General features: G+C 39.6%; 37 protein-coding genes and 10 pseudogenes (1 of these 47 running past the window's edge). 7 read left to right on the top strand and 40 right to left on the bottom strand.

Annotated elements, in window-relative coordinates:
* From mobC to JCM10512_RS23195, 4 genes and pseudogenes are all read right to left on the bottom strand, one after another.
* Positions 1–1,596 (bottom strand): annotated as a pseudogene (gene mobC, locus JCM10512_RS21760) (conjugal transfer protein MobC) (it extends 416 nt beyond the left edge of the window).
* A 14-nt stretch (positions 1,597–1,610) separates the two neighbouring features.
* Positions 1,611–2,402: a hypothetical protein gene (locus tag JCM10512_RS00180; protein ID WP_244436761.1), complete on the bottom strand. Its 792-nt coding sequence runs from the start codon at positions 2,400–2,402 to the stop codon at positions 1,611–1,613.
* Complete coding sequence (locus tag JCM10512_RS23200; protein ID WP_244436760.1) at positions 2,318–2,710, bottom strand: relaxase/mobilization nuclease domain-containing protein; 393 nt, start codon at positions 2,708–2,710, stop codon at positions 2,318–2,320. Before JCM10512_RS23200 ends, JCM10512_RS00180 begins: the two co-directional genes overlap by 85 nt.
* A gap of 48 nt (positions 2,711–2,758) precedes the next feature.
* The gene (locus tag JCM10512_RS23195; protein WP_244436795.1) at positions 2,759–3,181 is read right to left on the bottom strand and encodes a plasmid mobilization protein; all 423 of its coding nucleotides are present in this window, start codon (positions 3,179–3,181) and stop codon (positions 2,759–2,761) included.
* 478 nt (positions 3,182–3,659) lie between these two features.
* Here JCM10512_RS23195 and JCM10512_RS00170 point away from each other — a divergent pair, with 478 nt between their 5' ends.
* Positions 3,660–3,977: a hypothetical protein gene (locus JCM10512_RS00170; protein ID WP_044159225.1), complete on the top strand. Its 318-nt coding sequence runs from the start codon at positions 3,660–3,662 to the stop codon at positions 3,975–3,977.
* Between the two features lie 86 nt (positions 3,978–4,063).
* Here JCM10512_RS00170 and JCM10512_RS25005 read toward each other — a convergent pair whose 3' ends face one another.
* The 36 genes and pseudogenes from JCM10512_RS25005 to yfcE form a co-directional block, all read right to left on the bottom strand.
* The gene (locus JCM10512_RS25005) at positions 4,064–4,432 is read right to left on the bottom strand and encodes an RteC domain-containing protein (protein WP_244436759.1); all 369 of its coding nucleotides are present in this window, start codon (positions 4,430–4,432) and stop codon (positions 4,064–4,066) included.
* A 68-nt stretch (positions 4,433–4,500) separates the two neighbouring features.
* The gene (locus JCM10512_RS25000; RefSeq protein WP_244436758.1) at positions 4,501–4,683 is read right to left on the bottom strand and encodes a hypothetical protein; all 183 of its coding nucleotides are present in this window, start codon (positions 4,681–4,683) and stop codon (positions 4,501–4,503) included.
* 216 nt (positions 4,684–4,899) lie between these two features.
* Entirely contained in the window at positions 4,900–6,183 is a 1,284-nt protein-coding gene (locus JCM10512_RS00160; protein ID WP_044159223.1) for a sigma-54-dependent transcriptional regulator, read from the bottom strand.
* Complete coding sequence (locus JCM10512_RS00155; RefSeq protein WP_244436757.1) at positions 6,180–8,591, bottom strand: ATP-binding response regulator; 2,412 nt, start codon at positions 8,589–8,591, stop codon at positions 6,180–6,182. The genes JCM10512_RS00160 and JCM10512_RS00155 overlap by 4 nt, the downstream gene beginning before the upstream one ends.
* A 145-nt stretch (positions 8,592–8,736) precedes the next feature.
* A pseudogene (locus JCM10512_RS22310) lies at positions 8,737–8,913 on the bottom strand (xylose isomerase); the annotation flags it as partial.
* A gap of 11 nt (positions 8,914–8,924) precedes the next feature.
* A pseudogene (locus JCM10512_RS23180) lies at positions 8,925–9,095 on the bottom strand (fibronectin type III-like domain-contianing protein); the annotation flags it as partial.
* A gap of 228 nt (positions 9,096–9,323) precedes the next feature.
* Positions 9,324–9,524, bottom strand: a pseudogene (locus JCM10512_RS24995) (hypothetical protein); the annotation flags it as partial.
* Positions 9,505–9,675 (bottom strand): hypothetical protein, encoded by a 171-nt coding sequence (locus tag JCM10512_RS22660; RefSeq protein ID WP_158332158.1) that lies wholly within the window; start codon positions 9,673–9,675, stop codon positions 9,505–9,507. The pseudogene JCM10512_RS24995 and the gene JCM10512_RS22660, both read right to left, overlap by 20 nt.
* A 182-nt stretch (positions 9,676–9,857) precedes the next feature.
* On the bottom strand, positions 9,858–11,399 hold the full coding sequence (locus JCM10512_RS00145) for a GH39 family glycosyl hydrolase (protein WP_244436754.1): 1,542 nt from the start codon (positions 11,397–11,399) through the stop codon (positions 9,858–9,860).
* Between the two features lie 4 nt (positions 11,400–11,403).
* The gene (locus tag JCM10512_RS00140; protein WP_044159218.1) at positions 11,404–12,780 is read right to left on the bottom strand and encodes a glycosyl hydrolase family 28 protein; all 1,377 of its coding nucleotides are present in this window, start codon (positions 12,778–12,780) and stop codon (positions 11,404–11,406) included.
* Between the two features lie 67 nt (positions 12,781–12,847).
* Positions 12,848–15,433, bottom strand: coding sequence for a xylan 1,4-beta-xylosidase (gene xyl3A / locus JCM10512_RS00135; RefSeq protein ID WP_044159527.1), 2,586 nt, complete (start codon positions 15,431–15,433; stop codon positions 12,848–12,850).
* A 10-nt stretch (positions 15,434–15,443) separates the two neighbouring features.
* Positions 15,444–15,965, bottom strand: coding sequence for a CBM35 domain-containing protein (locus tag JCM10512_RS24495; protein WP_262482577.1), 522 nt, complete (start codon positions 15,963–15,965; stop codon positions 15,444–15,446).
* Positions 15,942–16,607, bottom strand: a pseudogene (locus JCM10512_RS24490) (family 43 glycosylhydrolase); the annotation flags it as partial. The pseudogene JCM10512_RS24490 and the gene JCM10512_RS24495, both read right to left, overlap by 24 nt.
* 218 nt (positions 16,608–16,825) lie before the next feature.
* Positions 16,826–18,802 (bottom strand): family 43 glycosylhydrolase, encoded by a 1,977-nt coding sequence (locus tag JCM10512_RS00125; protein WP_081741165.1) that lies wholly within the window; start codon positions 18,800–18,802, stop codon positions 16,826–16,828.
* 60 nt (positions 18,803–18,862) lie between these two features.
* Positions 18,863–19,054 carry a hypothetical protein gene (locus JCM10512_RS21100; protein ID WP_052517045.1) on the bottom strand — a complete coding sequence of 64 codons (192 nt, stop codon included), beginning with the start codon at positions 19,052–19,054 and terminating at the stop codon, positions 18,863–18,865.
* Between the two features lie 11 nt (positions 19,055–19,065).
* The gene (locus tag JCM10512_RS00120) at positions 19,066–20,001 is read right to left on the bottom strand and encodes a sialate O-acetylesterase (protein ID WP_148298204.1); all 936 of its coding nucleotides are present in this window, start codon (positions 19,999–20,001) and stop codon (positions 19,066–19,068) included.
* A 26-nt stretch (positions 20,002–20,027) separates the two neighbouring features.
* Positions 20,028–20,291 carry a hypothetical protein gene (locus tag JCM10512_RS22300; protein ID WP_148298203.1) on the bottom strand — a complete coding sequence of 88 codons (264 nt, stop codon included), beginning with the start codon at positions 20,289–20,291 and terminating at the stop codon, positions 20,028–20,030.
* A gap of 38 nt (positions 20,292–20,329) precedes the next feature.
* Entirely contained in the window at positions 20,330–22,666 is a 2,337-nt protein-coding gene (locus JCM10512_RS00115) for a glycoside hydrolase family 31 protein (protein ID WP_044159213.1), read from the bottom strand.
* Positions 22,667–22,682: 16 nt separating this feature from the next.
* Positions 22,683–23,741 (bottom strand): annotated as a pseudogene (locus JCM10512_RS23170) (alpha-L-arabinofuranosidase C-terminal domain-containing protein); the annotation flags it as partial.
* A gap of 41 nt (positions 23,742–23,782) precedes the next feature.
* Positions 23,783–27,163, bottom strand: a complete 3,381-nt coding sequence (locus JCM10512_RS23165) for an alpha-L-arabinofuranosidase family protein (protein ID WP_052517042.1) — start codon at positions 27,161–27,163, stop codon at positions 23,783–23,785.
* A gap of 201 nt (positions 27,164–27,364) precedes the next feature.
* Positions 27,365–29,923 (bottom strand): DUF1349 domain-containing protein, encoded by a 2,559-nt coding sequence (locus JCM10512_RS00105; protein WP_148298202.1) that lies wholly within the window; start codon positions 29,921–29,923, stop codon positions 27,365–27,367.
* A 639-nt stretch (positions 29,924–30,562) separates the two neighbouring features.
* Positions 30,563–31,741, bottom strand: a complete 1,179-nt coding sequence (locus JCM10512_RS00100; RefSeq protein ID WP_394354186.1) for a glycoside hydrolase family 43 protein — start codon at positions 31,739–31,741, stop codon at positions 30,563–30,565.
* 123 nt (positions 31,742–31,864) lie between these two features.
* The gene (locus JCM10512_RS00095; RefSeq protein ID WP_148298201.1) at positions 31,865–33,541 is read right to left on the bottom strand and encodes an alginate lyase family protein; all 1,677 of its coding nucleotides are present in this window, start codon (positions 33,539–33,541) and stop codon (positions 31,865–31,867) included.
* A gap of 244 nt (positions 33,542–33,785) precedes the next feature.
* Positions 33,786–35,447, bottom strand: coding sequence for a carbohydrate-binding protein (locus JCM10512_RS00090; RefSeq protein WP_044159201.1), 1,662 nt, complete (start codon positions 35,445–35,447; stop codon positions 33,786–33,788).
* Positions 35,448–35,449: 2 nt separating this feature from the next.
* A complete protein-coding gene (locus tag JCM10512_RS22290; RefSeq protein WP_148298200.1) occupies positions 35,450–35,665 on the bottom strand; it encodes a hypothetical protein in 216 nt (71 codons plus the stop codon).
* Positions 35,666–35,686: 21 nt separating this feature from the next.
* Positions 35,687–36,346, bottom strand: a complete 660-nt coding sequence (locus JCM10512_RS00080) for a RagB/SusD family nutrient uptake outer membrane protein (protein WP_244436791.1) — start codon at positions 36,344–36,346, stop codon at positions 35,687–35,689.
* Positions 36,277–37,512, bottom strand: coding sequence for a RagB/SusD family nutrient uptake outer membrane protein (locus JCM10512_RS00075; RefSeq protein WP_081741163.1), 1,236 nt, complete (start codon positions 37,510–37,512; stop codon positions 36,277–36,279). The genes JCM10512_RS00080 and JCM10512_RS00075 overlap by 70 nt, the downstream gene beginning before the upstream one ends.
* Before the next feature lie 12 nt (positions 37,513–37,524).
* The gene (locus JCM10512_RS24485; RefSeq protein ID WP_158332157.1) at positions 37,525–39,174 is read right to left on the bottom strand and encodes a SusC/RagA family TonB-linked outer membrane protein; all 1,650 of its coding nucleotides are present in this window, start codon (positions 39,172–39,174) and stop codon (positions 37,525–37,527) included.
* Between the two features lie 17 nt (positions 39,175–39,191).
* Positions 39,192–40,643 (bottom strand): annotated as a pseudogene (locus JCM10512_RS24480) (SusC/RagA family TonB-linked outer membrane protein); the annotation flags it as partial.
* Positions 40,644–40,661: 18 nt separating this feature from the next.
* Complete coding sequence (locus tag JCM10512_RS00065; RefSeq protein WP_044159191.1) at positions 40,662–41,672, bottom strand: RagB/SusD family nutrient uptake outer membrane protein; 1,011 nt, start codon at positions 41,670–41,672, stop codon at positions 40,662–40,664.
* Positions 41,630–42,406, bottom strand: a complete 777-nt coding sequence (locus tag JCM10512_RS00060) for a RagB/SusD family nutrient uptake outer membrane protein (protein ID WP_081741159.1) — start codon at positions 42,404–42,406, stop codon at positions 41,630–41,632. The genes JCM10512_RS00065 and JCM10512_RS00060 overlap by 43 nt, the downstream gene beginning before the upstream one ends.
* Before the next feature lie 13 nt (positions 42,407–42,419).
* Positions 42,420–45,503, bottom strand: coding sequence for a SusC/RagA family TonB-linked outer membrane protein (locus JCM10512_RS00055; protein WP_044159185.1), 3,084 nt, complete (start codon positions 45,501–45,503; stop codon positions 42,420–42,422).
* Between the two features lie 358 nt (positions 45,504–45,861).
* Positions 45,862–46,386 carry a sigma-70 family RNA polymerase sigma factor gene (locus JCM10512_RS00050; protein ID WP_044159183.1) on the bottom strand — a complete coding sequence of 175 codons (525 nt, stop codon included), beginning with the start codon at positions 46,384–46,386 and terminating at the stop codon, positions 45,862–45,864.
* Between the two features lie 163 nt (positions 46,387–46,549).
* Positions 46,550–50,578 (bottom strand): hybrid sensor histidine kinase/response regulator transcription factor, encoded by a 4,029-nt coding sequence (locus tag JCM10512_RS00045; RefSeq protein ID WP_044159179.1) that lies wholly within the window; start codon positions 50,576–50,578, stop codon positions 46,550–46,552.
* A 113-nt stretch (positions 50,579–50,691) separates the two neighbouring features.
* Positions 50,692–51,915, bottom strand: coding sequence for a glycoside hydrolase family 88 protein (locus JCM10512_RS00040; RefSeq protein ID WP_044159176.1), 1,224 nt, complete (start codon positions 51,913–51,915; stop codon positions 50,692–50,694).
* A gap of 947 nt (positions 51,916–52,862) precedes the next feature.
* Positions 52,863–53,400: pseudogene (yfcE, locus tag JCM10512_RS00035) on the bottom strand (phosphodiesterase).
* 285 nt (positions 53,401–53,685) lie between these two features.
* On the opposite strand from yfcE, the pseudogene JCM10512_RS00030 reads away from it, so the two are divergent.
* From JCM10512_RS00030 to JCM10512_RS00005, 6 genes and pseudogenes are all read left to right on the top strand, one after another.
* Positions 53,686–54,620, top strand: a pseudogene (locus tag JCM10512_RS00030) (amidoligase family protein).
* Entirely contained in the window at positions 54,617–54,844 is a 228-nt protein-coding gene (locus JCM10512_RS00025; RefSeq protein WP_004309901.1) for a hypothetical protein, read from the top strand. Before JCM10512_RS00030 ends, JCM10512_RS00025 begins: the two are co-directional and overlap by 4 nt.
* Before the next feature lie 250 nt (positions 54,845–55,094).
* Positions 55,095–55,873: pseudogene (locus JCM10512_RS00020) on the top strand (ParA family protein).
* Between the two features lie 11 nt (positions 55,874–55,884).
* Positions 55,885–56,298 (top strand): DUF3408 domain-containing protein, encoded by a 414-nt coding sequence (locus JCM10512_RS00015; RefSeq protein ID WP_004309899.1) that lies wholly within the window; start codon positions 55,885–55,887, stop codon positions 56,296–56,298.
* Positions 56,299–56,302: 4 nt separating this feature from the next.
* On the top strand, positions 56,303–57,055 hold the full coding sequence (locus tag JCM10512_RS00010; RefSeq protein WP_004309898.1) for a hypothetical protein: 753 nt from the start codon (positions 56,303–56,305) through the stop codon (positions 57,053–57,055).
* Positions 57,056–57,506: 451 nt separating this feature from the next.
* A partial coding sequence (locus JCM10512_RS00005) for a DUF4134 family protein (protein ID WP_148298218.1) occupies positions 57,507–57,671 on the top strand: 165 nt, incomplete at its 3' end.

Raw genomic sequence — 57,671 nt, 5'->3', positions numbered from 1 at the left:
CCTTTCCGAGAGATTTTTTGCGGTTTCACCCACTACTTGCCCGGCAAAAATATTGCCGATTGTATTTTGGATCACACGCGCCTCCTTGTCGCCGTAATCCCTGACGAGTTGGCTGTAGTCTTGGGCACCGAGCATGACAGCCACCTTGTTGCTCCGGGCGGTGGCTATCAACGTGTCAAGCCCTTTAAAATAAATAGTTGGAACCTCGTCCACCAGGATGGAACATTTGAGCTTACCTTTCCGGTTCACCATCTTGACGATACGGGCATTGTACAACCCCAATGCCGCCGAATAAATGTTCTGGCGGTCAGGGTTATTGCCTACGCATAAGACCTTCGGGGCATCAGGGTTATTGATGTCCAGTGTAAAGTCATCGCCGGTCATAATCCAGTACAAGGCAGGCGATATCAGCCTGGAGAGCGGAATCTTGGCGGAAGCTATCTGGCCTTGGAGCTGCTCCATCGCGCCTCCTTTCCAGGCATCCATAAACGGGGAAAGATAATTTTCCAGCTCCCGGTAAGAGGTAAGGATAGTGAACAGGTCGGAATATGGCTTATTCAACAGCTCGATGGCATGCGGGAAGGTGCAGTAGTGTCCGTTTTCAAAAATTTTCAAATACCAGATTACGGCAGCGAAGAGCACAATCGGGCTTTCCACAAAGAAGTCCCCCTGCTTCTGAATCCAACTCTTATTCAAGTTGAGCATGATCACATAAGCGGATTCATAGGCATCCGCAATATCGGACAGGAATGCCGGGTTGAGCGGATTACACCGGTGGCTGTGGCGTGGATCATCAAAATTAATGACATAGAAACCGACCGGCTTGGCATATTTATCTTTATTCTTAAGCAGCTGGTTATAAGCGATCAGGCTTAAATCCGGAAACTTGAAGTCATAGCAGTAGAGCGCATAGCCTTTCTCTATTTGCTGCTTGATGAACTGGTTGATGACACAGTATGATTTCCCGCTACCGGGACATCCGACCACGATGCACCCCCTCTGCGGGGATACGACATTGATCCAGCCGTTGTGCCACTTCTTCTTGTAATAGAAACGTGTGGGTAGATTCACCGAATATTCATTGGCGATCAAGCGGGTTTCCTGCATGAAGCTCTCGTTCTCATCGTTAAAGACGTCATCCATGAGCTGGTTCTTCAGCAAGCGGGTAAGCCAGACTCCGGCGGTAAGCAGGCAGATATATCCGGCGGCTACGGTAGATACATATGATAAGGTAAGAAGCGTAACGGAGAAACGGGTTGTCAATAAGAACTCACTACCGAAAAAGAGCAATACTCCGGCTGTAAGATAACAGCCGATATGCTTTCATGACATCTCCACATCCTTCCGTCCTTTGGCTCCCATACAGGAGAAGAAGAGGAAGAGCAGGCTGAAGGATTTGCTGACCAACGAATGGGAAAACAGTCCCGTATCCCGTTGGAAGTTGAGCAGTATCTTATCCACCACGCCGATGGTCAGATTCATGGAAAGAAAGTAGGGATAACAGAAATAATAAACATTCATCACTAAAAAAATGATGCTGACAGCCCTCATAAAATCGAGGTTCTTATTGAGTCCTCCGGTTTCGTCCTGTGACATATTATCTTAATGAATTAATAGTGATACATTGTATTAGCCGAGATACGGACCTTTGCGCTTTCTCTTCTTCTTTTTCCCATAAGGCTTTGAGTCAGGTCTTCTCCCAGATATGGATAGGATTCCGGAGAGAAGATATCCAGCAATCCTTCCACCAGTCCCGGTTCTTTTGTTTCCGGTTCGGTCGGATGCAAGACAGGCACTTCTTCCTCTTTTCCCGGTAAAACCACGCCATACTGCCGGTTGATAACCGATGCCGAGTATTCCTTTCCCAATGCCGAACCTTTGAATACGGTTCGGGAGGTATGGTCAATATAAGTAACTCCATAAATCACTCCCGCAGCGTTCTCATAAAGCATGGCGGTGATGCCTTTCCCAGTGAGTTCCTGCAGGAATCCCTGACGGGTATCCTGTTTCAGAGCCATGGCAATCGCCTCTTTCGTCCCCTCGGGTATCGGTTGTTTTACCAACCATTGCTTGCTTTTGAAAAATTTCTTTTGAAGTGCCGCATAACCTACACTCTTGCCGATCTTGCTGGATTTGATGGCTACGCCCACCCGGTCACCCTTCTCATCGGTAGCCGCATAGACCAGTCCGTGGCAGGTTTTCCCGTCTATCGTTTTACGGGTTTCTTCCACCGTCACATGGAAAAGACCGAGCAGGGCTTTAAACTCCTTGATGGATTGGAATTTATACCCTTGCATGACGGGCTTGACCACACCAGCTATCTGGTGCCTGATATCCCCTTTGTGGTAATCAACGACAGCCAGCGGCAAAGATTCACGACGTTCCTGTTTCTCGGCAGGCAACAGGTGATATTTCCTTTCCAACTCCCGGCAAACGGAGGTAGAGCGTTGCCACTCCTTATAATCATTGATTTTTTTTCCTTGCCCGTCGATGCGCAGGGAGAGATATGGATATGGGGCCTGCCGATATCCTCGTGCCGGTAGATGATATAGGGCTGGTTACCGTACCCCATCTTTTCCATGTATTCCTGTCCGATGGCTGCCAACTGTTCATCGGTCAGCACATCGTCCGGATGCGGATTGAGTGAGACATGGATAACCGGTTTCTCGGTGCGACGGTTAGCAGCCAGGTACGGTTCGAAGGAACGCATGCAATGCTGGATAGTCGGATGGCCGTCTGCCGGTTCCATGATCCGGTTTCATGCCAGTGGCCGTGCCCGCTGCTTGTCCACTTTTTCGTGATTATAGTATAATGCCCCGTAGACAGAGGCTCCTGATGTTATTTTTGCAACCATTGTTCGAATTCTTGGGTGAGACGGATAATCTCCCGGTTCAGATATTAGTTCAATAGTCAGTTGCTCCAATTTATAGAGCATGGCGAGGGCTTTCTTCTCGGAGAGTCCGGTATGCAAGGTCTTGACCGCCTGGTTATAGTTCACGCCTATGCGGCGGTATTCGCTTTGCAGGTTGGTCAGCTTGATGTAGTAGTCCGTTGCCGCCTTGTCTATTTTCACGACTTTCATCGGCTTGTCGAAAAGGGCGGCAAGAATGAATTGAGATTTGGTTTTGGCTCCCGAGTTCTCGAAAAGCCTTTCGAACTCGATGTTCTGGAATTCGTCCAGGCGGAAACCATAATAGTAGGAATGAAGCTGGGATTCCTCCTTGGGAGTCCGTCCGCCTCTTCATTTGCCTGATTTATCAGCCTGCACAGGCTTGCGCGTATTACTGATCTTTGCCATACTTTTAAGTGTTTCATTTATTCGGCAGCAAAATAAGTGATAATATTCATACGAACCTAAAATCGGGAAGTGACTACAACTGACAGGAGATGACTATTTGTGACAGGGGTACAAATAACTGTTGGAATGCATGTTTTTCAGAGAGATTTGGATATTGATGCATTGGCTTTTTGTATATATCTTCCCCATGTGCAATCTACACTTTTTACACAATTCCACATACCTTTTAGAATGCTAATATCGTATAGGATTGTTTTTCAGCAATATATCCATTCGATACGTTTTGGCATCCGTTTTGCCTTTACTTTAACATAAGAGATAATAAACAACGAAACAAGTATTAATTAAAAAAATTACGATCATGAAAAAGGTATTAGTAGCAGTAGCATTGGTAATGGGATTAGGTAGTTCTGTAGTATTCGCACTGGAAGTTAATAGCCTTACAGCAGTAGAAACTACTGCACAGGCTCCACAGGATGAGTTCACAAAAATTGATGCCAAAGAGCTGCCTGCGGAAGTAATGAACGCCCTTGAAAAAAGTTATGAAGGTGCTTCTATCAAGGAGGCTTATGTAGCAGCCAAAGAAACAGGAAAAGTGTACAAGGTGATCATTACTACCAAGGATGCGCAGGAAGTGACAGTCCTCATGAATGAAAAAGGCGAAGAAGTGAAGGCATAAGGAATGCTTCAATTAGCTGTGTGTAAAATAAAATCCCGTTTCTTGGCAAATCGAAATTTTATTTTACACACAGATGAATGCGGTTACTATTTACTCTCTATCCCACAGTTCACAATATTCTTTTCATAGTTTTCTTTTAGCTTGGGAAGCAGGACAGAAAGATTCTTCTTGCGTCGTGCAAGGTCGGCACGCAGGTCATATGGTTTGGAGATGGAAACATTGAAGAGTTTCTCGAAAGCGGAAACAATACCGGCGAAAGAGAGGCGTTTGCCACTTTCGTCCGTAACCAGCTCGCTGTAATCCAGCGAGGAGATCAGTTCCATCAGGTTGGCTAGCGTGCCTTTCCAATAAAGCGGTGAAAGAAAGGAGGAAGGTGTCGCGACGGTTCCGGGGTACTGTACACGAAAATTGACCAATTCTATTTCCGCTTCCACCAGCAGAAGGCATTTGTCCAAATAGAATTCAGTTGTCGGTGTATGATGTTGTCCCGTTTGCTCAGACCACTTCTTTAGGGAAATCAGTTCTACCTTGCTGTGAAGCAGATGGCGCAGCTTTCCGATACGGGAACCGGTTCGATAGCGAGGTCATACAGGTATTGTTCATATTCGGTATAGGAAGAAGAAAATTCTTCATCGGAAACTGTCTGTTCCTGATTTGAAGCTGGAGACAAATAGTTGAATATACGGCATTCTGTAAATGGTTTCATACGGCATGCGTTTAATTTGTTTATACCGGAATAAGCCAAACGGAATGCCTCTGCCGTTATTCAAAGTTCTATACTATCTTTAAAGCATTGACAATCAATAACAAATAAATTTTGCACAAAAAATGAGTGTAAATAAAAAGTGTAAGCCGTCCTTGACAAGAATGTTAGGACGGCTTACACTTTTGTAAACCTCATTTGCTCCGGTTTATTCTCCAGTCAGTCGACGATATGGTATTTCTTCAGCTTCTCGTACAGGGTAGTCCGGCTGATATTAAGTAACCGAGCCGCTTTGGAACGGTTGTCACCTGTTTTTTCAAGAGTTTGGAGAAGCAATGCCCTTTCTTTTTCTTCTTCCGTCCACTGTGTTTCTTTTTTGGGAAGGGAGATCTCAAGGTTCAGGTCCGAGACGGAAATCCATTGCTCCTGGCAGATGAGTACGGTACGGCCTATCACATTTTTCAGTTCACGGATATTCCCCGGCCAGAGATATTCCAGCAGTGCCGCCTTTGCCAGCCTGTCAAAGCCGTGAAACGATTTATGGACCTTGGCACAAGCGAGCTTTAAGAAGAAATCAGCCAGAGGGAGGATATCTTCCCGGCATTCTGCCAGTGTAGGAATACGGAGGGTAAACTCATTGAGCCGATGGAACAGGTCTTCCCGGAAGCGTCCTTCCTCGATGGCTTTCTCCAGATTTTCATTGGTGGCGGCAACCAGCCGGATATCGAAAGAATATTCTTTCGTGGAACCTACCGGTTTGCAGCGTTTCTCTTGCAAAGCCCTGAGCAAGAGCATCTGTGTCTTATAAGAGAGATTGCCTACCTCGTCCAGAAAGAGTGTCCCTCCGTCGGCGGCACGGAGGAGACCAATTTTGTCACTTTCCGCACCGGTAAAGGCTCCCTTCTGATGACCGAAAAACTCGGAGGCGGCAAGCTCGTCAGAGATGGCTCCACAGTCAATTGCCAGATACGGCTTGTTTTTCCGGTGGCTTCGGGCATGTATCTCGGCTGCGACATGTTCTTTTCCGGTACCGGAATCTCCACGGAGCAGGACGGAGATATCCGCACCGGCAATCATTTCTATCAGGCGGTACATCTCATGGGCCTTGAAGCTTTCACCTCGGTAGAAAACCGGTTTGTCGCTTTCCTTGTCGAATATTTCCGTAATTAGAGCCAGGAGTTTGTCTGGTTGCACGGGCTTGCACAGGTAGTTGACCGCTCCGAGTTGCATGGCCGTCACCGCATTCTCCACCTGTCCGTAATTAGTCATGATCAGGAAAGGAATGGGGTACTGCTTCTCATTCATCCATTTCAGGAGCGAGGTGCTGTTGCCGTCCGGCAAACGCAGGTCTGCCAGTATCAGGTCGAACTCCTTTTGTCCGATGGCTTTGCGTGCATTCGCAAGGGTTGTCACACAATCAGTTTTCATTCCCTTTTTCACCAGCCAGTTGCTGATGCTACGACTGAATACGATATCATCTTCAATAATCAGAATTGTTTTCATAGGCTTTCCTCCCGTATTTTTTTAGCGTATGCTATAAGTTTTTCTACCGCCTGGATAATGTCCCGTATTTCCATGTATTGTTCATCGGTCCACTCTATTTTATAGTCTGTCACCAACTTTCGTAAATGGAACAAGGGAAAATCCAAACGGACAGTTTCCCACAAAGGTAGTTTTTTATGCAACATTGAAATTATGGTTTCCTTGTCCTGTCGGCCTAAAGCATCGGTCAATATTAAAAGATCTTTCCGGCTTTCCTCAATAAATAGACCGAGCATTTCCTCTTGGTTGTCTTCTCCCGAAAGGATAAGCGAGAAATCGGGTTCATACTCCTTTTTATCTTTTTTCCCTATTACCTGTGCCACTGCGTTTATCAGTTCTCCCATAGAGAATGGCTTGTGGATGCAGCCTGAAAAGCCGCCCGACAGATACTCATTGCCGTCGTCCACCCGTGCCGTTACCGCTATGACGGGTATGGTCTTTGCATTCTCCATATTAGAGGTACGGAGTAATTCCAGGATTCTGTAACCGTCCGTTTCAGGCATTTGAATATCTGTCAGCAGCAGGTCGTATCTTTGTGACCGGAGTCGGGTGACCAGTTCACGGCTAGTCTGACAGCAATCACACTGGACTCCGTTACGGTGAAACATCTCTTTGGTAATGTTTAGTTGTATCCGGTCATCATCAATAACCAGTACGTTGATTCCCTCTAGGTGATAATCGGTAGCGACGTGTGCCTCATCAACCTGGGTGGATTCATCGGCCTTTGGGAATGGCAGGAATACGGCAAACGTACTTCCTTCACCCGGTTTACTTTTTACGGTAATAGTTCCCTGCATACCGGAAACCAACCTGCTTGTAATGGCCAACCCTAATCCGAAACCAGGAAGGTTTCGGGCATTGTCCAGCCGTTCAAAGGCAGCGAATATTCGACCTTTTTCTTCCTCTGTCATTCCGGTACCGGTGTCCTGTACCAAGAAATATAGCTCATTATTCCGGTATTCCGCCTGTAGACGTACTTCACCTTGCCGGGTGAATTTAACCGCATTGGAAAGCAGGTTGTTCAGAATTTGCTGGAGCTGTGAACGGTCACCACTCACTACCACATCCAAACCGAAGAAGTCGGTGGCCAGCCGGAGCTTTCTCGTTTGAGCCAGCGAGCCATAGTTCTGGGTGATTTCATTAAAGAGGGTTTCCAGCCGAAAAATCAAGAGGTTCGGTTTGCTCCTACCGGTATCCAGTAGATAGAACTCAATCAGCGTATTCACTAGCCCGAGCATGTAATCGGATGAGTGGAGGATATTCTCCGCATACTCATCCTTACGGTTTTTCTCTTTTTCACCGGAGATCAGTTCAGCACACCCTTTGATGGTGGCCAACGGTGCACGCAGGTCATGGGCAATGGAAAGCATCATGTTTTTACGGGTGGTAAGTAATTCCAGATTCTTTCCATTTGTTTTTTCCAATTCTTTCCGGTAACGGTACTGACGATTCACGTCCCTGTGTATCACCATATACAGCAGAATAGCCAGCAAGAATCCTCCGATGCTGGTACCCGTAATCAACCGGAAAGCGTAGGTACGTGTTTCTTGTTGCCAGCGTATTTCCCGGTAAAAAGATTCACTTTCCTTCCTTTCGAAGTTCTGTACCAGCAGGTTGATATGTTCGTTTAGTATCCGGTTGCCAAATCTGAGACTATCCATCTTGGCTGATAAGGTTTTCTCGTAATAGCGAGTGGCATTGTCAATCTCTTTTTTTATGGAATACAGCAGTGCGGAAGGCTGTACCCCAACTGTTCTTGTATTGGAAGTTATGGCAGAAATTGGTACTTTCTGTGTTTCTTCCCGTTGTAAGGCATAAGCCGATCTCTTTTTCTGCTTGCGGAGGATGCTCCAGAAACCTTTTTTTTCCTTTTCATCTGTCTGAATGGCAGGCGTTTCTTTCTGTTGAAGAATGTTCTTTTTGCTTTGCGACACAGCGACAGGTATTTTCCGGTGGATAATTTCCCCTGCATTCGGCACATTCTCAAACAGTTGCAGCAAAGCCGCCATCTGTTTCTCCTTTTCCGCCAGCAAGTTGCACACTGAATCAATGCATGCCCGTTGCAGGCTGTCCTCCTGTTCAGCTTTCAGGTTTTGCAGCAACGTAACCGTTGCCCCCTGCTTTTTCCGGTAGGCGGCATAGTCATCTTCCGTCCATCCGACAATAAGTTCGCTGGTGGAGGCAAGGTCTAGCAGACAGAGGAAAGCCCGGTTTGTCTTCTGCCTTTCTCTCTGCCAATGCGCTTCCTGCTTTTCCATTAGGCTTTTCTTCTGCCAGCTATCATGGACAATATAGACTATCAAAACTAAAAGGAACACCCATATCAGGCACCCGATGATAATTTCCAGTTTGAGTTTTGCTTGTATCATCGATATTGTATTTATTTTAATTCTTACTAAAACTGATTATTATACAACATTACTCAAATGCTCCATCAACACATCCTAATAGGTAAGTATAGCAAGACAGGCAACAATTACCCAGCTGCCGCCTGCCACTATTTCATTGTAATCATTAGCAATACATATTCACTATTGCTTCATACAGTTTTTGCTTACCACTTGTTTGTTTCGGTTCATCGTTAGCTTTTACATAAACTACAACTTCTTCCAGCGTCAGCCTGCCATCTTCGAATTCCTTTTCCTTGCCTATGTCGAATAATAATGCATAACGGTCAGTTAATATCTTCTTGAGTAATTTTACTATTCCAATTGTATGGCTAATTGCTTTTCATCAGGGCTACTTCCATAAAGTAACTTGTATTTGCCGGAAAGAATACGCATCGTATTTGTTTGAGTGTCAAAAAATTCAAAGGCATTGGCTGGCAAAGTTACATTTACACATTTTGTTTCACCAGCATTCAAAGAGATGCGTCGAAAGGCACGCTATGTTTTGATTGGAGTATCTTTGTCACCTAGCTTTTGGATATATATTTGTAAGATTTCATTTCCCTTGTAATTACCTATATTTTTTATTGGCAATTTGATGTGTTGCTCATTTCCTGCTTGCAGCTTTGTTACCGACAGTAGAATTTTGCCATAACTGAATTGTGTATAACTCAATCCATGTCCGAAAGGAAACATTCTGAAAGACATTGGGAACCCTTTAACGACTGCACCTCCCATTCGGGCGGATAGATAAAGTTCTTCTCCATAAGTTTCTTGTCCGCGTCCCCAGCATGGATCACGGAAAATATTCACATTCGGAGTCTAGAACGTAAGTCCTTGATAACGTCCATGCATTCCACGTCGACAGGCATCATGAAACTTAGCTCATGCCTCATCACGTACAGCCTCGAATACTTTTTTCACGCAGCGAAAGTCTGGACAACAAACCATCCGCACGTTCTGACGAAGTAAGTGACGTGTCCTTATAGAGATAAGAAACATCTTGTGCAATGGCAATTGGTAGTATTGAAACAGCCAGCCAGATAATATAGAGTATTCTTCTCATTATTTAGTAATATATTATAAGATAATTATTTGGATAAAACAAAGAGGATGGTCAAATATATATGGATACATCTGACCATCCGTTATTACTTTATCAAATTTCTTTTATGAGTAAACATGCCCACGGTGCCAGTTCACGGTTAATGGTCAATTCTCCATGTTCGTCTGCCCGCATCATGAATTTTAAGGTAGCCCGTCCTTGCTGGCGCAACCATTCCGTTTGTTCATGATTTGGACTGTGAGGCGTCCCATTGCATTATAGGCGGCCATTATATTCCCATGGTCTGTATCCAACAAGTCCAGTTGAAATACGGTATGAGGTTTTAATCCCTTCAGCGTAATTTTTAGCTGTTTGGCGCTTGCTTTATAATAGTCCGATATATCGGAGGCTCCCGGCACATGACTTTCATATTCTTTGGGATAGTTAAAAGCAAGTGCCGAAATCTTCCCTGTCTTAGTTGAACGACTGACAAATAAAGGATCCTTATAATAAATTTTCTCATCCCCTAATTGATGCAACATTCGATAAGCATGAAAAGAAGGTTTTACTATCCCTTGAAAATTGATCATGCCAAATCCTCCATGAAAAAGTTCCTCACCGCCTCCTTTCTCTTCAAATACATCTGTAAAAGTCCAATACATTAATGAATTAGCTAACCCCAAGCAATCCAAATTCGCTTTAATAATAAACGCTGCTGGTGGTAAATGGTCATGCATGCAATCACGACTATTAGGACTAGTACTCCACTCTGTTAAATGAATCTCCGCATTGGGATATTTGCTCATCGCCAACTGATTACGCAACCAATGTATGTCGTCGTACAGTGAATGTACATAACGAATAGCATCTTTACTACGCCCAGTTTCAGGATCCAAAGCGTAATCTGTTGGATATGGATGGGTAGAAATAAAATCTACCGGTAAATTTTCTTTTTCACAGAAACGAAGGAAATCTTCAATCCATACTCCTTTCCACTGTTTGGTGTTAATTACATCTTGAGAATAAAACACAGACTTTTTATGATCCAGAATTTCTCCCTTGTGGCGGTCATCCGGCACAAAATTACTAGTAGCAGGTCCGCCAACCTTCAAACGTTTATCTACGGATTTTATAGCATTTACCGATTCTTTATACATAAGAAAATAATCACTTTTAGTTCCATGAAAGAAACCTCCCAAACCTGTCAAATTAGGTTCATTCCAAACTTCGAAATACCAAGTCGACACTTCATCAATGCCATAACGATCCACCACATGCTGCGTAAAGGCTTTTACTAAATCATGCCATTTATCTATTTTTTTCCGGTCAAATGAAACATTATTCCGATACCACATTTGTGTCTTAGAATTTTCAGCAGCTATATCCTTAGGAAAAAAGGATAGTTCAACAAAAGGTCTAACTCCCAATTCCAACATTCGGTCATACACTTCATCAACATATTGCCAATTATATATAACTTGTCCGTCTGGTTTCTCAAAATAAACAAACATATCATCACAAAATAACCCATGCATACGGACATACTGAAAGCCACATTCCTCTTTCACTAATTTCAGATGTTCCAACCATCCTGCACGCAAACCTTCATTAGCACGTCCAGCTCCAACCCCGACACTCCAATAATGGGTGAAAGATTCTGTTTTTCCTGTTACATCTATTATTTGGGCAATGATACCCTGACACATCAACAGCACAGCTGTTAACATAAAAAATTGTTTCTTCATCACATTATTTTATTTTAATTCCTGTTACAAATTCATTTATATCAAAATCTTGCGTATCCTTCATCTTCTGGCCATTTATCCAGATATTATCAAAAATTATATTTTTAATATCATGATCCATATCATATCCTCTGATAACAGAAGGATTGGCTCCGTATCCCTCATAATAGATATTTCGAAATATTATATTCGAAATACTTCCACCAGGAGCACTATTATACTTAGCATTAAAATTGATACTAAGATGGAACAACCTTCCTTCCTGGAAATTTTCCACATGAATATTTTCAAATAAAACATCTCTTACGTGATTCCTATCACCACAGCCAATAGCTAAACATCCTTGATAATCACGATCATCTTCATCATGTTCCAATATATCAATGTTACGAAATGTATAATTTTCAAGAACATCTCCCGTACCTTTCGTATTGCCATGTCCACCGATATTAATAGGATGAGCAATATCTGCCCACAATACTGAATTTTGCACTGTTACATTTTTCGACCCACCATAAAAATGCCAGCGATGTCCATACACTGCAATACAATCATCCGAATTACGCAAAAAGACATTATCTATCAAAACATCATTGCAGGACATCAAATCAATGCCATCACTCCATCCTTTACAAGAAAAACTCTTGAGATTTCGAATAATTAATCCATCCGTCTCTCCACCAAATACAGTATAGTGATCCGGATTGACAACTGTTATGCCATCAATAATAATATTTTTCGAATGAGTTACTTCAATACCTCGTTGTGGATGATCTATAATTCCCCGTCCTACAATACGTACATTTTCAGCTCTGTCAACTACCAATTTGGCTTGTAAAACTGCACCTGGAGCCAAATAAACCGTTGTATTAGAAGGAATTGGAATTTCAATACCCGGTAAATCTTTAGGCTTATGAATCCCCGGACCAAAATACATGACCCCCTTATCACCTTCCTTGAGTATTTCTGTTTCCATAGGATTAGCAAACAGATGAAGGTTATGTAAACGATCCCCATTAAACTCTACCGATAAATATTGTGGCTTATCGAGAGTAAAAACGATTGTATTCATCTTCTTTTCATACTTAATCTTTCTACTCAACGGACGAATATCAACTGTCTGAATCAGCCCATCATTCTTTTTCACCATAATCTCAACCGGACTCCCCATGTCAAATTGCACCATTGAAGCGTTTTGAACATTATCCATATCTACCTGAACATTGTATTCAAATAAATCATGCCACTCTCCTCCTACCGTCCTCACACGTACTGTATAATCATCATTATGCTGCCCAATACCACTATAGGTCACTAACTGTGCAGAGAGAGCCAAAGTACAAAACAATGACATCATCATAAATAAAAAGCGTCTATTCATACTATATATTTTTACATTTTATATATAGTACGAATAGACGCATACTATCCCCTAGAAATTAAATCGGCTATTTTATCATAAGTTGAATTTTTTGTAAGTCTTCATCTGAAGAAGTACCTCCATATAGTAACTCATAAGTTCCAGGCCTCACGCGCATTGTATTTGTATCCGAATCAAAGAACTCAAAGCTCGCAGGAGAGAGAAAGAAACGAATATCTTGTCTTTCACCTGCCTCTAAAGAAACTCTCCGAAAAGCACGAAGAGTTTTCAAAGGAGCTTCTTTATCTTCCAAAAAACGAATATACACCTGTATCACTTCCTCACCCTTTCTGTTTCCTGCATTAAATAAAGGTATATCCAGTATGGATGTTTCATTTGACTCTATTACGTTCTTGTTCACCTTTGCCACGCCATAAAGAAACGTTGTATAGCTCAATCCGTGCCCAAATGAAAACAACGGTTTTTCAGTCATATAGCGATATGTACGCCCTCTCATGCTATAATCTTCAAAATCCGGTAACTGTCCCACTCCTGTGTAAAAAGTAACAGGAAGACGTCCTGCAGGATTATAGTCTCCAAATAAAACATCTGCAACCGCAAGTCCTCCGGCTTGTCCCGGATACCATGCTTGAAGAATAGCATCACATACTTTTGTTTCAGGACCTAAAGCAATTGCAGAACCAGAACAATTGACAAAGATGACTTTTTTCCCCGCATCTTTCAAAGCCTTCAACAATTTACGTTGCACAGTCGGTAACTCAATATCTGTCCGATCTCCGCCTCGAAAGCCGGGTAAATCAACCTTCATTTCCTCTCCTTCTAATTTGGGAGATATTCCACCTACAAAAATTACGACATCAGCATCTTTCACTTTCTCAATAGCAACATCAGGAGTGATTTCATGGTAATTTCCTATATCAAACTGGAGATATGCACCTCCTCTATCTTGCATATAGTCTATTTCAATATCATATTCTTTTCCAACTTCTGCTCTCAGTGCATATTCTTTTTTTGCACCGGCATGAGTCCCCCAATAATTTATTACTTCTTCCCCGTTCACACGAATCCGATACCCATCATCACCATTAATACTTAAAATTACTGTACCACTTCTATCTGGTCGGAAAATGCCCTTATATTGAGCAGAAAAATCAGTTAAATTGACGCCTGAAGCAAAAACTGTAGCACCACCAATATCAAACTTAAATGGAGTGCTCACAATTTGCGTAGTTACGACTTCCCCTTTCATCTCTTTGTTATTCCAATATCGGGCACTAAAACCCGGCTGCCCATCAACAGTTGTTATCAAATTAAATAAAGATTCAAAAGAGTTATTAGTAACCAAATCACAACCTTTTTCATAAGGTACGTATCCTATTTTAGAATAAATTCCTTCCAAAATCGTGATTGTGTGTCCCGGAACACCATTGTAATTTCCCCACTGCATAACAGAGTCATTTGCATTTGGTCCCATTACAGCAATATTCAAACCAGATTTACTAAGTGGAAGTATTCCATTATTCTGCAAAAGAGTCATTGTTTTTCTTGCCATATCCAAAGCCAGTTCTTGGTGCTTTTTACAATTCACCACACTCAATGGAATTTTTGCCCAAGATACAATCGAATCCGGATCCATCTCTCCCAACTCAAAACGTGCTTTTAACAGACGACGGACACTTATATCTATTTGTTCCTCTGTTATCAAACCTTCTTTTACCGCTTCTTCCAGACTTGTGTAATTATTGCCACACTCAACATCTGTACCACTAATGACAGCATCAGCACTTGCGTCAGCTGGTCCCTTATGTGTTCCATGCCTGTCAACATGAAAGAAATCACTTATCGCACCACAATCGCTAACTATCACATCTTCATAGCCCCAATCATTTCGTAATATCTGCACTTGTAACCTCTTACTACTACAGCAAGGTTCACCTTCAAAACGATTATAAGCACACATAACTTCCTTTACTTTTGCTTCTTGAACCAAATCTTTAAATGCAGGTAAATAGGTTTCCCATAAATCACGATTTGATATCTTTTCTACATTAAAAGTATGGCGATTCCACTCCGGTCCAGAATGTACTGCAAAATGTTTTGCACAAGCATGTAACTTATTATATTTAGCCTCCCGAGGACCTTGCAATCCACAAACAACAGCTACTCCCATACGTCCTGTCAAATAAGGATCCTCTCCATAAGTTTCTTGTCCACGCCCCCAACGAGGGTCACGGAATATATTCACATTAGGAGTCCAAAAAGTCAATCCTTGATAGCGTCCGAACTGACGTCGCCGACGAAAATCATGAAATTTAGCCCGGGCTTCATCGCTAACCGCACTAAAAACATCCAATACAGCTGAATCATCAAAACTTGCTGCCATACCAATAGCCTGGGGAAATACTGTAGCCAACCCTGCGCGTCCGACTCCATGCAATGCTTCATTCCACCAATTATAAGGAGCAATTCCCAAACGTCCCACAGGATAAGAAGTATCCTTCATTAGTCCGATCTTCTCTTTTAAAGTCAATCTGGACAACAGATCATCCGCACGTTCTATCGGAGTCTTCATTGGATTCCTATAATCTTCTTTCTGGGCAAAAAGTGTCAATGCACACAAGTTCAAACATAAAACAAATAGAAAATACTTCATTATATTCATCCTATTTAGCTTCTTCAACGGTACGTCCGCGCTCGTCTATTTGAGCCAATTCAATATAATCGATACAAAGTCCCGTATTCGGCCACCACCCACGTATCACACGGATATCATTATTTCCGGCACGCAAAGATACATTCCCACAGTCCAGCACCTTCCACTCTCCTTCTGTATCCACAAATTTCACGTTCTTCAATAACCACGTATTAACAAATACCATCGCATCATTTTTTCCACCATCAGCACGATACCTAATCCGCAAACGATATTTCTCGTCTTTTGCACTCTGTCCCAGAAAACTGCAATAATCATTATACATATCAAACCCCGTGACATAACCTCGTCCTGTATATCCTTTATAGGAATTATCAACATAAACTCCATGTAGTTCGCCCCCTAAAAGATTTCCCTCTTCTGCTTCCAAATGAACTGTAGTCCAAGTTCGTTCAGCCAATCCAAGTCCTTTTTTTGTAGGACGAATTAATTTTATACTTCCATCTTTATCATAATCAACCCAATCCGCCATGATGCTTCGACTTTCACTTAAGCCACCACTTAAGATAGAACCGTGATAAAACATTATATCTCTTCCTTTGAAACGAACAATCCCCCCATGTGTAGTAGAAGACTGGCCCGCCCAATCATCTATAAAAATACCCTTATATTCATAGGGGCCTAAAGGTTTTTCCGCTTCTGCATAATAATATTTCTGTGGCCATCCCCTGTCCGGCAATCCCGGATACATTAATAAATAACGTCCATTACGTTTTATAACCCACGGAGCCTCAAATACATGTGGAAGTTGAGGACGTAAATTTACTAATGTTTCCTTTTTTATACTCAACAAATCATCATTCAGTTCGGCACCAAAACATGTACGGTCATGCCCCCAAAATAAATAGGCTTTACCATTTTCTACATAAACAGCCGGATCCTGACCAAAATCCGCATCACGGATATATCCGCAATCTGTAAATGGCCCTTGCGGACGTTCACTGACAGCTACACCTGTACGAAATTTCTGATCTTCACCACGCATACAGGTAATTAGATAGTATTTCCCTTTCCAATAAACTGCATCAATAGCCCAAGCTTGATCAACAGCCCAAGGCACACGGTTCCAGTGAAGAATCTGTCCATGATCCGTCCAATGCACTAAATCATTCGTTGAAAAACATGATAATCATTCATCCCACGAATATGCGAATTACTTAATGGCTCATCATGCTGCTATATACATATAAAGTTGTAGTATCCGTAGGCCAAACATGTGGTGCTGGATCTGCTGTATAAATATTGGTAATCAACGGATTCTGTGCAAAAGAAAACGTCCCGGTCATTACCAATAATCCTATCAATGTTATTCTCTTTATCATATCTGTTTTTTTATTTGAATTTAAATTCTGTCACTTTAGGAGATTGTGCATAATCACTATGAAATACTAACACAATTTTCCGTTTTCCCATTACCGATTTCATGGGGGCTGAATATTCCCGATATTCCCTACCAACCTGCCCGGCAGGAATTATACAAGTTGCTAATAACTCTCCGTCAGGGGCATCAAGTCGTACTTCAACACGACTATCTTTCAAAGAAGATAAGGCATTTATACAGAAGTCCGTAACTCCCGTTCCAAAATCTATATTATTATATTGAGCCCAAGCTCCACTTTCCGTTACTTCCAGATACTGATCCGGAGATAATTTATTTTGTTCAACTCTATTTAATCGAGTATTATGTTCATCATCATAAAACTCAATAGGAATCAAATTGAAAGCATTAAAATGATTAGCGGCACCATATGGACTACTAAAACGCATATAATCAAAATCAGCATATCCCTTCTCCCCATCTCCGGTATGAAAACAATATAGTCCAAACCGATTTCCCAAATATGTTTTCCCGCTAAACTCCATTCTAAAATCCTCTCCATATCGAAACCAGTTTTTCTCATCTCGACTATACTCAAAGCGAGCAATGCTTGAATTATCCCCCGTTACTCTAAAATAAATATTCTTATCTATATTAATCTCACTCTTCTTTATGTTCTGTCCATTGTCTGTCCAGACTAAATATTGCTTCCCTTCCTGTTTGCTAATACCAATATAACTATAGGGTTTGTTCCACACACACAACCCGGCTACATCTCCATCCTTCAATGCAGAAATATCCAAACTTGTAACAGCCGTCATTTCAGGACCAATAAAGCGTCTCACTAATGTGTTACGGGCATTCTCCCAGCTATCAGCTTGCATAGCGTGCAAACGCAGATAACCACGACGTTCAGCCAAGCTCCATTTTGAATTATCAGGATTATGACTCCACTGCCAATGTAAATCCAACCTATCAGAAGAAAACTCATCACCTCTTTCAAAAGGGCGTCCTAGCACATTAGCTTTTGGAAAGGGTTTTCGTTGTGTAGGAGCTATACGGCCATAGTTTTCGAATGAAGGAAGTACAGGCCAACCCTCTTCCCATTTTATAGGGAAAAGCCATGGGACACGTCCAGCCGGCACACGGTCTTGAAACATGAAAAACCAAGAGTCACCATTATGTAAATCAATAAATCCTCCCTGATGTAATCCGCAACCACTCAAATTGGCATCAGTATTAACCAATTCACGTACTTCATAAGGCCCATAGATATTTTTAGAGCGAAGAATATATTCACGCCCAGGAGTTCCCCCAGCAGTATTACAAATATAATAATAATCATCTCTTTTATAAATATGGCTTCCCTCCCATGCTCCTGTAAAAGAGCTGAACACTGTTTTAGCAGGACTAATCACTTTTGTGAAATCTTCAGATACTTCTGTCACATAAATTACATTTTGTCCATGAACGACATACACTTTCCCGTCATCGTCAAAAAGAACACTCGGATCATAAAGATGACAATAAAGCAAAGTCTGTTTATAAGGCCCCTCCGGACGATTAGAGACATTTGTTACAAAATAGCCTAGATTATCATAATAAAAAATATAAAACTTTCCTTTATGATAACGAATACAAGGTGCCCAACTGCCACCATTATATCTCGTTTTACCACCAGCCATATCATAGACATTATTACCTATTAACCGATCATATGCATAACCTATAATCTCCCAGTTTACCAAATCCTTCGAATGACTGATAGGAATTCCCGGAGTCAGACAAAATGTGGAACAAATCATATAATAATCCTCTCCTACACGAATCATATCCACATCAGGATAGTCTCCCCAAATTACAGGATTTGTAAAAGTTCCATCACCATTATCAGCATATCGGCTCTCAGACACTGAACCTTCCTGTAAAGATTGTGCCGAAATAAATAATGCAATTGTCATCATACTCGTGACCAAAAAGAATCGTTTCATAAACACACCATTTCTTAAGTTTATACACTCGTGTTACGAACAAAATCAGTATTTCCCCTATTACCAATTATCACTTCTAAAAGAAGAAGCCGGTAAACCATTTGCACCAAACAATTCACCTACGATATAATTACGAAAAGCATACCGTACAGCAATAGGGCTTTGTACATGTTCGCTGGTCACCAGTACCGTTTGCCCATCCGGACCGATAATTGCCTCAGCCTGATGAAACACTTTGTCTTTTCCTGCCAATTCAAATCCTGCTATTTTTTATTATTTGATTTTAACCCATCCTCTGCATAATCAAAATCAACTACGGCCATTTTACCGATAAAAGAAACAGAACGATAAATTGGACCACTAAAAGCAATCCCTTCCTTATTATATGTTTTTGCCAGTGCCCAAGCTGCCAAACGTTCACCTACCTCACATTTCTTAGCCGGATGAATACAAGCAGGATGCCCCGGAATGTCCATCAAAACAGCCATACCACTATTAGGGATTTCTTTCATTGATTTCATCTGTGCCTCACGTAGTTCCGCACTTAACTGTAACTCTGCACCATCATAATTGTGTGGAGCTATTTGTACATACAAAAAAGGAAATTCACCACAATCAAATGACTGGCGCATATCTTTTACAAAAGCCGGAAGCATGCGTGCATACATACGACCATCTTTGTGATTAGTTTCTCCCTGATACCAAAGCATTCCACGAAATTTACAGTTGAGAAGCGGGTTCACCATACCATAACGCATACAACATGCAGCTTCTCGCTCCCCTCTTATCTGCTGATTTTTCAGATCATCCAAGTACTTCAGATTAACAATATCCCGAAAGGGAAGCAAGGCCTCCCGGCTCATCCATGGTTGAATACCACTTCCACTCCAAGCGCATATTATGATTCCCACAGGAATATTCAACTCTGCCTGTATCTTTCGTGCAAAAAAATAGGCTGTTGCACTGGTATTCATGACAGCATCGGAAGTATTAAGCATCCATTCACCATTTAACGTATCTACCGGCAACTTAGATATATGATGTGCCACAGTAAACATACGAATAGGAATCTCTTCACGGGCTTCTTCAATTATTTTTTTAGAATTTTCTACCGGCTGTCCGCCAAACCCCTTCATTGGCATTTCCATATTGCTTTGTCCGGAACAATACCAGACTTCTCCTATTAATATATCTTTCAAAACCAATAAATCACCATCACTGATTTTTATCTCATAAGGCCTCCTGCCTTAGGAGTTGAGACAATTATCTTCCATTTTCCAAGACTATCAGTTTGAGTTACGTATTTTTTCTTTTTATCCCAACCTACATTTATAACAACCTTTTTATTAGGAGTGGCTTCTCCCCACAATTTAACTTCGGTTTGTTGTTGCAACACCATATGATTATCTAAAATAGGTGGTAATTTAATTTTTGCACCTGCAAAAAGATAATTTAAACAAAGAAGTGAAATCAATAATATTATTCTCATACTTATTAGTAATGTTTACAGTCTGACAAATTGTTAATTCACAGTTTTATTTTCAAGCGTCTGCCACTATATGACACTATCTTACTAACTTTTCCATCCGGTAACTGAATTATAAATCTACGTTTCTTCAACATCCCATCAAAACCTTGTCCCATACGCTCTCCAATAGTCAGCGTCTGCTCTTTTTCATCCCATGTTATCATAATCTCAGTATATGCACCCCGTTCATAATTGTAATTATCATTTTCATCTTCATATAAAACAAAAGTAGCATCCTTACCCGGATAAATACGTAACACTAAATGCTCCCATTTCTTTTCAGTCGCATATTGTACTTCAGGTCCCAAAGGAAGTATGCTACCCGCTTTAACATAAACAGGTATCAGATCTATTGGTGTTTCACGTTCTATTTGCCGCCCCCCGGCAATTCTATCCCCAGACCAAAAATCATACCAATCAGAAGAAGGAAGATAGACGCTTTGTTTCTTTGTCTGCCCAATTGTTATTTCACGATCTCGATTTACATACATAGGATCTGTAACTGGAACTACAAGAAAAGATTTTCCGAACATAAATTCATTATCAAGATCATACACGTTCTTATCTTGTGGAAAGTCCATAAATAAAGCTCTCATAAAACTCCCGTTATTTTTCGTTACATCCCATGCAGTAGAATACAAATAAGGTAAAAGTGCATAGCGAAGATTTATAAACTTTTCTTGTATATCAAAAGCCCATTCTCCTCGAGAACCGAATTGATAAATTTCACGAGGTGTATCTGTACCATGACTACGCATCATCGGAGTAAATGTTCCAAATTGCAACCAGCGAACATACAATTCTTTATATGCATCATCTTTTATTCCTTTCGGATAAAGTTTATGGGAGAAAAAGCCTCCAATATCTGTATTCCAATAAGGTATTCCACATACTGTAAAATTCAATCCGGCAGCTATCTGTTTACGAAAAACATCCCAACGAGAGTCCACATCCCCACTCCAAGTATTCGCCGCATAGCGTTGCTGTCCAGCAAAAGCAGAACGCGTCAAAATATAAACACGTTTATCCGATGCCATAGCACGTTGATGTTCATACACCCCTTTATTAGACATTAACGGAAAAGCATTGCGCACATCCCTCCACGGTCCGAGATAAGTAGGCAAATCAAAATTTCTGTCTCTTATATTAAAATGATCCGGTTCGGTAGAGTCCAACCACCACGCATCCATCCCTAATGAAAAAATACCCTTGTCCAAATAATCCCAATAAATATCACGAGCTTCCGGATGATACGGATCATATGGGTGTACACCTGATTTATGAGGCCAAGTATCAACAGGAATTAACATGTTTTTTTCTTTCAAGGTAGCAAAAGGTTTTGTTTTAGGACCGAAATTCGCCCATACGGAAATCATCGCATGAACATTTTGTGCATGAATCTTATCTAACATTCCTTGGGGATCAGGAAATTCCGGATTACCAAATTCCATTGCATTCCAATAGGCATTATCTGTACTCCAATATTGCCAATCCTGAATAATACCATCCAGAGGTATGCCTAAACGGCGATATTCTTTAATAACATTCAATAATTCCTCCTGGCTTTTATAACGCTCCCTGCTTTGCCAAAAACCAAATGTCCAAAGAGGAGGCATTGGAGCCTGCCCAGTAAGAAGACGCATTTGTGCAACAGTTCCATCTCCAGACCCGCCATACATGAAATAATAATCAGAACAAAGACCTGACTCCGATTCAAATGATGTCTCTTGGCGATTATCCGTAAATGTAGTAGGCGAATAATTATCCCAAAACACGCCATATCCTTTAACAGAAGCAATATAAGGAATACAAACTTTCATATTTTCCTGACGGAGAAATAAACGTTGATTCCGCTGATTCATTTTACCGCCCTGTTGTTGTCCAAGTCCGTAAATGACTTCATCCGGCTCAAGTAGAAATGCTTGACGAACAATATAGCGCTTTCCGGAAGGATAATTTATTTCCGTAAATTGAGTTCCATAATCCTTTTCGGTAAATAATAAGTTACCTAACAAATCTTTAAAAAAGACCTTCCCTGTTTCCAGATTCAATTGTACAGTAAGATGAGTACTGGTAAGACTTACTACTCCATCGGTAAATAAAGTATTCACCGATAAAGCTTTTGGTTGCATTGTTACTGACAAACTTTGTTTATCCGGATATTTGCCTGTCGGATATTTTAATACACGTACAATAGAAGGTGAATAAAAAGTAACCTCAACATCCATTCCTTGTGATGTAATCTTTACCCCAGATTCCGTTTGTTGATAACCTTGTGCAAATACACCCAAAAATCCACTTACACAAAAAAGTAATAGAGAAAAAAACGTCTTCATATATATTCAAACTTATTTATAGAGGAACGGTTATTACTTGAAAACTCTGCCCCTTGAGATTTAAGGCTAAAGAAGTTCCTGATAATGAAAAAGTATCAGATTGGGGCTTTATATTTTCAGGTTGCTCCAAAGTATTTACAGTAGATAAAGCAGCAGATAACAACTGTACATTCACGATACGTTTTGCATCCCCACTTAACCCTTTCAACTGAATATCTACCAAACGTTCATCCTGATTGGCATTCACCACTTTTATAATCACATTGTTGCGTTCCCTATCTACCACAGCACTAGCATAAAGACTATCAGAACCTGCTATCGGTTGCTTATCAGCATCTAATAAAGACAACACATGTGTACCTTTATATAAAGAATACAATTGCTGCACATAATAACTAGGAGTTTTCATCACTCGTAAATTATCAAACCATATCAGATCCGGATTCCACTGAACAGCATTTACATGAGCGAACAAAGGTGCATAAGCGGTCAAATGCACAATATCTGCATTACGTTCCAATCCTGTCATAAAAGCTGCTTCAGAAAGAGCAGCTAAAAAGCTGTTTGGTTTATTTCCATTTACCCTATCATGACTTGCATATTCGCCCGCAAAAACCTTCGGACCTTTACGGTCATAGGTGTCATATCGACGAGCATTGCTAAAAAACCATTCCGGAGACTGATAATAATGTTCATCTACCAAATCAACCTTCAAACGTTTCATTTCCGGCCAAAGATAATCAAACTTTTCACCATTGGGACCAGGCCCAGAGCCTCCTACTATTTGAATATCCGGACATTTATTCCTCATTACCGTCAAAAATCGAGATAGGTTCTCCACATATCCTCTACCCCATTGTTCATTACCAATACCTAAATATTTCATTTTAAATGGAGCCGGATGTCCCATCTCTGCACGAATTTTCCCCCAATATGTAGTTGTATCACCATTGGCGAATTCCACAAGATCAACACAATCTTGAATAAATTCATCCAGCGGTTCTCCTTGTGCACGCTGATTACTAACAAACTGACAAGCCATCCCCACACTTAACACCGGTAAAGGTTCCGCCCCTAGATCCTCCGCTAATTGGAAATATTCATAAAAACCAAGTCCTAATGATTGATAGTAGTCATCATTGCCTCCCCAACGTGCCCAGCGAGTTCATTGATCGGACGATTCTCCACCGGACCAACAGAATTTTTCCATTGATAACGGTTCTCCAAATTATCACCCTCAACAATACACCCTCCTGGAAAACGAAATACTCCCGGTTTCAAATCTGCTAACGTTTGCACCAAATCCTCACGCAACCCTCCCGGACGTTTCAACCACGTATTTTCCGGGAAAAGAGAAATATGATCCATATCCAGCTCTCCACGCCCCAGCAATTCAATCCGAAGCCGACAATGGGCATTTGTTTTAGCAGCCTCCATTGAAAAAGAGATTTTAGTCCATTCTTTTGTATCCAGAGGTAATTCAAAGTCTTTTGCTGCTATGCGTTCATGCTTCATTTTATCTTGAATATGTACACGCAATGACAGTTTCTGCCCTTCCCGATGTCGAATCCAAGCTGAAAATATATATTTCTCTCCCGCTTTTACTCCTATACCACGAAAGCCTTCATTAATCAATCCACAACCATGTAAACCACTTTTTAGTGTATTCAACCGTATATAATGAGGACATCGGATAAAAGACGGATTTTCAGTTTCAGCAGTCACACAACCAAATGTCATCCAACAATTCAAAGGATTATGAGGAAACTCAAAAGAACGATTCTTTACAAGTTCAGCGTATAGGCCACCATCTGCTCCAAAGTTTATATCCTCAAAAAAAACACCATACATATTTTTATTAATTTCTGCACCGACACGACGCACATCGACGGTCCAACTATCGGGCTGGACAGGAAGCATTTCCAACCGCCTGCCATATATACGAAATTCACTAAGGTCTAACAATCCGGGAGTCCCTTTCTTATTAGGCATGTGAACTTTCAAATAACGATAAGAATTCTTTCTTTCATCAGCCTTTACCGGAATCACTTGCATATCCTCATCAACCCCTGCCGGATATTGAGTCAACAGATTCCAATTCTTACTATCATTTGACCCTAAAATTATAGTTTCTTTTACGCGATCCGGGAAATTTGCTCTTGATTGTAAACCAAAAGAATCAACTTTTACTTTAAACTTTTCACCAAAATCTAATACAAATTCCTTATGGGGTCCAAATATCCCGGCACAATCATAATTATCTCCATTGCTATATACAAAAATATTCAAGCCCTTCGAGCTAATAGAAGTTTTAGTGTAGTCTAAAGAGCCCTCTTCTCCCAACAACCAAGGATTCAGTAATTGCAGACTACTGACTGCAGCTTGTAAACGACTAAAAGCTTTCATCACATTCCCTTGTCTAGCCTCTTTTACTTCTTTTAAAGCAGATGCAACTTGTTCTTTTCCACAGGCAACATAATCTTTAGTCGCCAGATCATACGGCTGTGTAATACGATTTACCACTTCATCTTTATTTTTTCCTACAAAAATTTCAACCGGAATCATGGAAGTAGAAATACCATTCTGCACTGCCACATAAACTTTATGAAGCCCTAAATCTTTTGTCTTTGGTTTCCAAGACAATAATCCGGTCTCTCTGTTAAAGCTTGCTCCTTCTGGTAACCCTTGCGCCCAAAAACGACATGTTTGTCGAGAATCGTCTGAAAGGTTTTGATATTTTTTCTCTATTGTTTGTCCCAAACAAACAAATAACCTATCCATTCCCGACCGCACATTCAATTCTATAGGCTGAATATCCTCTTTATTACTATTAAAAAGATCAAAGTCTACCGTAGCATTTTCCTCCATCGGATGAACATTAAAATATAGTAATGAAGAAAAACCAAACATACTGTTAGTTATAACTTTGGGATCGCGTTCAAAAATAACATATCTCCATTCTCCATTGGTATCAGGAACATAAATTGATGACAAAACCGGATGTTTTTTCTGATAATCCTCGCCATTGTGCAAATCAATACGTACTGGTGCATCCGATCGTATCAAAATACCAGTCTTCCCGACCGGACAACTCATGCTTCCTTCCAAATTTACCATAGTACGTGGCACGCCATTCTGTAAGCACATTCTCACAAATGTACGTTCCTGCTCTTTTTTGACTTCTAACGGAATATCATTATTCGAATGAGGATAAAAGGTTCCTGGAATTTTAATTGCAGATAAATCTACATATAAGTCTTCTACCTGGCGAATTCCTTTTGGTGACATGTTATAATTACCCATATTAACAGCCAAAACCTTTTGAGCCTTTTGTAAATCCGGTGTTCCTATAGCAGCAGCTTTAGGGAGTCCGATAAAGAAATCAAAATTATAATTATGAAGAGTATTTATAAATTCTCCCGTTCCTACTCGATTCCTTTGAGATTTAATAGCTCTTAATGCCGAAATTTTCAACGCCGGATATTTTTCCAAATCATATCCTAATCCACGAAACCAATAAAAAAAGGCAGGATATCCATTCATATCCACACGTCCACGATATTCCGGACTGATGTTCTTATAAATCTTAGGATTCACCCCCAAAGAAGAAAAAACAGGTGTCCATTTTATCCCATATCCCATATTAAAACGGCTGAAATATTCTGCAGCCTCCAACAATCTATCATTCAAAAAGCTACTGCTTCTTACTGCATTCGTATGTTCTGTTACTCGCCCAGATACAGGATCCACTTTTGTTCCCTGTAAATCAATCATGCGAGTTATCAAATTTAAATTATCAACATTCCCAAAAGCATGTGCTTCATCCCGCCCCATTTCAATAAGTTGCACATAAGGTTTTATTAATTCACCTGTAACAGCATCTTTGTCTATCAAACGACAAACAGCTTTGATAGCCCCATTAAACCCTTGATTGGGTGCGTCTTTATTAACAGTAGTCATTTCAACTGCATCTTCATACCCTTCCCGGTCATCTGCTAAAATTGCACCTGCCACATATCCAACCAAAGCGTATGTATGCTGGTTCATAAAATAGCCTTTGTTTTCCAAAATGGTTCGACGAATAGGACGAATACAATTTTGTTCAAAATCCGTAAGCATATTCGCTGTAACAGCCAATTCTTTATCAACAGGAAGAGTATAACGCATTATTTCAGCGGCAGCACAAAATACATATACATATTTTCCCAATTTAATATGGCTATCCGGAAAAGCACGAGGGAAGAAATCGTCACGACTGCCATACCACTTTATCAATTCCTGCGGAATTCTACGATATGCCTCGTTACCCGTCACAACATAAAGTATCGCCTGTGTCCAAGCAAGTTGAGCATCATCAGCAAATGCGCCAATACCGCCATTATTCAATATGCGCTCACACTTATGCATTTGAGAATCCAATCCTGCATATTTTGACCTTCTCAGTCCTGCAAAATAATCAACCCAAGGTGATTGTCCATTCAAGACTCCATCCCGCAAATTGTTCAACGTTTCTACAGTACATCCAATACCCGGATGGATAAATCCTGCTTTTGAACGAATTTCCTCGAATCTTACTTTATCTTTCGCAATGATACTTCTTGTGCTTGCACATAATATCCTAACGATAGAAATAATATGAATATTATAATTTTATTCATTATCATTCGAGTATTTTTTTCTAATCCCATTCCTTTCTGCTTATTTATCATAGTTTATATTCTTATCAATATTATATTTTTGTAAATCACAATCGCTTAATTTCAAGAACAAAAATGGAAATACCTCAGGATAGCCAACATTACGTCCATTCACCCTAAATTCTCTATGACCACTATAAAAATCACCAAAGGTTTTCCAATATAACCCCTCTTTTGTACCTGCTTGAATTGCGTACGCATCACGCGGTTTGCTATAATAGATATTTACCGCATGCTGATTTGCAAATTTATTTTCAGTCATATTCCCTTGCTCATCAATATAACGTTTATCTGTCACACTTATTATTTTATATCGATATAGCCCTTCATTTTTATCAACCAATATTTTCTTAACATACCATATCTGCCTCTCTCGATGTTTTACTTCCTCATTCTGAAAAACACGAACAAACTCCGGATATGGATGTATACTATCATTGGCAAGATAAACATCATTCCAATCTGTATCAACAAAATCAATATAATTATTATTCCATTTGATAAAATAGAATCCTTCTTCCAGTTCGTTCTTAATCAAATATTTATTCTTCACTTCTAATTCCCAGCTGACACGTCCTGTTGCTCCATATTCTTCATTACCCTCTTGGTAAGCCCAAATGCGAGTTGTTCCTGCACGCAACGGACGAATCTTCCCATCAACAACTTTAGCTATACGAGGATTCATTATTTTATAATTCACAGGAAGTCCGGAAGAGCTTTTAGCTAACTCTACATCACCCTGTTCCAATGAAATCGCCCCAAAGTGTCGCTTATTCAAAAAATCAACAACTTGTATCTTCTTCTGTACAGGTTTCTTTTCATTATCTCCTATACCTAAGTTGTCAAAAGAAGCGAACGATACTACCCCTTCTTTTCCGGAAGTAGAAAAAATACCAACCTTCACTACTTCAGGCATATTTACATATCCATAACCACAACAGGTCCAAACAATTCCGTCCGGAGATAAATAACCGGATAGTTCATTGCCACGACGTTCCAACTTCAACCAAAAGGGAGCGAAGAAACCATTTTCCCGAAAAATACGAATAATTTCTCCGGCCTCTATCTCTCTACGCCCAAACCCAATCTGCCATTTATCCGACTTCATCCAAACCATTGCCATTCGGGCATCCTGACTCAAAGATTCACGAATCATCAAACCGGCATAAGCTTCCGGATTTGTTTCATCTAACGAAGTAACACGGACTACCAATGCTCCATCACCTTTCATATCAGTCCACGCATAGTTACCCATATCCAATTGAGTATCCGAACCAGCCCCGGACAAAGTCCATATTCCTTCCTTATCAGCCCTTAAAGCAGCAGGCTGTAAATTGGTATCAACTGCAATTTCCGTCACATTTAACTCGGCCATATACAATAACGGATAATATTCCTTCAAAGGTAGTAAAGGTACTGTTATCTTTGGAGAATAGTTCTCTGGCTTATGAAAAAGAAAAGTCTCTGCACCGACTTTCAACTTACTTCTATACTCTTGTATATAAGGATAGTCTTTTTTCGCTTTTTCACCATAAAACCCATTACAAAGTTCAAGTGCACGGAGAAAGTCTTGACGTATATTCGGTTTTTCAAGCGCAATAGCACGCACATTAAAAGCACAATAAGGAGTAGGAAAATAATCATAAACACAACCTGCCGGAATATAGACTTCAGGATATCCTAAATTTGTTTTTGCATAATATTCCGCGCATGTTCCCAATCTATTTTGCATATCAGAATAAATATCTATTCCCTGTTTTAAGGCTATTTCCGCGCATAATATATAATCCCCGATCTGTCCCCGTGCATGTCCTTGATCACGTCCAAAATCTGACACTTGGCCATTCGACAATGAATTGTGTTTAATACCTCCTGAAGGATGTTCACGTAAAGCCTGGACAGCATTATTCAACCATACTGCCTCATCGCAGAAAATAGCAATAGCCAATGTTCCCGTCAACTCCATAGCAGCCTGATTAGCCGGAGACAAATATGGAAGTTTTCCGTCTTTAGTCCCACCCAAGCAAGGCCAACATACTTCTTTAAAATATTTGATAGCGTTATAAGTATCCATTTCTGTCCATCCAGAATAAGTATATCTCATAATTTCCGCCGCTGCAGCTAGATTTTTTGCCCCTGGCCCTACCTCTAAACGTACATCCGCTCCAATCCATATTTTATGTTTAATGCTCCAATTGCGTATAATCGTCATGGCATTTCGAGCATATCTCTCATCATTAGTCACATACCACTGAATAGCCTGCATTAAAGCGGCTTCCATTTCTATTCGATAAGTAGCATTATTTACATATGGGGAACGCCCTACCTCAACGCAACCTTCCCCTGGTTTATAATCAGGCGCACTTATTTTATGTGCCTTCTTACAAAGTTCTTCATATCCAGTTTTCCATGGTTCTACAAACCGCATCTTCTTCATTCTTTCTAAATCTTCTATATTAAAAAGAACCCCCGGATGCTTTACATCAGTCACTTGAGCCGTTATTGTCATTATACAACAAACAAACGAACATAACCCTAACAAAAATATTTTTATTTTCATAGCAATGATAGATAGTATCTAATTATCATATATCTGTTGTACGAACAAATATAATAAATCCCCTAGAATTCCCCCCCTCTTTTAGTATATCAACATAAATAAAAATATGTTCTATTTTTAATATTTTCCGGTTGATAAAGCGAAGAAAAAATAGTCAAATAGAGAAAATTGCGTATAAATATTCACTATAAATATGCATTATTACCCTCAAAACGTATAAATAGAAAGGAAAAGCAGATCTTTTCACGCAAGAATAAAGTTTTTGGTTTTAAACCAATACTGCATTGGTCGGTGAGGAGTATCTCTTTCCTCACGACCAACCCTACTTCCATCGGTGAGAAAGAGGTAGAAAGGAATAATTAAGCTCTATTATCAGCTATATGGAGTTCAAATCCAGAATCCACAATAAAATCATATTTTAGAGGGAAACAGACTTTTAATAGACTATACAATCAAATTTGCACATAAACAGATACAAAATTCCACTTATTCTTGCAAATTGATATTATTTCTCATTTTACAAATAGTAAACTAAAGCAATTTATTTTCCTTTCACCTCTCCCTCCCTTTTTAACGGCTTGAAATTACATTTAATATTCCATTTTTCTGCATATCCTTCATCATTGAAAAATATCCATTTTATCGGATTATTGGAGCTGGTTGCGGTTCTGTTGTCGGACCATATACAATTAATTCCCCATTTGGTAAAATTTCCATTTTATCCATAAACGCCACTCGTTTTGCATCCCCTGTGATACTATCCGTTTCAGCAGTACGCCCATGGTAAACGCAATACATATCTCCATTCGGCAATGTCAACACCATATTATGCCCCGTACAATATACTTTTCCGCCTTGATCTACATTTTTTTCTAGCACAGGGTTATTCTTTGCCTTGACAAACGGACCAAGGGGGCTCTTCGAGGTTGCATATCCTACGGCATAGTGTTGCCCGCGCCAAAAATTACAAGAATACATCATATAATATGTATCTCCATATTTAAATAAGTAAGACCCCTCATTCCAGCGGCGAATTGCTTCACCTTCACCAGCCAAAGCAGAAAGATCTTCCCAAGAAGATTGTTTGTCAGCCAATGTTTTCGGAGGACAAAGTAACAGAATCGGTTCACCGATAATACCACTGAAATCAGATTTGATTTCTACCCCATAAATCCAACTTTCTTGTATCTCATCCGCCTTTCCTTCCTTTTTCAATTTTGCAGCTAATTCACTTTCAACCGGATGTTTATAACAACAACGGGAGTAATAGAAGTATATACGTCCATCTTCCGCAAAGTAAATATTTGCATCAATTATTGGATACTTAGAATCAAAAATAGGTTCATCATACATTTCAATAAAAGGTCCGGTAGGCTTATCAGCTACGGCTACACCCAAACGAAAGTTCTCCAATTCTTTATCAGGATTGTTTTTCCAGTTAGAACTATGAAACATATAATATTTTCCATCACGCTCATAAACCTCTGGAGCCCAGAAAACATCAGTAGTCCAAGTGTTGTCTTGCGGGATAAGACAAGAGCCTTCATTCTTCCAATGTACAAGATCGTCACTTGAATAACATTTATAATCGAGAAATGTGTAGTCAGAAGTACCATACATATAGAAACGCCCGTCACTTGCATGCAATATAAACGGATCACCAAATGTAATAGGCTTGCCGTCCAAATCCGTCAACGGATTGCAATAGGTAACTTGTGCATCTATATTTTCCGAATTCGAATTATTTTTCTTTCCTCCGCAAGAGAAAAATAAAAGTGCAATAAAAAACAATGCTGTCAGTTTATTCATATTTTTTATTTTAAATAGTCTTTTATTTGCTGCTCCCCATATAAAAGCTTTCTGTGCTGTCGCATATAACAGCGACAGTCACCAAAAGCAAATGAGAAGAGATAATAACTATGTATATATCTATGTATGACGTTATTCACCTGATAAAGTTCCAATCTGAAGATCAGAGAAAGATACCTTCAAAGGACCTTTCGAATCATCTTTAGGAGCTACATATATCCCAAAGTAAAGAGTTTCATTATTAGGCATGATACACTCACCTTTAGGAATCCAATACTCTGCATCCGGATCCTTTGAAGAAGCCTTTATTGCAATCCTATCTCCGCGACGTTCTAAAATGAACCAATAAGGCCATTCTCGTTGGTATGCATCCAGATCTCTACCATTACTTACATTACTGCCATTCCTGCTTCTTGATGTAGTTGGCGCAGATACCCATTGATCAGTATCATTCACTTTCTGCCATTTACGGCTCCAGCCGACCTCTGCAAAGTTTGCATCTTTCGTCAAGAAATCTCTCACCATAACTCCGACACTAGCATTATCTATCTCTTTATCCCATCCAGTAATCTTCACCTTGAACGAACCATCTCCTGTGATTGGAATATATAAGAAAGTAAATGAATCATCTTTTTTCTTAAAATCATCCGTCCAAGTTCCGTAACCGGAAAGAGAGCCTGCATTTCCATTACGCTCAACCACAGGAGCAGGTTTTGAAGGATCTACATTAATAGTAACAACTTGCAAATCAGCACTATTAAGAGAAGTATAAGTGAAAGACTTAAAAGCTGGTAAGGATTGTATGTATTCCGGCACTTTTATCGTAACATTACTAGCATATTTATAAAAGAAAGAATTTGCATCTACCCATTTATAAGGATACTGTTCAATCCATGAGCAATCCATGCCAAATGTCTGTTTATAACGCATATAAGCAATATCTAAACAAGTAAGTCCATCTGTTACCAAGCCAGTAGCTACTGCAGGGAAGGCTGCTCCATAACCTCCAAACGGAATCCAATTCGGATCTCCTTCTTGAAGAAGAGATTTACAGAAATACTCACATCCTCTTAACAAACGGGCATCTTCCGCACTAGGATACCGATATAAGTCATATCCTTGCTGCCATGCTACTTCAACAGCATTTGTCAAAGCACTCAACAATCCTCTAGCATGTCCGGAATCACGTCCGGAATCACCATTTTGACCATTAGGCAAAATTAAATTATATATACTTGACATTCCATCATATTGAAAAGCATAAAGACACTTTTCAAATTTATCCTTATCATCTTTAAAGACAGCGTGAGTTATGGCTCCGTTAAAATCGATAGCTCCCTGATTAGCTGCACGCAATGGTTGTCCAACCATAATATTCACCAAAGGATCCACCACTTCATCCAAATATTTGATAAGTTCATCCGTATTTTGTTGGGTCCACTTCGGATAAGTATATCTCAAGATTTCCGCTCCTGCCACTAAATCACAAGAATTTCCCTGCGCTAAAAAATAAGATTCAGAACCTACCCAATTCTTATGTTTTGTTGCCCATCCATGAATAATTGCAGTTGCAGTTTCCGCATAGGTTTCTATCCCTGTACAATAATATTGGATTGCCTGATATAAAGCAGCCTGACAATCGAACTCATAATCTGTCCGATTTTCATTAGAACTGCCTCTTCCCACATTTTCATGTCCTAATTCATTTAGTTCACCCGTCACTTCATCACGTTTATAAGTAATCTTAGCCCATCGTGAATTCGCAAACTTTTCATATAACTGGCTACCCGCATCATACTCCTTCTTCATATTATTAAGTAACTCGGCATTAATACCACAACCCGGATGTCGCAGGCCGGAGGTCGGGGATATGATATCCCCTTCCAACCGATTAATCTCTCCAGGAGCCGTAGGTATTTCCCACGCTTTGGTGGTTCCATTATATCATTCATTTCACAGCCGACCATTGCCGAACAACCCAATAACATGAGTGCAAATGCACGTATCTTTTTCAATAAAGATGTATTTATCGTAAACATAATCGTAAAATTTATTATTTAAACCAAATCCAAACTAAGTTACATACATACCCGCTACTACATTCAAAAATAATATAGACTACGTGATTTCTACCTAAATCCACTCCATCCAGATTAAGTGTAGTGTCTATTGTCCGGTAATTACTCCAGTTTCCAGTACCTGCCACATCAAATGTCGCAACAGTGGGGCCATTGTCTTTGTCATCCAAACGAATATAAGCTTTACCGCCATTACTAGCTGAAGAATAGCGCAAAGAAACGGTTGTATACTTCTGCATATATAACGGATTACTATCATATCCCATCCAAGTTCCGTTTCCTAAACGGTTGGCTTGCTTTTCAAAGACAGGTTCCTCCGTATCCTTACTATTTTCCGTTCCGGCATTTCCCGTCGTAAAATAAGCTGCACCAATACAAGATTCCGACTTCTTCACAGGTTTGAATCCAATCCATACCAAGTTACATGCATAGCCTCCTGAATTTTGGAAAACTAAATAGACTGTATGCTTCTTTGAAAGATCAACACCTGTCAAATCTAATGCAGTTGTTTCAATCGTTTTATAATTGGTCCAGTTACCTGTACTCGTTATATCAAATTCTGCAACCGTCGGTCCATTTTCCCTATCATCTAACCGTACATAAACCTTGCTTCCATTATTAGGTGAAGAATAACGCAAAGCAATTGAACCACAGTTCATCAAATCAACCTGGTAATTATCATATCCCATCCATGAGCCGTTAGTCATGCGATTTGCCTGTTTTTCAAAAACCGGTTGCTCGGTATCTTTACTGTTTTCCGTACCAACTCCACTTCCCTGGTTAAAATCAGCAGCTGGAATATAGAAAGTTTCAACACCTTCTTGGACTACACGGACCACTAGAGAAGAAACCGTACCAAATCCATCCTTGGCTATAGCTGAAATTGTAGTAGTTCCATAAGCAAGAGGAGTAATCGTACGCGTAGCTTCATCAAAACTAATGATACTTTCATCTTCAACCTTCCATTCCAGTTCTTTTTGGTCAGCTGTTTCAGGTATATAAACCGGTTCCATTAATGATATAGTCTCATCCATGAAAAGATTTATTAATTTCGTTCCTAAATCAATATCCGTAACTGGTACAAAATTAACAGCAACAATTGCTTCTATTCTCAAATTACTTCCATCTACAGTACTAGCACTGATAATTGTCTTACCATCACCTGTTATTTTCAGATAACCAGTTTCCGATATTGTGGCCACACCTGGTTCGCTGCTCTCCCATTTTACAGTCTTATCTGTTGCATAAGTAGGTAATACAGTCACTTTTAGCTGCATTTCATCACCCGGGTTCGCGATAATAATCCGTTCATTTCCATCCCATGCAAGACTTTTGACCATTGCCGGTTTATCGAACGAATCAACCAATGTAGTTTTTAATTGTGCACGGACAATGCCATCAGGATAATTTCGAGTACGAACAGTCAGATAAACCTTACCTTCTTTTAATACTCTTACTTCATCAGGCAGCAACGCCAAATATCCACTTAATGAGATGCGTTGAGAATCATTACTCTCATAACCGGATTTAGTAATAATGCCTTTCATTTTGGTTCCAGTTTTTCCATTCTCCGCCGGACCACAAAATTCTATTGCTGTCACTTCGTCTCCTTCATTGTCCTCCCACAGATTTTCCATTTTCAAAGTACCTGTAAGTGAATTCGTCGGTTCATCATAAAGAGCCGTAAAATGCATTGTAGCTTTTGATGAACAGGAGTGGGCACTACTTGTGTGCCATCCCCCACGCCTTCTACCCAGTAAGCTGCTCCATTAGTACTTTCCAAATCTTCAGCCTGACAAGCTACTAACAAGATCATGCCAAACATCCATACAATTGATTGTATATATCTTTTCATAATATTATTTTATCTAATTAATTATACTGGATTTTGAATCATCTGCGGCATCTTCACTATTTCTACACGTGGTATCGGCCATACATATGTACGTTCATCAAATGTATAACGACGTACTTCTATTGAATAAGAAGTAAACGTACCATCTGTTTTCTTTCTCCACTCAATGCCATGTTTAAACCCACTTAAATATTTAGTGCCTTCTTTCCAACGCCGAATGTCATTATAGCGATGATTACCTTCAAGTGCCAACTCAACCCGGCGCTCCTGATAGATAGCTTCCCGCATTTCATCCTGTGTCATATTAGCCTTCAAGCCATACAGTCCATCTGTTCCCGATTTAATTCCGGCACGTCGCCGAATAGAAATCAACCACCCGTAAACTTCTTCATCCGGAGCCGGCAATATCTCATTCAACGCTTCTGCTGCTCCTAACACAAATTCTGCGTAACGCATTAAAGGATAACTACGAGATGAAACAAGACTACCATTGCTAACGACTTCATAATTACACATTTTCATACCATAATAGCCTGTAGTAGTTGCATAATTAGCATATAAGGCATCACGTTTTGCTCCTGCATTTTCTTCATCTGTGGTATAAGAATCACTTACAAACGTATAAACAGGTTTGAATTTATTATCTTTACCATCCTTACGCATAGCCCCATTATAAAGAATCGTGTAATAAAAACGAGGATCCCGTTTTTCATAAGGCTTATCAGGATTATATAATGGTCCTCACCTACAGCCTTCCCATTCTCTGTACCAAAAGCATCAGCCAGTTCTTGAAAAGGAAATAATAAGGGACTATTAGTAGAAGTAATCTCACTACGTCTGGAAGGAGGGTCAAATATTCCTTCCATTTCTTTATTACCTGCTTGGGGCAATGTCCAAATATACTCTTCATTCCATCGGCTCGTAAATATTTCATGAAAGCTCCACCCCGGGTATTCCAAGTTTGTTTTTCCGTCAACCAAAGCATACCCGTATTCCGGCTTCATAATCTCACGAATAGCTGCTAAAGCATCTTCCCAACGTTCTTTTTTATATTCCGGATAAGAAATTAATGCAATCTGCTCTGCCGTAGCCCCTGCTATATTTCCTCCACCGTTATATAACTTACTTGCCGCCATCAACAAAATACGAGCTTTTAAAGCTAAAGCAGCCCCTTTAGTAGCACGCCCCAATTGTCCGGGATCAGCAATATACGTATAACCTGCATCTGTAGTACCTGTCACCCGATAATCAACAGGAAGTAAACGAGCCGCCTCATGCAATTCACTTATCATATAATCAACAGTTGAAGCAAAAGTCGCACGTGGTTCCTCTATTTTTTCATCCACACGATATACTTTGTCATATACCAGAGGAAGACCACCCCAAAATTGCCATAATCGATAATAGCACCATGCACGCAAGAAATGCACTTCTCCCTTCAAACGCATTTTTAATGCTGCGGAAATTGGGGTGCGTTCAATATTCTGTAAGAAAATGTTCGCTCTACGAAGTTTTTGATAAACAGACACCCACTCTGTATTAGCAGCGCCAACAGAACTAGCCGCTCCATTTGTAAGTTGAAGACACCAACCAAATCTGGTACCTCCATCAGCTTCATCAGAAGCCGGAGCCATATTTCCTCCCATCAGTCCAATATTTCCATTTCGTTCATCGCCATAATAGATAGCGTTTACGAAGTTGCAGGTTTTCAGACTATCCGAGAATGTCGTTTCCAAGTTATCCTTATCCTGTACTTTCTGGTCTAAAAAGCCTCCTTCACATGAAGAAATCGTTCCCGCCAGAATTATAAAACAGAATAAGTATCTCAATATATTAATTGTTTTCATACTTAGCTAAAATTAAAATGATAATTGAGCACCAAAATTGAAATTTATTGTATTCGGATAAGTACGTCCGAATGAACAACCAATTTCAGCATCTTGCTGGTATTTATTGATATTACTAATTGTAAACAGGTTGAATCCAGTAGCATACAACCGACAACCTTTAATTATAATATTTTTAAACCACTGTTCAGGCATCTGCCAGCTTAACTCTGCGGATTTCAAACGAACATAATAAGCATCTTTCAACCAATAATCCGACATTGAAGTTCCCCAAGACATTATGTTACGATCACCACTTCCCCCCATTACCGAAAGGCGAGGATATTCCTGGCTTTCATTCGCCGGAGTATAACGATCCATGTGCATTGCCCGATAATTACCTCCTCCAAGCATTCCTAAATAAACAGAATAATCCGTAGCTCCTTGGAAAAGCAAGTTTAGACTCACCCCTTTATAACCGAAACTTAATCCTAAACCATAAGTTGTGGTAGGCAAATTTGGCTTATCAGCATACGTTTTATCCGCTTCCGTTATTACTCCATCGCCATCCATATCCACAAATTTAATATTACCCGGTTGTGGAATTCCGGCATTATCAAAGTTTGTTTTTGCAACACCCTCTTTTAAAATACCTTTTTCAACATCAACAAAATCATTAACAGTCAGTAAACCATCGGTCTTGTAATATAGACCTACACCAATTGGACGACCTGTTTGAGCTTGCCAAGGATAATTGGGAGATTCTGATATATATATAATTTTATTTTTAGCATACGAAATGGTAGCTGTAATCCCATATGTAAATCCTTTCTTTGTATCACGCCAACTGATACTTCCATCCACACCCCTATTTTCTGTTTCTCCATTATTTACAGCTGGTACTGATTGTCCCATTAATGCAGAAGTTCCATTCTGTGCTATCAGTTGATCATAACGATAATTATAGAAATAGTCAGCAGTTAAACGAAGACGAGACTTGAACATATTTATCTCCAAACCAATATCTGTCTTACGCTCCTTTTCCCAAGTTACATATGGATTAACTAAAGCTCTTTCAAACTGCATAGTTCCCGATTGTCCTAACCCTGAAGTCACTCCAAAATCAGGTCCTCCTCCACTACTAGAGTATTCTTGTTCCGTTACAGGCTTGTTTACTTTATTATCAGTACCTACCAAACCATATGAGCCTCGCACTTTGAATAAGTCAATATTAGGAAAGAGTTTCTTAAAGAAAGATTCTTCTGCCAGATTCCACCCTATTGATATCGCTGGAAAAATACCATAACGTTCTCCTTTTTGAAACATATCATTACCATTACGCGCAACATTGAACTCAACCATATAGCGCTGTTTAAAATCATATCCGACACGCCCCGTCAACCCAATATAATTTCGTGGAAGTGCTCCTCCGGAAACATAACTCCGGCGGTTGTATAATAACAAACCATATACGTGATGAGCATCAATAAAAGTACGATCATAAGCTCCGGAAAACATCAAAGTAGTTGTAGATGTATAACCTCCTACCCCTGTACGCTGACTGTAAGTTCCATATTGTGCATATTGTCCGTTACGTGGTGAGTAAGTACCAGTTTCCGAATCATAATAAAATGCAGGAAGCTGTTTATCAGCGTCACGACTAAGCCTCTGCTCTCTTCCCAAGTTCCAGCATACGAATACAAAGCTTTTACAGATAACCCTTGGGTAATGGCACTTAAATCTTGGTTTACATCAATTACAATATTAAAGTCATTTTTATTTTTACGAGTATAACCTGTATTAGCTAAAATCGAATTTAATGCCACAGTATTTTTACCTCCCTTATAACTTGCATAGGAATAGCTTCCATCCGGATTTCTAAGTGGCATGAAAGGAGCTAACCTTTCATAACTATCCAACTCATCAGTTATATTCGTTTTATTAGGTTGATTCCGCATTTCAAAACGACCATTCATGTCAAAACGGATTTTAGTCGTTTTCGTAGGCATAATGTCTAGATTTGTACGGAAATTAGTTCGATTATATTTATAATTCGTATTCACATCATCATAACCATCAGTAGGTTTCTGATCTTTAATCATACCAGACTGATTATATACTCCAAAAGAAACAAAATACTTCACTACATTTGTACCACCGCTTACATCTATATTAGCCCGTTGGGCAGTCGTCGTCCTGTTTAATAATTCTTTAGTCCAATTAGTATTCGCATGGCCATAAGGATCATTTCCATTCCGAAATAGGAATAAATCATTCTCATCAAATTGGATTTCAGGTGGTGTACTTGTGCCATGAGCATCATTAACCAACGCCTCATTACGTAACAAGGCTGAAGTATACGAATCATAATAATGCGGCATACGAATAATACTTTGTACTCCGAAATCACCACTAACATTAATCGAAGGTTTACCTAATTTTCCACGACGAGTCGTTATAACCAATACTCCGTTTGCCCCTCGAATACCATAGATAGCTGTCGTTGAAGCATCTTTTAATATAGTGACCGTTTCTATCTCGTTTACATCCAATTGTTGTACTTGATCATAAGTATATTCAATATCATCTACTATAATCAATGGTTGTGAGTCTCCATTTAGCGAATTTACACCACGAATATAAAAATCATTTTGATCCCATTCTCCACCACCACCGGGTTGACCTGAACGTTGTTGAGAGAAAAATCCCGGTAAACGCCCCACTAATGCATTTTGAATACTAGAAGTCGGTATCTGACGAATATCTTTAGCACTAATAGCACTGGTAGCGCCCGTTGCAGTAATCTTCTTTTGAGTAGCATAACCTACTACCACAACTTCATCAATACCTTTCACATCTTCTTGAAGTACAATTTTTATATTACTCTGCTTCGTTATATCCACTTTAGAAGAGATATAACCAACAAAACTAACTTCCAAATACTTGGCTTCCGGACTGACATTTAATCGGAAATGACCATTTATATCAACAATTGTACCATTCTTATTATTACCGACTTCAGCAACAGTAGCACCAATCATAGGCTCATTGTTACTGTCAAGTACTACTCCCTGAACCGTACGATTCTGAGCAAAAGCCTTCACAGTACCCAATAAAGCACATATTATTAGAATTATTATTTTAGATTTCATATTTTATATCTTTAGGCATTAATATCCTGGGTTCTGTTCCAAATTACCATTAGTCAGAATTTCATCCCTTTTAAACGGATATAGATTCATCGAATTATTATCAAAGTATGGGGTAGCCACCACTTTTAAAGTATATACAAAATTCGAACCTGCATCGCGGGTAATAGTAACCCCATGCAACTTCACACTTTGGTCCGTACTTCCATAAACTTTATGAGCTATTTTCCAACGCCGAATATCAAAATAACGTTGTTCTTCAAAAGCTAACTCTACGCGTCGTTCGTGTTGTATAGCTTCACGCATCTGCGCCTGATTGAGATCATCTTTTAATACAGGCATACTTACCCGCTTGCGTACAAGATCCACATAAGTTTTTGCCAAATCACGATTCGTCTTACTATCCTGAGCTTCATTTATTGCTTCAGCATACATCAAGTAAACATCAGCTAAACGGATATAATTCCAAACCGGGTTACAACTAGGAAAGGCGCTTCCTTTCTGCCCTTGATCATTTGGCAAAAATTTCCTCATATAGTACCCTGTTACCGTTTTAATCCCATTGTTTTCCATCGTGATATCCTTTCCACCTTCATAAGTGTCTACCGTTTCACTACGCCATTTCATTCCGTTATAAAAAACAGTTTGTTCCAAACGAGGATCACGATCATTATAGGGATTAGCACGATGAACGGGGTTATTCCAATCAAAAGGTTCTCCTGTACTTTTCATTTCAAAAGCATCCACCAATTCCTGTGTAGGACTAATCCTTCCTTCTGCCTGGGTTTTATCTGCAAAAAAACCAACCGGATACCAATAACTTGCAAAACGATTATGATCACTCCCTGTATTCCGACTAAAGATCACTTCTTTATTTGAACGATGGTTAATTGCTACCAATGTTTGTCGATCTGGTTCTAATTGAAAAGCAGACTCTCCTCCTCCAATTGGATTTCCCTGGTTATCTAATTGATAAGCCTTCAAATCAATTACAGCTTTCGCTGCTTCAGCCGCATTTCCCCATTTAGACAAATCATTAGAAGGATTATGCAATGGCTGGCCGCCAATAATAAAATCTTCGCTTTCAAAGCCAATACAGCTCCCGTACGAACACGCCCAAAGAAGGGATCGGACGTCCCTGTCTTTTGAGAAACAGGAAGTTCTGTACGAACCATATCCTTAATATCGTCTAATTCATCTACCATGTATTTCACACATTCATCAAACGTATTTCTAGGCAACTGGAGATTATCATTCAAAGTAAATACTTGATCCCCTATCAAAGGAACTCCTCCATAGCGTTGGAGAAGAGTCCAATAAAAAAAGACACGCAAAAACCTAGACTCCCCTACTAACCAAGTCATCAGCTCTTTATCTCTCCAATTTACCCGTTGATAATTATTAATAAAAATATTTGCTTTTCGAATTCCTTCATAGGCAGCATTAAAACAATCATCATATGTATCAACCGGAGAATAACCATTTCTTATAATTTGCCACTGTCCGACACCAATAGCAGAAGGTACCGCATCATCAGAAACAACTTCAAGCAACAACTTAGGATCTCCACTGGGAAAACGATCCTGCAAACAACCATAAATACCAGTGACCCAAAGTTGAGCATTAGCACCTTCAGGATCTGTAGGGTCAAAGATATTGTCTAAGTCTGCAATCTCCCTCGGTTCATCTTCCAAACCGATATCCATACAGGAAGATAACAATGACAAACCTGCAAACATGAATAAATATTTGATTAAATGTCTCATAATATATAAGATTTTAAAGTTTGATGCTAACACCGAAATTCACAGTTCTCAAAGTTGGATACGTACTACCATAAGCCTCCGGATCCATATCGTCCCGCCAATCATTTAATGGAGTAAATGTCAACAGATTCAATCCATTCACAAAGAAACGTACAGACGGAATACCAATATGACGAGTCAATACTGTTGGCAATGTATAGCCAATTTCCACATTCTTTAAACGTAAATAACTAGAGTTCTTCAACCAAAAAGTAGAAGCACGATAATTATTAGTGTTATTCAATGAAACACGAGGTAATTTAGCATTTGGATTATCTTCCGTCCAACGATCAAGATTATGCACAAAAGCATTGCCTTGACCATTATTTTGAAATGGCTGTTCAAATCCGCCATACATCCGAGTGACACGATTTGCAACTCCTTGAAGCAAAAAACTTGCATCCAATCCTTTCCAACTGAATCCAGCCGTCAAGCCATAATAGATATCAGGTTTCGTACTCCCTATATAACTCTCATCCAAAGCATTTATCACTCCATCATTATTCAAATCTTTATAACGGATATCCCCCGGACGAACTTCAGAACGATTACCATAAACTGCCACATTCGGATCATTTATCTCATCATAATTTTGGAAAAATCCTATAGCTGTCAACCCTTTTTCCCCTAATTCTTTCTGTGTTCTACCGGTTTGGGATAACCAAGCATACTCTTGCGGCAATTCATCAATATAAACCGATTTAGTCTGTACTAAAGAAAGATTTGCGTTAACGAAATAGTTAAAGCTGTTAATATGATTCTGATACAATGCAGAAAAATCAAAGCCATAATAATTTGTTTTATTCAGATTTTCTTTAGGGAAACTTCCACCTAAAAGACCAGAACTTCCTCCACGAGTTCCAATGAGGTCAAAATATTTATTCTTAAAATATTCAGCCGTTATAGTCAGAGTATTATCCCAGAATCCCAAATCTAACCCAAGATTAAATTTATCTGCTTTTTCTGCATGTATGAAAGGATTAGCAATACCATCTTCTTTTCCTCCTTGTTCACGACTTCCATTTTGCCCCCAACTATACATATCATTCTGATTAGCAATATATTTCTGAATATAAGAGAAATAACCTGTCTGATCATTTATTTGTGCTGTTCGTCCATAAGTGGCACGCAATTTCAACTGACTTAACCAAGACAGATTATTTGAGATGAACGACTCATTCGCCATATTATATGCCAATCCAAATGCATAAACGGGCATATAACGCTGATCTTTAGCTACCCAATTATATCCAGAATAGCCACCTGCTATTTCAGCATAATAACGTTGATCATAATTATATGACACACGTCCGACATAATCTGCATACCGTTCCGGCAAACGACCATCATATACATTTCTTCTTTGAAAATAAATACGAGAGGTTGATTGAGAACTAGCCAGAGCCAGGGCATTTAGATTATGCTGTCCAAAACTACGATCATATCCGACAGCAGCTTTTAAATAAACAACATGATAGCTGTCTTTCGCATCACCTTCCTCTTTCTGATTAGTAATACTACCGTATTGGACTCCTGTTTGATAATCGAATGCCATCAAAGATTTTGTTCGATCAGTGGTATAACTTCCTAAAGAATTATAGGATCCAAGAACATTCACCCATAAACCTGGAGTCAATATATCCAATTTTTGTTTCAATGAAACATCAATACTCATGGCACGATAGCTTGTGAAACTGTATCCTGAAGCCACTGTCTGCGCTAGTAAGTTATTTTCTTTTATATTACTATTACCTGCATATTCTCCTTTACGAGTATAAACAGGATAAGCATTATTAGGTGTTGACGCCAAAGCTGTAAAAAGAGTACTTGGGCTAGCACCACCTTGGTTGTTTTTCTGAAAACGCCCCATTAAATTCACCTGTAAAAAAGTTGAAGAAGTTAAATCTACTCCTGCATTAGCTCGGGCTATATAACGCTCCATTTTAGTATTGCTATTATATTTACGTTCTGTATCCCTTTTAAACAAGCCATTATCCGCCAAATAATCCAAATCAACAAAATAGCGCACTGTTTTTGCTGTTCCCTGAGCATTGAAATTTATCCGGCTACGAGTAGAAATAGGATTCAAAATTTGATCATACCAATCTACATTAGGATGAGTATAAGGATTAGTACCATTGCGATAGGCTTCAATATCCAAAGCATCGTATTTAGGAGTATATCCTGATAAATTTTGTCCCAAATCATTACGTTCTGCTTCATTGTATAGTTCTGCATATGATGCCGCATCCAAAACATTCGGTAATTTTAGAGGAGTTGAAATAGCCGTTTGTGCTGTAAAAGATAAACGTGGAGCACCACTTTGTCCTTTCTTTGTAGTAATCATGATAACTCCATCTGATGAACGTTGTCCTAACATAACAGTAGAAAGAGCATCTTTCAAAACTGTTATACTTTCTATTTGTTCTGGATCTATCGAAGTATACATACGTTCTATTCCATCTATCAAGACCCTCTGCCCACGTCCACGAACATTGTATTTCACATCTCCATTCGGATCCCCGCCTTGTGTCATAACATTCAAACCTGCAACACGCCCTGCAAGTCCTTCCATTAATACAGTAGAAGGAGAGACATTCAATTGTTTACCTGTCACTTCTGAATATGATTGTACTATATCCTCTATACTTTGTTCACCGTGCAAAATATTGACTTGACGCTTAGCAGCAGTAACTAAAATACTATCATTGGTTGGAAGTTTTGTACCATCAAATGCAAAATATCGATCATCTAACTGAATAGTAAACTTTTCTTTTCCATTATAACGCGCCGTTGAATAATAATAATGAGGATGAAAGAACGTAAGTTCTTCATTAAGCACTCCTGAAATAGAAAATTCGCCTTTTTCATTTGTCAGCACAGACTGTTGTTTCCCTTTAACCTGTACACAGACTCCGCTAAGTGGCTTACCATTGCTATCTGCCACCTTACCCTTGATAATTCCCGTCTGAGAATATACCATAGAAGCGGATAGCAACATCACAGATAAAGCAAAATGCTTACAGCAATGATTGATTCTAAACCGTTTTTTATTCATAATGTTATTATTAAAATTAAACAAAAGTATTTTGTTACTATTTTTTTGTTATCCAAAGAGGTAAAATGGATCTTAGTGCTTATCACTTACAAATATTGTTCATCATAGTAAATTAATGCTTGTCCATAGTATTATCTCTTCTCGCGGAAACGACACAAATATAAACGAATGCTACAATAAACACAGGGACGTTTAGTCACAAGAATAGGTATATTTTGTAACACACCGTCCAGGACACACCAGGGACGCATTAATACCTAAAAATCCAATGGAAAACACTTAAAAAGCGTTCGACTTTTTAAGTGTTTTTTCCCAAAAAACAATCTTTTCACCCATTATATCTTTTCCTGTCTTATTACTATACACAATCTTTCAGAAAGACACGCATCATTTTTCTAGATGTCAACAAATGATTCTCTACCGTTTTATAACTAACAGATAATTCTGATGCGATATCAGCAATAGACATATTTTTATAAAAGCTCATTATATATACATTACGACGTTTCAAAGGGAATGAAGCTATCTTACGATTTATATGATAAAGCAAATCACTATACAAAACAGCTTCTTCTGTATTATAGGTTTGCGAGGTTACACTACTAACCGTATCATAAATATATGAAGTTATTTCTTGTTTCTTATAATAACGACGAAGATTATCCGTAATCAAATTAAATGCTATCGTAAATAGAAAAGATTTCACCGTATCTTCGCGTATCAACTCCTTATAATCCAACATACGGACAAAGACATCTTGCGCAATATCTTCTGCTTCATAAGTATGCGGAATACGAGCTGCGACAAAACGTGTCACTTGCAAGAAATACATCTGATAATATTTATCAAAATTCTCCGTTGTTTTATTAGTCTGTCTATCCATAGCATTTTCTCTTTTAGCAATATGTCGCAAAGATAAAGCAGTAAGAGATAAGCTATTGGTATGTTTAGTCACAGGAATAGGGATAATTGGTAACAATATACAAAGCACAGCTTTACAAAAAAGGATATAGTCCTTCTTTTGTTACATTATAACCCTATCAACTTTATTCTTCTTTATCTGTATATTGTGAAGGAGTCACCCCAAACATCTCTTTAAAATACTTCGTAAAATATTTGGGGGTATTAAATCCTACCCTATCTGCTACTTCTGAAACAGATAATTGCCCTTTGACTAAAAGTTGGGCAGCCCGTTTTAAACGAATACTACGAATAAATTCCGTTGGAGTCTGTCCTGTTATTGATTGCAGTTTACGATAAAGATTCATACGGTGCATGCCTACATCCGAACTTAAATCTTCTACCGAATATTCCGGATTATCCATATTTCTTTCAACACACTCCAATGCTTTCTGTACCAATTTCTCATCTAAAGACGTTATTGTTATGTCACTGGGGTTAACTTCTATAGTACGATGAAACTCTTCTTTCCTTCGTTCCTGTTGTTCTACCAATTTCCGTATACGCAATAATAACATATCAAAATTAAACGGCTTTGATATGTATTCATCAGCACCAGCCTCATAGCCACTCATTCGACTCTCATCTGAAGTACGCGCAGTAAGCAATATTATCGGAATATGAGAAGTCTGAATATTTGTCTTAATACGACGGCATAATTCCAATCCATCAACTTTGGGCATCATAATATCAGTAATTATCAAATCAACGGAATTATCTAAAGCCTTTTTTTCACCAACTTCACCATCAGGAGCGTCAATTACCCGAAAATACCCACTTAATTGTTCCACCATAAAATGCCTGAATTCATTATTATCTTCTACAACAAGCAAAGTTGGCTTATCAGAAACAGACATTTTTTCTTTCCGCGAATCTATAACCAAAACATTTTCATTCTCGGTAAATACATCTGCCTCTTTTTCATTCCTTAAATCCATTGGAAGAAAAATGGTAAATGTAGTGCCTTCTCCCATCTTGCTTATCACTTTTATATGACCATGATGTAAAGCAACATATTCTTTTATTAAATGAAGCCCTATTCCGCTACCTAGACTACCTTCTTTCCGTTTATCCGTCACTTGATAAAAACGATCAAAAATATGTGGCAAATCTTTCTCCGGAATACCAATCCCCGTGTCAGAAACAGAAAGCATCAATACCTCCTCCCCATCTTCCGTGCGTTTATCTAAATTAAGCCATATACTTCCTCCTTGCGGAGTAAATTTAAAAGCATTAGATAATATATTATTTATAATCTTATGTACCTTATCTTTATCAAAGTACATGTATAAATTCTCAAAAGAAGTCTTCCAATTCAAGTTAATCATTTTATTTGCAGACATCTCTGCAAAAGAATGACAAATACCTTCAACAAACTCCACCATATCACCGTGCGTAAGTTGTAACTCTTCACCCTTCATCTCCAATTTTCTAAAATCGAGCAATTGATTTACTAAAGCAAGCAACTCTTGAGCATTATGATACACGGAAGCCAGTTGCTTCTGTAATACTTCATCATTCAATTTTTTTATAATAGTTTCAAGTGGCGTTATTATTAAAGTCAAAGGAGTACGAAATTCATGACTGATATTTGTAAAAAAGCGGTATTTCATTTGATCTAATTCTTCCTTTTGCTGAAGTATTAACTTCCTTTTATTACGTTTAGTTACATACCAAATTATTCCCAGAATAGCAGCTATAAACAAGAAGAAATACACTATATATGCATATATTGTCGCCCAAAAAGGAGGCGAAATTACAAAAGTTATTTCGCCAGCCTGATCTCCCCATAACTTATCATTATTAGCTGAATAAACACGAAAAGTATAAGTTCCTGGAGCCAATCCTGTATAAGTAACACGCCCCAAACCATCTTTAGCCATCACCTCCGTCCAATCACGATCAAATCCTTGCAATATATATTTATAATAAGTTTGCTGAGGATTGACGTAATTCAAACCAGAAAATTCAAGTGTAATAAAATTTTCATCATACCTCAAAAAGACTCTGTCTGTTTGGTTAATCGGTTTCTTTAAAATAAATCTTCCATGAAAAGCTTCATCTTCTTTAATCGTAGTATTAAAGAGTTTCAAAGTAGAAAAATAAATATTATTATGACTTTTATTATAAATTATTTTAGAAGGGTCAAAGATATTTAATCCACGAGTTCCACCCAAATAAATAGTCCCATTATCAGCTTTGATAGCGGAACGTTCATAGAACTCCCCTCCTTGCAAACCATCATTAAAAGTGAAATTCATAAACGAGTAATGAAAAGCCGAATTTTCATCTTGAATGGTCACCCGGCAAACTCCATTTGCAGTAGCAATCCAAACATCACCTGCATTATCTTCGACAATACCTTGAATCGTATTATTAGGTAAACCATCTTCCATATAAAAAGTATCTAATTTTTTATATTTCGTATTCCAGATATTCAATCCATCTTGTGTACCATACCAAGTAATTCCCCTACTATCTCTATAAATACAATTATACTTTTTATTACTATGCTTAAAACGAGGATCATCAGGAGCGTCTATTTCAGGAATCCAAACACGATCTGTTTCCGGATAATAATAATAAAGGCCAATGCCCGAAGACATTACCATAGAACGTTGTTCACCAATAGAAATACTCGTAACCAACTTGTATGCATCTATTTCCGGATGTTCCTGAGATAGTAAACGAATACTTCCATCATTAGGATTAAAACGCCCAATTCCTCCATAAACACTAATCCACATCTGCCCTTTTTCATCTTCAAACATAGCTCGTACACTATTGTAATTAGGCATAGAACGAGCATCCATGTTTTTATATTTATAAGAACGTACAGTATGACCTGTAATACAATATACCCCTCCCAAAAAAGTTCCAAGCCAAATACGTCCATGCCTGTCACGATAAAGATTCATACATAATTCATTAGCCAATTCAGGATATGCTAATTCTACAGTCCTTGTCTGTGGAAAATAGCGATATAGACCTTTAGTTGTACCCAACAAAATACTTCCTCCGACATCCTCCAACATACATTTTATATTTTCATCCGGCAAATCTATTGATCTTTTATTTACCAAATCAAACTTTTGCATACTTTCATGATAATAACATACACCTTGGTTAAATAAACCAATCCACACTCCATCATTAGGATCCACCAAGATAGAACTAATATCATTATGAATGGTCTCACCTGTAACCAACGGAATACCATATAAATGTATTACAGAAGCTACTCCGGGCTCTACAATACGTAAACCAGATTTTGACGAACCAATCCAAATCCTCCCTTTTTTATCTATGTCCATTGAAGTCAACAAATCATCAGGAGAAAGTTGAATATCCAAATCTTTCCACTCTCCCGTCTTCCTATTACAATAAGATACTCCTCTATCATATAATACCCACATCACGTTGTCAGAGGTACTTTTTATCGTCAATCGTCTAGGTTGTTTCTTTATGCGTCCAATTAGATACTCATCCTCTTTAACAAAACATCCCTTTTTCATATCCCAGCATTGCAGATACCCACTTTTCAAAGCAATCCAACAAGAATCATTTTGCTGCAGTACCTCACAAGGAACGCCATGTTTACGTATTAAATCATCGTTTCCGTCAATAACTTGTATCAAATCCTGCGTTTTAATACAATAATAAAACAAAAAGTTAGCCTCTGTCAAACACCAATAATTACCGGATGCATCAACAAAGAAATCTTTCAGCGTAGTTTCTATACCCCAAGAACGAAAAATAGCAGACAAATTGTTAACAAATTGATTATGTTTCAAATCCAACAAGGACAAATTATGTTCTTCTATCATCCAAAGCCTGCTTTGGGTATCAAAGTATTCTTTATGAACTCCTGGATATTTCCAATTATAAGTATCACGAACATTATGACGGAGATAGGTAAAATTAGCACCGTTATAGAAATTAATCAAAGCTGTAGTACGAATACTTAGTAAACCATCTGGAGTCATACTTAAACTACGAACCTGATTATCAGACAACCCATTTGTAACATCGATATGACGAAATACATATTGGGCATATATACTCATTGCTCCTGAAATCATCCATAGCAATAAAAATACTTTCAGCTTCTGCATATTTGTAATTTATCTATATTGCGAATATACGTATAATAATGATAAGCACACAAAGTTCTTCAAACAAAATTTGACTGAACAATATTGTTCTATAAAATCGTCGTACATCTCTATTATCGGTATTTCGGAAAAGTTTTTTCTTCTATTCGTTTCAACCTTAACAAAGCTTCAATATAGTAATAGTCCGCATAAATGATGGAGGCATTTATTTCCGAACCAGCTGGTAAATGTCCGGTAGAATGAAGTAGGAATGACGGTTTGCCATTTCTACTTTGGTAATTGGCGGAACTCAGTTCTTTAAGCATTTTTACTGCGGCATTTTTATAGTGTGTTTTTTTTTCTTCTGTCACATAAGTAGATAATTCTAGCAAGGCGGAAGCTACCACACAGGCAGCCGAAGCGTCACGGGGTGCGTTAGGAATAGCAGGGTCATTGAAATCCCAATATGGAATATAATCATTCGGTAATCTTCTCAAATAGGTATCTGCGACTTGTTGCACAAACTCCAAATACTTGAAATCTTTAGTTTCACGGTAAACCATTGTATAACCATATATAGCCCATGCTTGCCCTCTTGCCCACATACTGTCATCCGAATACCCTTGATGTGTACCACCACGAAGAAACTTTCCTGTTAACGTATCATAAACAACAACATGATAGGAAGTATAATCTGGTCTGAAAGCGTGTTTCATGGTTTTATCCGCATGTTCTACTGCAAAATCAAACAAATAAGGATTTCCGTCATTTTTTGCTGCCCAAAACAGTATCTCAAGATTCATCATATTATCCATAATAGTATTATATCCTCCCAACATTCCAACATTGCGTGGCCAAGAAAGAAAGGTTCCTACTTGAGGCTGAAAAAGGGTCGCTAATGTATCCGCAGCATTCAATATGATTTTTTTGTACTCCTCGTTTCTTGTCAATCGATATGCATTACCATAACTGCAAAAAATGAGGAATCCCAGATCATGGTCGAATGCCGACATCTCAGATATGGATTTTAAAGAGGCTGTAAATCTTTCCGCTTCTTTCTTGATTTCAGTATTATGTGTGTATTCATAGTCATACCATAAAATACCAGGCCAAAAACCACCGCACCATTCTTCTCTATTTATTTTTCTGGAATGCCACGTATGCAAACTATCTTCTATATTACGTGGCATCATAGTATAATCTATTTCCCCTTTACCGGCTGCTCTCAACTCATTCAAGGTTCTATGCACCTGCGTATCGCAGTAATTAAGTGCTTTATCCACATCAAAATTATCTCCAGCTGTACAGGAAACAAACAAACTCAAAGTCATGCAACTCAATAAATTCTTTATATTCATTTTTATACTTTTGATTCTTTACTATTATCATTCAGTAATAGTACGATGCAGGTTTAAAATCCCCCTAAGATAAAAGAGACTTGTACGTTAGTAAATAGAAATAATGATTATCAAAAACATGATTTACGCCTACGTGTTTTTTAATTCAATATTATGTTCCTAAAATAGATATACCTAGTTGGACATCTTTAGGAGTACACTATTCATTGTATTCTTTACCCCCTTCCGATTATTACATGTTTTTTGTTTATTGTATTTGGGGATAGTGGACATTTTCCTATTCCCCAAACAGTTAAATATCCTGTTTTTTTTTCGATAGACTGATTCACCTTTAAAAATATACAAGTAAATGACAACCAATCAGCAAGCATGGTTTGTGGCAGTGTCAACATAAGTCGTGTTCTTATAATATCAACATAAGATTATTATTTTTAATGTATGTCTTTCCGTTTTCATGCGACTTCGGAGTATATTCTGAGAGGAATGGTTGGCGGCAAGATGCCGTTAAACCGTTCCGTTTTCGTTTAACGAAAACACAACTTGCTGTCCCCTCTACGGGGACAACGTTTTTAAGTAGAACTGTAGATTGCCCCGACTGGTGCCTCCCTCCCGATGGCAACCTCTCCCGATTTCGGTCTGCTTCTTCAGGAAAGTTGGCGTTTTTTACCAATATTCCGGAGGCGGAATAGGCTGTAGCTTCCTGTAATAGTAGAGCATTCTACGATTATCCGACACATCAGATGGCTTCTTTTTCGTGATAATTGAATATTCAGAGAACTGAATATTTTGATAATCGGATAATCCGAATACTATTATATCTGTAGTCTCTTGGAATGTTACACAGTGACAACTGAATAATTGGCGTTTTGGATATTGCTATATTTGTATAATGGATAAGCAATTATAAAAGGCTACAATTATAATAGGCTGTTATTATACATTCCCCATCAGAGAGAAAGTTCCTTGAGCCTGCTGCCGTCCAGCCGGTGAACGGATACCGTACCGTCACAGTAAATAGCGAATGTTGGCATGTTCCCGTCCTTCGGGAAAGTGATGGAGCCGGTATTGCAGACCGCTGTATGCTCAGTCCGTTCAAGTTTCCACCGGTGGGTGTGACCATAAAAAAGACAATCGAACCTTCCCTTCGGCAGTCTGTCCTCATTGTAGATATGTCCGTGGGTGAGAAAGAAACGTTTTCCATTATCCACCAACAGGGTGTAATCGGACAGGATGGGAAAGTCCAGCAGCATCTGGTCCACCTCCGAATCACAGTTTCCACGGATGGCGACAATCTCACCGGCCATCGCATTGAGACGTTCTGCGATCTTTCGGGTCAAGTCCTTGAGGTATCCCGTTCCGGGGACCATAATTCAGGATATCTCCCAAAATACAAAGCATTCCGCATTGCTGCTCCCTGTAAAATGCCAGCACTTGTTCCAGTGCCGGTAACGAGCCATGTATGTCGGACACAATCAGGTATTTCATCATAATCTATTCGTTACGGGTTAAGTTTTCAATGCACAAAAATAAGCATAATTATCTAATCTCCCTAACCGGGGAAACGATGAGAAAAAAAGACAGGTTCCCTGAACTGTAGATTGCTGTATTGCTGTCCTTGTAGATTGCTGCAATGTTATAATCGGATACATAAAATAAGGGTATTTAGCCTTAGCTAAACTAAGCTAACAGTCTGACAATAAGGCTTCTAATACTATGACATGTGGGTTTATTATGCTACCTTAGTGGTATAATAATAAAGGATAAAAAGCTATGAACGAACAAGTTAGAAATATCTTAGAACAGAGTACCACCAAGACGAGCAAGATTGAGCAGCTGCTCCGTCTGGGCCTGATGCGCAGGGAAATTGCCGATTTGGTGACACGTGGCAACTATGGTTTTGTATATAATGTTGAGAAGAAAATGCTTGAAAGAGAAGGTGGAGTCTTGCTGAACAGGGCAGCACCACCCTGATGGATTACACCTTCACCCACAAGTTCGGTATTGAGATTGAAGCCTATAACTGTAATATGGAAAGACTGGCACGCGAATTGAGGGAGGCCGGTATCCATGTTGCCGTTGAGGGTTATAACCACACGACCAGGGATCATTGGAAGCTGGTGACGGACAGCAGCCTGCAGGGAAATAATACTTTCGAGCTGGTCAGCCCGATACTGGTGGGTGAGAATGGCCTGAAAGAGCTGGAAACGGTATGCTGGGTGCTTGACATCTGTAATGCAAAAGTGAATGACAGTTGCGGGTTCCATGTCCATATGGATGCGGCTGGTTTCAATCTGGACACCTGGAAGAATCTGACTTTGACCTACAAGCATCTCGAACACCTGATTGATGCCTTTATGCCAAGGACACGCCGGAACAATACCTACTGCAAAACCCTCTCCGGTGTTTCCGACGAGAGAATCAAATCGGTAAGGACGATAGACGGCCTGCGGGAGGTCTTTAATAATGACCGATACCACAAGGTCAATTTTGAGGCTTATTCTAGGCACCGGACCGTTGAGTTCCGCCAGCATTCCGGTACGACCAATTTCACAAAGATGGAGAATTGGATCCGGTTCTTGAACGGATTAATTACCTTTGCGAAAAGATCCAGCCTTCCCAGCCGGATGACATTGGAGGAGTTACCCTTCCTGGACGGGAAACAGAAATTATTTTTTAAACTTAGAACTAAAAAGTTAGCGGTATGATACAGACTTATCATTTGCTGGATGGCGGTCAGATAACCGCCGCCAGCCCGGAAGAGTTCGTCCGGCTGCTCCGTGAGGGGAGCCGGTTCGACTATGATTGCACGGATCAGGAGTATATGGAGAACTTTGCCCGGCGTTACGGGGAGCTGCATGGCGTGTCAGTTGCCACCGATACCCCTGAACATTTCCTGACGGACTTGCAAGCCGCCGGTTACGTCCGGTAACCGGTATCGCTCCTTTATTATTAGTCCCTGCTTCAAAGATGAGGCAGGGATTTTTCTTTTTTCATTGCAACCTTTCCTGTCTGCCTGACGGCGTTTCCTCCTGTCAATTCCTGACTATCCATGACTATCCGTGACAGGGTATTTCATCTTTTCCCGGCATTCCTTTCTTTTGCAGTGTAGAACGATATACAATTATAAGCATTACAGTTTTACAGCATTATATTTTTATCTGATTATATAAAGAAAGCGTATGAAAAAAGAACCGTTATTAATTGCCTTTGCCAGCCAGAAAGGAGGAGTCGGAAAGTCTGCCTTCACAGTTCTGGTGGCCAGTATCCTTCACTACCAGAAAGGTTTGAAGGTGGGTGTCGTGGATTGCGACTCCCCCCAGCACAGCATCTCCCGGATGCGTGACCGGGACATAGAAAGCGTGCAGGAAAGTGATTTTCTCAAAGTGGCCCTCTACCGGCAGCATGAACAAATCCGGAAACGTTCCTATCCGGTAATCAAAAGCAATCCGGAGAAAGCGATAGAAGACCTGTACCGCTACATCGAAGAGCAGGATGCCGTCTTTGATGTCGTACTGTTCGACCTTCCGGGAACCTCCGCAGCGAAGGGGTTGTCCATACCATTTCCGCAATAGATTACATTTTCATCCCCCTAAAGGCCGATAATGTCGTCATGCAGAGTTCCCTCCAGTTTGCCGAGGTGGTGGAGGAAGAACTGATTGCCAGGCACAACTGTAACCTGAAAGGCATCTATCTTTTCTGGAACATGGTCGACAAGCGTGAACGGACAGAAAGCTACGAGTCCTGGAACCGTGTCATACAAAAAGCGGAGTTACACCTGCTGGAGTCACGGATACCGGATACCAAACGCTATAACAAGGAGTTGAGCTCCCTGAAGAACAGTATCTTCCGTTCCACACTGTTCCCTCCCGACAACCGCCAGATAAAAGGTTCGGGTCTCTGTGAACTGATAGAGGAGTTATGTGCCGTAACACATCTGGATGCCTCCCATACCTTATAATAAAAGGAATTATGGACAGCGGAAAAAAGAAATTTGACCCTCGGAGCATTGATGAGAAGGCCATATTGGATATTGTCGCCAGGAAAGGGACGATACGACCGGACTCCCCTGCAACGAGTGTATCCCCTAAGCCGGAGGATACGGCAGAGGAGATTGCCGGGAGTAGCGAAGCTCCGGTCTTTACCACCGGGGAAATCGACGCTTACAGGGCATCCTTCCTGAATACGGTCAGGACCAAATCCCGTAAATCATTGCATATCGATGCCGACCTGCATCGCCGCATCTCTTCCTTGGTATGGGCGGTGGGACGTGGCGAGGTGACCGTAGCCGGTTTTGTAAACCAGGTGCTGGCACATCATTTCGAAGAGAACGGCGGATTGATAAACGCTGTGCTGGAGAAGTATTACCAATCACTAAAATCATAAGGACATGGAATACCTTTTTATTATCCTGTTCATCTATGCCTCTTACCTGAGCATTGAAAAGTATGTGCATACAGGCAGCATTTTCACATGGAGAGGCAGAAAGGACAAGAAGGAACGTCGGACTGCACCTGCCGCCATCCATCCGGCAATTGCTCCGTCTCAGGCGGGAATAATAGGCAAAAGCCGATACCAAATGCGACATTCACTGACAATAGATGACAATAGCGGACAGCCTGAATCAGGCATAGAAAAGAGTGATACCTTTACTCCCGAAAAGAAAACAGAGCCGGTTCTCCGAGTACACGAACCCCTTGATAAGAATACGAAATTCCCGGAAGTTCCGGCTCTTTTTCAAAAACTGAATTATCCTGAAATTGATTATATGCAGGAGCCCTCTCCTTCTTCCGGTGAAGAAAAAGAGGAGATTCCCGAACGCTACGAGATTACGGGATACGTACAGCGGAGCAATCCCCACCGGGCAACCGGTGTCACCTTTGACGATATGGATATGATTGAGAAAGCAATGGCATCGGACGAACTTACGGAAGCGGAACAGGAACAGGCCCGGCAGACTTTCCAAAAGCTGGAAGGCACGAACATGGAAAGGGTACTGCAGGCGAGCGTCTTGGGAAGCAGCGATAAACTGAAACGCTATATGCGTTTGTATGTAGACCGGGGTGAACCCCATTTATTGACTGGAAAGAATAGGGACGACATTCTCCGGGAATTTGATATTACGGAGCATGTGCCCCAATAAAATAGAACAAGTAAGGAATATGAGACAGTATTATGATTCCGGTTGATCCGGGTGCAGCGAGTTTTAAAACAGAATGTATAACCTAAAAAGACGAAAAAGCATGATAGATTTCTTTGACTCCGGTTGATCCGGGCAGGACGGGTTCTTGAAACGTAGTGTATAACCTGTTAAAAGGAAGATATAGATATATGAGAGGCTTCTATGATTCCGGTTGATCCTTACCCTTTACCGGAGCGAACATTAAAAGAGTGATTAACCCCTTAAAAACGGAGGTATCTATGATTGGTTACTATGACTCAGGTTGATCCTAAAAAGACATCGTGGTTGCAAGGACAAATCCGCAGGCAGGAAACTTCCTGCGGTTTGTTTGAAACAAGGTTTTTATTCACATTAAAAAATTAGATTGTATATGAAAAGACATTTTAAAAAGACGGTTGCTCTTATCGCATGAATAGCTGTTTCCACCTTGGGTGCCTATGCCGAAGGGGACGGAAGTGCCGGTATAACAAAGGCCACATCCATGCTTACCGGTTATTTTGACCCCGCCACCAAGTTGATATATGCGGCAGGGGCTATTGTGGGGCTGATAGGTGCCATTAAGGTATATTCGAAGTTC

This window comes from Bacteroides reticulotermitis JCM 10512 (assembly GCF_000517545.1).
Classification (GTDB): Bacteria; Bacteroidota; Bacteroidia; order Bacteroidales; family Bacteroidaceae; genus Bacteroides; species Bacteroides reticulotermitis.
The sequence above is the reverse complement of the archived record's forward strand: the minus strand, read 5'-3'. Positions and strand labels throughout refer to the sequence as shown.

What these genes read in the sequence shown, in the direction of transcription:
- JCM10512_RS00050 (WP_044159183.1), bottom strand. Translation starts at nt 46,386, where the DNA reads ATGGATAGACAGACTAATAAAACAACGGAGAATTTTGATAAATATTAT.
- JCM10512_RS00025 (WP_004309901.1), top strand. Translation starts at nt 54,617, where the DNA reads ATGATACAGACTTATCATTTGCTGGATGGCGGTCAGATAACCGCCGCC.
- JCM10512_RS00125 (WP_081741165.1), bottom strand. Translation starts at nt 18,802, where the DNA reads ATGAAACGATTCTTTTTGGTCACGAGTATGATGACAATTGCATTATTT.
- JCM10512_RS24495 (WP_262482577.1), bottom strand. Translation starts at nt 15,965, where the DNA reads ATGGCGGATTGGGTTGATTATGATAAAGATGGAAGTATAAAATTAATT.
- JCM10512_RS22290 (WP_148298200.1), bottom strand. Translation starts at nt 35,665, where the DNA reads ATGAAAAGATATATACAATCAATTGTATGGATGTTTGGCATGATCTTG.
- JCM10512_RS00010 (WP_004309898.1), top strand. Translation starts at nt 56,303, where the DNA reads ATGGAATACCTTTTTATTATCCTGTTCATCTATGCCTCTTACCTGAGC.
- JCM10512_RS22300 (WP_148298203.1), bottom strand. Translation starts at nt 20,291, where the DNA reads ATGAGAATAATATTATTGATTTCACTTCTTTGTTTAAATTATCTTTTT.
- JCM10512_RS00015 (WP_004309899.1), top strand. Translation starts at nt 55,885, where the DNA reads ATGGACAGCGGAAAAAAGAAATTTGACCCTCGGAGCATTGATGAGAAG.
- JCM10512_RS00090 (WP_044159201.1), bottom strand. Translation starts at nt 35,447, where the DNA reads ATGGAAAATCTGTGGGAGGACAATGAAGGAGACGAAGTGACAGCAATA.
- JCM10512_RS00055 (WP_044159185.1), bottom strand. Translation starts at nt 45,503, where the DNA reads ATGAATAAAAAACGGTTTAGAATCAATCATTGCTGTAAGCATTTTGCT.
- JCM10512_RS00060 (WP_081741159.1), bottom strand. Translation starts at nt 42,406, where the DNA reads ATGAGACATTTAATCAAATATTTATTCATGTTTGCAGGTTTGTCATTG.
- JCM10512_RS00075 (WP_081741163.1), bottom strand. Translation starts at nt 37,512, where the DNA reads ATGAAAACAATTAATATATTGAGATACTTATTCTGTTTTATAATTCTG.
- JCM10512_RS00145 (WP_244436754.1), bottom strand. Translation starts at nt 11,399, where the DNA reads ATGAAGAAACAATTTTTTATGTTAACAGCTGTGCTGTTGATGTGTCAG.
- JCM10512_RS00040 (WP_044159176.1), bottom strand. Translation starts at nt 51,915, where the DNA reads ATGAATATAAAGAATTTATTGAGTTGCATGACTTTGAGTTTGTTTGTT.
- JCM10512_RS00115 (WP_044159213.1), bottom strand. Translation starts at nt 22,666, where the DNA reads ATGAAGACGTTTTTTTCTCTATTACTTTTTTGTGTAAGTGGATTTTTG.
- JCM10512_RS00170 (WP_044159225.1), top strand. Translation starts at nt 3,660, where the DNA reads ATGAAAAAGGTATTAGTAGCAGTAGCATTGGTAATGGGATTAGGTAGT.
- JCM10512_RS00095 (WP_148298201.1), bottom strand. Translation starts at nt 33,541, where the DNA reads ATGAAGAAGGAGTATGATGCGGGTAGCCAGTTATATGAAAAGTTTGCG.
- JCM10512_RS00140 (WP_044159218.1), bottom strand. Translation starts at nt 12,780, where the DNA reads ATGAATAGACGCTTTTTATTTATGATGATGTCATTGTTTTGTACTTTG.
- JCM10512_RS23200 (WP_244436760.1), bottom strand. Translation starts at nt 2,710, where the DNA reads ATGCGTTCCTTCGAACCGTACCTGGCTGCTAACCGTCGCACCGAGAAA.
- JCM10512_RS00160 (WP_044159223.1), bottom strand. Translation starts at nt 6,183, where the DNA reads ATGAAAACAATTCTGATTATTGAAGATGATATCGTATTCAGTCGTAGC.
- JCM10512_RS25000 (WP_244436758.1), bottom strand. Translation starts at nt 4,683, where the DNA reads ATGAAACCATTTACAGAATGCCGTATATTCAACTATTTGTCTCCAGCT.
- JCM10512_RS00105 (WP_148298202.1), bottom strand. Translation starts at nt 29,923, where the DNA reads ATGAAAATAAAAATATTTTTGTTAGGGTTATGTTCGTTTGTTTGTTGT.
- JCM10512_RS00155 (WP_244436757.1), bottom strand. Translation starts at nt 8,591, where the DNA reads ATGATACAAGCAAAACTCAAACTGGAAATTATCATCGGGTGCCTGATA.
- xyl3A (WP_044159527.1), bottom strand. Translation starts at nt 15,433, where the DNA reads ATGAAGTATTTTCTATTTGTTTTATGTTTGAACTTGTGTGCATTGACA.
- JCM10512_RS00045 (WP_044159179.1), bottom strand. Translation starts at nt 50,578, where the DNA reads ATGCAGAAGCTGAAAGTATTTTTATTGCTATGGATGATTTCAGGAGCA.
- JCM10512_RS22660 (WP_158332158.1), bottom strand. Translation starts at nt 9,675, where the DNA reads ATGAGAAGAATACTCTATATTATCTGGCTGGCTGTTTCAATACTACCA.